The sequence below is a fragment of the Streptomyces sp. NPDC104814 genome, from assembly GCF_055583185.1.
The window spans coordinates 1-55938 of sequence record NZ_JBVJOL010000018.1; the positions used below are offsets into that span (position 1 = coordinate 1).

The 55938-nt window shown below is 72.7% G+C and carries 49 protein-coding genes and 1 pseudogene (1 of these 50 only partly in view); 18 read left to right on the top strand and 32 right to left on the bottom strand.

What is annotated here, in order from left to right; genetic code table 11:
- Nucleotides 1-417: 417 nt before the first annotated feature.
- The 6 genes from proC to ACZ64A_RS35865 form a co-directional block, all read right to left on the bottom strand.
- Nucleotides 418-1230, bottom strand: a complete 813-nt coding sequence (gene proC / locus ACZ64A_RS35840) for a pyrroline-5-carboxylate reductase (protein WP_469816122.1) — start codon at nucleotides 1228-1230, stop codon at nucleotides 418-420.
- Between the two features lie 122 nt (nucleotides 1231-1352).
- On the bottom strand, nucleotides 1353-2129 hold the full coding sequence (locus ACZ64A_RS35845) for an ABC transporter permease (protein WP_469816123.1): 777 nt from the start codon (nucleotides 2127-2129) through the stop codon (nucleotides 1353-1355).
- Nucleotides 2126-2932, bottom strand: coding sequence for an ABC transporter ATP-binding protein (locus ACZ64A_RS35850; protein WP_469816124.1), 807 nt, complete (start codon nucleotides 2930-2932; stop codon nucleotides 2126-2128). Before ACZ64A_RS35850 ends, ACZ64A_RS35845 begins: the two co-directional genes overlap by 4 nt.
- 87 nt (nucleotides 2933-3019) lie before the next feature.
- Nucleotides 3020-3835, bottom strand: a complete 816-nt coding sequence (locus tag ACZ64A_RS35855; protein ID WP_469816125.1) for a class I SAM-dependent methyltransferase — start codon at nucleotides 3833-3835, stop codon at nucleotides 3020-3022.
- 269 nt (nucleotides 3836-4104) lie between these two features.
- Nucleotides 4105-4599, bottom strand: coding sequence for an EamA/RhaT family transporter (locus ACZ64A_RS35860; protein ID WP_469816126.1), 495 nt, complete (start codon nucleotides 4597-4599; stop codon nucleotides 4105-4107).
- 79 nt (nucleotides 4600-4678) lie between these two features.
- Nucleotides 4679-4990, bottom strand: coding sequence for an SH3 domain-containing protein (locus tag ACZ64A_RS35865; protein WP_469816127.1), 312 nt, complete (start codon nucleotides 4988-4990; stop codon nucleotides 4679-4681).
- 179 nt (nucleotides 4991-5169) lie between these two features.
- Between ACZ64A_RS35865 and ACZ64A_RS35870 the strand changes: the two genes are divergently transcribed.
- Nucleotides 5170-7344 (top strand): protein kinase domain-containing protein, encoded by a 2175-nt coding sequence (locus ACZ64A_RS35870; RefSeq protein ID WP_469816128.1) that lies wholly within the window; start codon nucleotides 5170-5172, stop codon nucleotides 7342-7344.
- 173 nt (nucleotides 7345-7517) lie between these two features.
- On the opposite strand, the gene ilvD is transcribed toward ACZ64A_RS35870, so the two are convergent.
- From ilvD to ACZ64A_RS35890, 4 genes are all read right to left on the bottom strand, one after another.
- Nucleotides 7518-9371 carry a dihydroxy-acid dehydratase gene (gene ilvD, locus ACZ64A_RS35875; protein WP_469816129.1) on the bottom strand — a complete coding sequence of 618 codons (1854 nt, stop codon included), beginning with the start codon at nucleotides 9369-9371 and terminating at the stop codon, nucleotides 7518-7520.
- Between the two features lie 147 nt (nucleotides 9372-9518).
- Nucleotides 9519-10157 carry a TetR/AcrR family transcriptional regulator gene (locus ACZ64A_RS35880; protein ID WP_469816130.1) on the bottom strand — a complete coding sequence of 213 codons (639 nt, stop codon included), beginning with the start codon at nucleotides 10155-10157 and terminating at the stop codon, nucleotides 9519-9521.
- The gene (locus ACZ64A_RS35885; RefSeq protein WP_469816131.1) at nucleotides 10154-10978 is read right to left on the bottom strand and encodes a sugar phosphate isomerase/epimerase family protein; all 825 of its coding nucleotides are present in this window, start codon (nucleotides 10976-10978) and stop codon (nucleotides 10154-10156) included. Before ACZ64A_RS35885 ends, ACZ64A_RS35880 begins: the two co-directional genes overlap by 4 nt.
- A gap of 1425 nt (nucleotides 10979-12403) precedes the next feature.
- Nucleotides 12404-13336, bottom strand: a complete 933-nt coding sequence (locus ACZ64A_RS35890; RefSeq protein ID WP_469816132.1) for a Ppx/GppA family phosphatase — start codon at nucleotides 13334-13336, stop codon at nucleotides 12404-12406.
- 83 nt (nucleotides 13337-13419) lie between these two features.
- On the opposite strand from ACZ64A_RS35890, the gene ACZ64A_RS35895 reads away from it, so the two are divergent.
- Nucleotides 13420-14322 (top strand): DUF3109 family protein, encoded by a 903-nt coding sequence (locus tag ACZ64A_RS35895; RefSeq protein WP_469816133.1) that lies wholly within the window; start codon nucleotides 13420-13422, stop codon nucleotides 14320-14322.
- Nucleotides 14323-14448: 126 nt separating this feature from the next.
- On the opposite strand, the gene ACZ64A_RS35900 is transcribed toward ACZ64A_RS35895, so the two are convergent.
- Nucleotides 14449-16179: a BACON domain-containing protein gene (locus ACZ64A_RS35900; RefSeq protein ID WP_469816134.1), complete on the bottom strand. Its 1731-nt coding sequence runs from the start codon at nucleotides 16177-16179 to the stop codon at nucleotides 14449-14451.
- A gap of 235 nt (nucleotides 16180-16414) precedes the next feature.
- Between ACZ64A_RS35900 and radA the strand changes: the two genes are divergently transcribed.
- The gene (gene radA / locus ACZ64A_RS35905) at nucleotides 16415-17824 is read left to right on the top strand and encodes a DNA repair protein RadA (protein WP_469816135.1); all 1410 of its coding nucleotides are present in this window, start codon (nucleotides 16415-16417) and stop codon (nucleotides 17822-17824) included.
- Between the two features lie 79 nt (nucleotides 17825-17903).
- Nucleotides 17904-19028: a DNA integrity scanning diadenylate cyclase DisA gene (gene disA, locus ACZ64A_RS35910; protein WP_469816136.1), complete on the top strand. Its 1125-nt coding sequence runs from the start codon at nucleotides 17904-17906 to the stop codon at nucleotides 19026-19028.
- Nucleotides 19029-19130: 102 nt separating this feature from the next.
- Here the strand turns inward: disA and ACZ64A_RS35915 are convergent, their stop codons facing one another.
- Nucleotides 19131-19976, bottom strand: a complete 846-nt coding sequence (locus tag ACZ64A_RS35915) for a hypothetical protein (RefSeq protein ID WP_469816137.1) — start codon at nucleotides 19974-19976, stop codon at nucleotides 19131-19133.
- 451 nt (nucleotides 19977-20427) lie between these two features.
- On the opposite strand from ACZ64A_RS35915, the gene ACZ64A_RS35920 reads away from it, so the two are divergent.
- The 5 genes from ACZ64A_RS35920 to cseC all read left to right on the top strand — a co-directional run bounded on the left by ACZ64A_RS35920 (nucleotide 20428) and on the right by cseC (nucleotide 25076).
- Nucleotides 20428-21357 carry an HhH-GPD family protein gene (locus ACZ64A_RS35920; RefSeq protein ID WP_469816138.1) on the top strand — a complete coding sequence of 310 codons (930 nt, stop codon included), beginning with the start codon at nucleotides 20428-20430 and terminating at the stop codon, nucleotides 21355-21357.
- 331 nt (nucleotides 21358-21688) lie between these two features.
- Nucleotides 21689-22228 carry a SigE family RNA polymerase sigma factor gene (locus tag ACZ64A_RS35925; protein WP_361633701.1) on the top strand — a complete coding sequence of 180 codons (540 nt, stop codon included), beginning with the start codon at nucleotides 21689-21691 and terminating at the stop codon, nucleotides 22226-22228.
- Nucleotides 22216-22884: a hypothetical protein gene (locus ACZ64A_RS35930; protein ID WP_469816139.1), complete on the top strand. Its 669-nt coding sequence runs from the start codon at nucleotides 22216-22218 to the stop codon at nucleotides 22882-22884. The genes ACZ64A_RS35925 and ACZ64A_RS35930 overlap by 13 nt, the downstream gene beginning before the upstream one ends.
- Nucleotides 22885-23015: 131 nt before the next feature.
- Nucleotides 23016-23720, top strand: coding sequence for a two-component system response regulator CseB (cseB, locus tag ACZ64A_RS35935; protein ID WP_469816140.1), 705 nt, complete (start codon nucleotides 23016-23018; stop codon nucleotides 23718-23720).
- 12 nt (nucleotides 23721-23732) lie between these two features.
- Nucleotides 23733-25076, top strand: coding sequence for a two-component system sensor histidine kinase CseC (gene cseC / locus ACZ64A_RS35940; protein ID WP_469816141.1), 1344 nt, complete (start codon nucleotides 23733-23735; stop codon nucleotides 25074-25076).
- 96 nt (nucleotides 25077-25172) lie between these two features.
- Here the strand turns inward: cseC and ACZ64A_RS35945 are convergent, their stop codons facing one another.
- Entirely contained in the window at nucleotides 25173-26744 is a 1572-nt protein-coding gene (locus ACZ64A_RS35945; protein WP_469816142.1) for an MDR family MFS transporter, read from the bottom strand.
- A gap of 154 nt (nucleotides 26745-26898) precedes the next feature.
- Between ACZ64A_RS35945 and ACZ64A_RS35950 the strand changes: the two genes are divergently transcribed.
- The gene (locus ACZ64A_RS35950; RefSeq protein WP_469816143.1) at nucleotides 26899-27486 is read left to right on the top strand and encodes a TetR/AcrR family transcriptional regulator; all 588 of its coding nucleotides are present in this window, start codon (nucleotides 26899-26901) and stop codon (nucleotides 27484-27486) included.
- Between the two features lie 28 nt (nucleotides 27487-27514).
- Here the strand turns inward: ACZ64A_RS35950 and ACZ64A_RS35955 are convergent, their stop codons facing one another.
- A complete protein-coding gene (locus ACZ64A_RS35955) occupies nucleotides 27515-28237 on the bottom strand; it encodes a M23 family metallopeptidase (protein WP_469816144.1) in 723 nt (240 codons plus the stop codon).
- A gap of 438 nt (nucleotides 28238-28675) precedes the next feature.
- On the opposite strand from ACZ64A_RS35955, the pseudogene ACZ64A_RS35960 reads away from it, so the two are divergent.
- Nucleotides 28676-29339, top strand: a pseudogene (locus ACZ64A_RS35960) (HAD family acid phosphatase).
- Nucleotides 29340-29433: 94 nt separating this feature from the next.
- Here the strand turns inward: ACZ64A_RS35960 and ACZ64A_RS35965 are convergent.
- Nucleotides 29434-31959 (bottom strand): ATP-dependent Clp protease ATP-binding subunit, encoded by a 2526-nt coding sequence (locus ACZ64A_RS35965; RefSeq protein ID WP_469816145.1) that lies wholly within the window; start codon nucleotides 31957-31959, stop codon nucleotides 29434-29436.
- A gap of 430 nt (nucleotides 31960-32389) precedes the next feature.
- On the opposite strand from ACZ64A_RS35965, the gene ACZ64A_RS35970 reads away from it, so the two are divergent.
- The gene (locus ACZ64A_RS35970) at nucleotides 32390-33265 is read left to right on the top strand and encodes an SCO3374 family protein (RefSeq protein WP_469816146.1); all 876 of its coding nucleotides are present in this window, start codon (nucleotides 32390-32392) and stop codon (nucleotides 33263-33265) included.
- Here ACZ64A_RS35970 and ACZ64A_RS35975 read toward each other — a convergent pair.
- From ACZ64A_RS35975 to ACZ64A_RS36020, 10 genes are all read right to left on the bottom strand, one after another.
- Nucleotides 33244-33579, bottom strand: a complete 336-nt coding sequence (locus ACZ64A_RS35975; RefSeq protein WP_363266463.1) for a histone-like nucleoid-structuring protein Lsr2 — start codon at nucleotides 33577-33579, stop codon at nucleotides 33244-33246. The genes ACZ64A_RS35970 and ACZ64A_RS35975 overlap by 22 nt on opposite strands.
- Before the next feature lie 251 nt (nucleotides 33580-33830).
- Nucleotides 33831-34364, bottom strand: coding sequence for an amino-acid N-acetyltransferase (locus tag ACZ64A_RS35980; protein WP_469816147.1), 534 nt, complete (start codon nucleotides 34362-34364; stop codon nucleotides 33831-33833).
- A gap of 9 nt (nucleotides 34365-34373) precedes the next feature.
- Entirely contained in the window at nucleotides 34374-34850 is a 477-nt protein-coding gene (locus ACZ64A_RS35985) for a BlaI/MecI/CopY family transcriptional regulator (RefSeq protein WP_469816148.1), read from the bottom strand.
- Nucleotides 34851-35058: 208 nt separating this feature from the next.
- Nucleotides 35059-35238 carry a hypothetical protein gene (locus ACZ64A_RS35990; RefSeq protein WP_361633739.1) on the bottom strand — a complete coding sequence of 60 codons (180 nt, stop codon included), beginning with the start codon at nucleotides 35236-35238 and terminating at the stop codon, nucleotides 35059-35061.
- 102 nt (nucleotides 35239-35340) lie between these two features.
- Nucleotides 35341-35994 carry a hypothetical protein gene (locus tag ACZ64A_RS35995; protein WP_469816261.1) on the bottom strand — a complete coding sequence of 218 codons (654 nt, stop codon included), beginning with the start codon at nucleotides 35992-35994 and terminating at the stop codon, nucleotides 35341-35343.
- Nucleotides 35995-36390: 396 nt separating this feature from the next.
- On the bottom strand, nucleotides 36391-37188 hold the full coding sequence (locus ACZ64A_RS36000; protein WP_469816149.1) for a type III pantothenate kinase: 798 nt from the start codon (nucleotides 37186-37188) through the stop codon (nucleotides 36391-36393).
- Nucleotides 37189-37197: 9 nt separating this feature from the next.
- Nucleotides 37198-38175 carry a carboxylating nicotinate-nucleotide diphosphorylase gene (gene nadC, locus ACZ64A_RS36005; RefSeq protein WP_469816150.1) on the bottom strand — a complete coding sequence of 326 codons (978 nt, stop codon included), beginning with the start codon at nucleotides 38173-38175 and terminating at the stop codon, nucleotides 37198-37200.
- Between the two features lie 5 nt (nucleotides 38176-38180).
- Nucleotides 38181-39914, bottom strand: coding sequence for an L-aspartate oxidase (locus ACZ64A_RS36010; RefSeq protein WP_469816151.1), 1734 nt, complete (start codon nucleotides 39912-39914; stop codon nucleotides 38181-38183).
- Nucleotides 39911-40903: a pantoate--beta-alanine ligase gene (gene panC / locus ACZ64A_RS36015; RefSeq protein ID WP_469816152.1), complete on the bottom strand. Its 993-nt coding sequence runs from the start codon at nucleotides 40901-40903 to the stop codon at nucleotides 39911-39913. The genes ACZ64A_RS36010 and panC overlap by 4 nt, the downstream gene beginning before the upstream one ends.
- Nucleotides 40900-41838: a Rossmann-like and DUF2520 domain-containing protein gene (locus tag ACZ64A_RS36020; RefSeq protein ID WP_469816153.1), complete on the bottom strand. Its 939-nt coding sequence runs from the start codon at nucleotides 41836-41838 to the stop codon at nucleotides 40900-40902. Before ACZ64A_RS36020 ends, panC begins: the two co-directional genes overlap by 4 nt.
- Before the next feature lie 279 nt (nucleotides 41839-42117).
- Here ACZ64A_RS36020 and ACZ64A_RS36025 point away from each other — a divergent pair, with 279 nt between their 5' ends.
- Nucleotides 42118-43341, top strand: coding sequence for a threonine aldolase family protein (locus tag ACZ64A_RS36025; RefSeq protein WP_469816154.1), 1224 nt, complete (start codon nucleotides 42118-42120; stop codon nucleotides 43339-43341).
- Here the strand turns inward: ACZ64A_RS36025 and ACZ64A_RS36030 are convergent.
- On the bottom strand, nucleotides 43313-43561 hold the full coding sequence (locus tag ACZ64A_RS36030) for a hypothetical protein (protein WP_469816155.1): 249 nt from the start codon (nucleotides 43559-43561) through the stop codon (nucleotides 43313-43315). The two genes, ACZ64A_RS36025 and ACZ64A_RS36030, sit on opposite strands and share 29 nt — an antisense overlap.
- Before the next feature lie 180 nt (nucleotides 43562-43741).
- On the opposite strand from ACZ64A_RS36030, the gene ACZ64A_RS36035 reads away from it, so the two are divergent.
- Entirely contained in the window at nucleotides 43742-44848 is a 1107-nt protein-coding gene (locus tag ACZ64A_RS36035) for a DUF5937 family protein (protein ID WP_469816156.1), read from the top strand.
- Nucleotides 44849-44862: 14 nt separating this feature from the next.
- On the opposite strand, the gene ACZ64A_RS36040 is transcribed toward ACZ64A_RS36035, so the two are convergent.
- The 3 genes from ACZ64A_RS36040 to ACZ64A_RS36050 form a co-directional block, all read right to left on the bottom strand.
- Nucleotides 44863-45495 (bottom strand): AAA family ATPase, encoded by a 633-nt coding sequence (locus ACZ64A_RS36040; protein WP_469816157.1) that lies wholly within the window; start codon nucleotides 45493-45495, stop codon nucleotides 44863-44865.
- 183 nt (nucleotides 45496-45678) lie between these two features.
- A complete protein-coding gene (locus ACZ64A_RS36045; RefSeq protein ID WP_469816158.1) occupies nucleotides 45679-46350 on the bottom strand; it encodes a response regulator in 672 nt (223 codons plus the stop codon).
- Nucleotides 46351-46382: 32 nt separating this feature from the next.
- The gene (locus ACZ64A_RS36050) at nucleotides 46383-47585 is read right to left on the bottom strand and encodes a sensor histidine kinase (RefSeq protein WP_469816160.1); all 1203 of its coding nucleotides are present in this window, start codon (nucleotides 47583-47585) and stop codon (nucleotides 46383-46385) included.
- Between the two features lie 118 nt (nucleotides 47586-47703).
- On the opposite strand from ACZ64A_RS36050, the gene ACZ64A_RS36055 reads away from it, so the two are divergent.
- Nucleotides 47704-48717, top strand: a complete 1014-nt coding sequence (locus ACZ64A_RS36055; protein WP_469816161.1) for an SAM-dependent methyltransferase — start codon at nucleotides 47704-47706, stop codon at nucleotides 48715-48717.
- A gap of 46 nt (nucleotides 48718-48763) precedes the next feature.
- On the opposite strand, the gene ACZ64A_RS36060 is transcribed toward ACZ64A_RS36055, so the two are convergent.
- On the bottom strand, nucleotides 48764-49915 hold the full coding sequence (locus ACZ64A_RS36060) for an NADH-quinone oxidoreductase subunit D (RefSeq protein ID WP_469816163.1): 1152 nt from the start codon (nucleotides 49913-49915) through the stop codon (nucleotides 48764-48766).
- A 31-nt stretch (nucleotides 49916-49946) separates the two neighbouring features.
- Between ACZ64A_RS36060 and ACZ64A_RS36065 the strand changes: the two genes are divergently transcribed.
- Together ACZ64A_RS36065 and ACZ64A_RS36070 are read left to right on the top strand one after the other, a co-directional pair.
- Nucleotides 49947-50486, top strand: coding sequence for a PH domain-containing protein (locus ACZ64A_RS36065; RefSeq protein WP_469816165.1), 540 nt, complete (start codon nucleotides 49947-49949; stop codon nucleotides 50484-50486).
- Between the two features lie 71 nt (nucleotides 50487-50557).
- On the top strand, nucleotides 50558-51871 hold the full coding sequence (locus ACZ64A_RS36070) for a PH domain-containing protein (RefSeq protein ID WP_469816263.1): 1314 nt from the start codon (nucleotides 50558-50560) through the stop codon (nucleotides 51869-51871).
- 315 nt (nucleotides 51872-52186) lie between these two features.
- Here the strand turns inward: ACZ64A_RS36070 and ACZ64A_RS36075 are convergent, their stop codons facing one another.
- Together ACZ64A_RS36075 and ACZ64A_RS36080 are read right to left on the bottom strand one after the other, a co-directional pair.
- On the bottom strand, nucleotides 52187-53191 hold the full coding sequence (locus ACZ64A_RS36075; RefSeq protein ID WP_469816166.1) for a hypothetical protein: 1005 nt from the start codon (nucleotides 53189-53191) through the stop codon (nucleotides 52187-52189).
- Between the two features lie 123 nt (nucleotides 53192-53314).
- Nucleotides 53315-54442 carry an alpha/beta hydrolase gene (locus ACZ64A_RS36080; RefSeq protein ID WP_469816168.1) on the bottom strand — a complete coding sequence of 376 codons (1128 nt, stop codon included), beginning with the start codon at nucleotides 54440-54442 and terminating at the stop codon, nucleotides 53315-53317.
- Nucleotides 54443-54676: 234 nt separating this feature from the next.
- On the opposite strand from ACZ64A_RS36080, the gene ACZ64A_RS36085 reads away from it, so the two are divergent.
- Nucleotides 54677-55938: the 5' portion of a phosphatidylglycerol lysyltransferase domain-containing protein gene (locus ACZ64A_RS36085; protein ID WP_469816170.1), read on the top strand. It continues 550 nt past the right edge of the window; the window shows 1262 of its 1812 coding nt (coding positions 1-1262); its start codon is at nucleotides 54677-54679; its stop codon lies off the right edge, out of view.

Sequence of the window (55938 nt, forward strand, 5' to 3'; positions counted from 1 at the left end):
GGTGCTTTCCAGGTTTCCGCTCTCGCGTTTCCCTTTCCGGCGGTTCCGACTCTATCAGATCCTTTCGGCGTCTGATCCCCGGTCAGCGGGGTTTGCCTTCCCGGCTGTTGGGCCGTTCCGACGAGTGAGACTTTAGCGGATTCCCGGCCCCCGAGCTAATCGGGGCCCTGCGTCCTTTCGAACGCGGATTCCTCATTTCGCAAATACGCGCACCGACGACACGACAACAGCGCAGACATACGTCTGGCCGACGAGTAGCTGGTGGGACTTGCGGAATGGCTGTCCGGGGACCGACCGGAGTCGGCTCTCACGTCGGACAACTCGAAGAACCTTACGGATGCCACCGGGGTGTGTCAACTCGCTGCGGGAGCACACCCCGGCGGGAGTCGCGGAGCCGCGGCCCTGACTGCGGAGGGCTCAGTCCTTGGTGCCGGAGGCCAGCTCGCGGCTGCGGTCACGGGCGGCTTCGAGGGCGGCGATCAGGGCGGCCCGTACACCGTGGTTCTCCAGCTCGCGGATGGCGTTGATGGTCGTACCCGCGGGAGAGGTGACGTTCTCGCGGAGCTTGACCGGGTGCTCGCCGCTGTCGCGGAGCATGGTCGCGGCGCCGATCGCGGACTGGACGATCAGGTCGTGGGCCTTGTCGCGGGGCAGGCCGAGCAGGATGCCGGCGTCCGTCATGGCCTCGACGAGATAGAAGAAGTACGCCGGGCCGGAGCCGGACAGGGCGGTGCAGGCGTCCTGCTGGGACTCGGGGACGCGGAGCGTCTTGCCGACGGCGCCGAAGATCTCCTCGGTGTGCGCCAGGTGCGCCGCGGTGGCGTGGCTGCCGGCAGAGATGACGGACATGGCCTCGTCGACCAGGGCGGGGGTGTTCGTCATGACGCGCACGACCGGGGTGCCCGCGGCGAGGCGCTCCTCGAGGAACGCGGTGGTGATGCCCGCGGCGCCGCTGATGACCAGCCGGTCGGCGGGGACATGGGGGGCGAGTTCGTCGAGGAGGGTGCCCATGTCCTGCGGCTTGACCGTGAGGATCAGGGTGTCCGCGGTCTTGGCGGCCTCGGCGTTGGTGACCGGGGTGACGCCGTAGCGGGAGCTCAGTTCGTCGGCGCGTTCCTGGCGGCGGGCCGTGACGAGGAGGTCGGCCGGGGTCCAGCCGCTGCGGATCATTCCGCTGAGCAGGGCTTCGCCGATCTTGCCGGTGCCGAGAACTGCGACTTTCTGCGTCATGGCTGGGGATGCCTCCGAAGGGTGCGTCGTCCTGGAGGCATCCTCGCACCGCCGGCGGGGGCGGGCCCGCGGTGTCCGGTGGGCGGGACGGTGCGCGGGGCGCCTGGGCGGTCGGCCGCGCGTCAGGCCGTACGGCGTCGGAGGGTGGCGGCGCCGAGGGCGAGGACGAGGAGGGCGCAGCCGGCCACGACGAGGACGTCGCGGACGAAGGTGGCGGTCATGTCGGTGTGGTGGAGGACCTCGTTCATGCCGTCGACGGCGTACGACATGGGGAGGACGTCGGAGATCGCTTCGAGGGCGGGGTGCATGTCGGACCTCGGGGTGAACAGGCCGCACAGGAGCAGCTGGGGGAAGATCACGGCCGGCATGAACTGGACCGCCTGGAATTCGGAGGCCGCGAAGGCCGAGACGAAGAGGCCGAGGGCCGTGCCGAGGAGGGCGTCGAGCAGGGCCACCAGCAGGAGCAGCCAGGGGCTGCCGGTGACGTCCAGGCCGAGGACCCACAGTGCGAGGGCGGTGGCGAGGGCGGACTGGAGGATCGCGACGGCGCCGAAGGCGAGGGCGTAGCCGGCGATCAGGTCGCCTTTGCCGAGGGGCAGGGCGAGGAGGCGTTCGAGGGTGCCCGAGGTGCGTTCGCGCAGGGTGGCGATGGAGGTCACCAGGAACATCGTGATCAGCGGGAAGATCCCGAGCAGGGAGGCGCCGATGCTGTCGAAGGTGCGCGGGTTGCCGTCGAAGACGTAGCGCAGCAGGAAGAGCATCACGCAGGGGGTGAGGAGCATCAGCGCGATGGTGCGCGGGTCGTGGGTGAGCTGGCGCAGGACCCGGGCGGCGGTGGCGGTGGTGCGGGCGGGGTGCAGGGCGCGGGTGGGGGCCGGTGGGGTCGTGGTGGTGTTCATCGGGTGGTCTCCTGGGCGCGGGTTTCGGCGGTCACCTGGTCGACCATGTGGAGGAAGGCGGCCTCGACGGTGTCGGTTCCGGTGCGTGCGCGCAGGGCGTCGGGGGTGTCCTCGGCGAGGATGCGTCCGTCGCGCATGAGCAGCAGGCGGTGGCAGCGCTCGGCTTCGTCCATGACGTGGGAGGAGACGAGGAGTGTGGTGCCGCGGTCGGTGAGGGTGTGGAAGAGGTTCCACAGGTCGCGGCGCAGGACGGGGTCGAGGCCGACGGTGGGTTCGTCGAGGACGAGCAGCTCGGGGGTGCCGAGCAGGGCGACGGCGAGGGAGACGCGGCTGCGCTGGCCGCCGGAGAGGTTGCCGGCGAGGGCGTCGGCGTGGTGGGTGAGGTCGACGTCGGTGAGGACGCGGTCGACGTCGGCGCGCCGGTCGGGGGTGGCCTGTGCGGGGTTGAGGACGGCCGCGAAGTAGTCGAGGTTCTGGCGGATGGACAGGTCGTCGTAGACGGACGGGGCCTGGGTGACGTAGCCGATGCGGGTGCGCAGGGCGGGGTGGCCTGCGGGGTGGCCGAGGACGTCGAGGGTGCCGGTGACCTTGGCCTGGGTGCCGACGATCGCGCGCAGGAGGGTGGATTTGCCGCAGCCGGAGGGGCCGAGGAGGCCGGTGATGCGGCCGCGCGGGACGGTGAAGTCCAGGCCGTGCAGGACGGTGCGCGGGCCGCGGACGGCGGTGAGGCCGGTGGCGTGGACGGCTGGGGGGAGTGGCGCTTCGGGGGTCGTCGGGGGTGTACCGGACGAGTAATTCATCATGTGGTGAATAATGCGTCCGGTGGTGGGGAACGTCAAGCGCCCGCGGGGCGCGGGCCTCACGGGCGCAGGGCGGTGGTGGGGATGGGGTCAGGTGGGGCGGGCGACCAGCAGCTCGACGTCGTACGTCTCCTCCACCACCCCGTCCGGGAAGACGGTCAGCAGGTGGGCGCGCTCGGCGGTGAGGAAGGCGCGGGCGCTGTTCTCCCCGTGGACCAGGAAGACGGAGTGGCTGCCGATGTTGGCGAGGTGGGTGTCGACGGGGACGCGGCGGCTCCAGCGGACCCGGCGGCGGGCGAAGTCGAGGCTTCCGGTGGGGTCGGCGGCGTACGAACCGGCGGCGTCCTTCTTCGCGACGCCGACGTCGATGCCGAAGTGACGGGCGATGCGCGTCGTCTGCTCGTCGATCCACTGCACGTCGAGGGCGCTGGTGTTCCACCACAGCGCCAGCGCGCCGCCCGGGCGCAGTACGCGCCGGGCCTCCGGGACCGCGCGGGCCGGGTCGGTCCAGTGCCAGGACTGGGCGTAGGTGAGGAGGTCCACGGAGGCGTCGGCGAGCGGCAGGGCGTTGCCGTCGCCGCGGACGAGCCGCACGTCGGGCAGGCCGCGGCGCAGCTCGGCGGCCATGCCGGCGCCCGGCTCCACGGCGAGGACGTCGGCGCCACGGCGGGCGAGGAGGCCGGTCGCGATACCGGTGCCCGCGCCGACGTCGGCGACGCGCGCGCCGGTGAGGGGGCGCCCGGCGAGTTCCTCGACGGCGTCGAACAGCGCGTCCGGGTACGAGGGGCGGTGGGCTGCGTACTGGGCAGCGGCGGCGTTGAAGGAGTGGGCGCGGTCGGCCTGCGAAGGGGCCGGGTCGGGGGATGCCGGGGTGGCAGCGCGGGTGGGCTCCGTCGTCGATGTCATGGGGCCATGGTGTCCGCGGCGGTCGCCGGGGGCAGGTGGATTTCGCTCCCCGCGTGCGCCCTCCCGATGCGGCTAGTGCTGTGACCGGAAAGGTTTGCCGGATAGCTCGCGGCGTCCGGTGCTGGGGGCACCTCCCACGCCGTCCAGGCAGTGGGGGAGCATCGCAAGGCGGAGCATCGCCCGCGTACTGGATGTACTCGGGTGATGCGACAACGCGGCGCGGTGCCGTGCCGGGCGTCGCGAGCCGGTGAACCTTTCCGGTCGCAGCACTAGGAACGCCGCTTCTTCCTGACGGGGTTGCCCGACCTCTTCGCCGTGCGGCGTCGGTGCTGGTCGAGGGCTTCCTCGTACTCGGCGCGGTGGAGTTTCTCGCCCGGCGCCTCGCTCAGGGAGCGGAAGAAGTAGGCGAGCAGGGAGCCGACGAAGCCGATGGCGAGCAGGCCGCGCAGGTTGGCGTGGCGTTCCGGGTCGGGGCGCTTGCCGAAGGAGTCCCAGGTGTGCCGGAAGGCGAGCGCGCTGCAGATCGCGAACATCGCGATGACCAGCACGGTCACGAAGCTGCCGGTGTCCGCGAGGGCCAGTCCCTCGTAGGCGAAGCGCAGCACGAGGCAGGCGGCCGCCGCGGCGACGAGCGAGCCGACGGCGACGCCGATGCGGCGGGCCGTGTAGCCATGGGTGTGGTCGACCCAGGTGGTGCCGAAGAAGCGCAGGGGTTCCGGCCGGGGGCCGGTGGCGGTGGCCGGGGTGCCGTTGTCGTCGCTCACGCCCTCGATTATGGCGCCGGCCGCCCGGCGGGCCCGCGCCGCGGCTCCCCTGCGGTGCCGCGGCCGGGCGCGCCGTCGCTCAGGCGCAGCGCGGGGCGATGTAGCCGTCGCTGCCGGTGTGTACGTAGGCGTCGGAGACGAACTCGCCGTTGCCGATGTTGTCCCAGATGGCGGTGGTGCCGTAGTAGCCGGACACACGGGTGCCCGGGGTCTGGCAGTAGACCGGGACCTTGATGCCCTCCGGCAGGATCTTGACGATCGGGTAGCCGGTGCCGGGGCCGCTGCGCACGTTCAGACGGACGCCGGGCGCCACGTCGTAGTAGCGCAGCGCCGTCGCGGCCTGCGTCTGTACTGCTTCACCTGCGGTTTCGTCGACATGGTCGACCGACATGATGACCTCCCCCGTTGCACCCCACGGCAGGCGTGGGGTCGCGTCGATTCCCTCGTGTCGCGCGGCGAAACACCTGTGCGCGACTCGCACGCGAACGCTAGCAAGCCGCCTCTGTCTTGTTCGAGTCATCGACTAGGCTCCGTGCGTCGCGCGCGCGGACGAAGAGCACGGGGGGTTCCATGGCGCCACAGAGGAACACCGGGGCGGGCGCGGAAGCGGAACTTCCGGAATACGCCGGTCACTATCTGCTGGAGTCCCGTCTGGGCTCGGGCGGCATGGGCGTCGTACACCTGGCCCGCAGCGCGTCCGGAATGCGGCTCGCGGTGAAGGTCGTCCACGCGGAGTTCGCCAGGGACCCCGAGTTCCGCGGCCGGTTCCGGCAGGAGATCGTGGCCGCGCGCCGGGTGAGCGGCGCCTTCACCGCGCCCGTCGTCGACGCCGATCCGGAAGCCGAACGGCCGTGGATGGCGACCCTGTTCATCCCCGGACCGACACTGTCCGAGCACGTCAAGCACAACGGCCCGATGCCGGCCGCGGAGTTGCGCCGGCTGATGGCGGGGCTGGCGGAGGCGCTGCGCGACATCCACCGGGTCGGGGTGGTGCACCGGGATCTGAAGCCGAGCAACGTGCTGCTCGCCGAGGACGGTCCGAAGGTCATCGACTTCGGCATCTCCCGGCCCAAGGACAGCGAACTGCGCACCGAGACCGGCAAGTTGATCGGCACGCCGCCGTTCATGGCACCGGAGCAGTTCCGCAGGCCCCGGCAGGTGGGGCCCGCGGCCGACGTCTTCGCGCTGGGTTCGGTGATGGTGCACGCGGCGACCGGGCGGGGTCCGTTCGACTCCGACAGTCCGTACGTCGTCGCCTACGCCGTCGTCCACGACGAACCGGATCTGACCGGCGTGCCCGGGAACCTCGCGGCGCTGGTGGGACGTTGTCTCGCCAAGGAGCCGGAGGAGCGGCCGACACCGGACGAGCTGATGCGGGAGCTGCGCTCGGTGGCGGCCTCGTACGACACGCAGGCGTTCATACCGGCCCAGCGGACGGGGGCCCGGCGGACCGGCGAGGGGCCGTCGCCGTCCGCCTCGAAGGACGGCCTTGGCAGTGCGGCGACGGGAGGTGGGACAGGGGCACCGGACGACAAGGAGCCGGGAGCAGCGGGCGCGGGAGACCGTGCGCGCGGGCGCCGACGCGGGCGGATCGCCCTCGCCGTCGGCACGGTGGCACTGATCGCGGGCGGTGCGTTCGCCGTCGTCCCGCTGATCGACGGCGGTCCCACGGCGGGTGGTGCGACGCCGCGGTCCGCGCGGGACGGATTCGCCGGGTGGGAAGCGGAACCGGTGGCGGGCAGCGCCGGCGGTGCCGCCGAGTGCGCCCCCGGCGCCGGGCGGCTGCTGTGTGCCCGGCCCGGCGTGGTCTTCGCGCTCGACCCCGAGAACGGGCGGCTGCTGTGGCGGCACACCGCCGTACGGGGGCGCTCCGGTGGCCCGCCGGTCGTCGCGGGCGGCCTCGTGTACGCCCCCGCGGACCAAGGACGGCGGCTGGAGGCGCTCGACCCGGCCTCCGGCGAGGTGCGCAGACGCCAGGACGTGCCCGCGTACGCCGGATTCCGGGCCGTCGGCGGCATGCTGCTGCTCACCGGTGCGCACGGCACGGTGACGGGCCTGGACGCGGCGACGGGTGCCACGGTGTGGAGCCACCGGATCGCGGGACAGGCCACGCCGTCGTTCGAGTCGTTCGCCGGGGACACGGCGGCGTACGCGACGAGCGTGTCGGGCGACGGGAAGCACACCCGCGTCACCGCCGTGGACCCGCGCACGGGTGAGGTGCGCCGGGAGGCCCGGCTGAACGGGATGCTGGATCTCGTCGGTGCGCAGGGCGGATCGGTGTATCTGCTCGCCCAGGACCGGACGTACGGCGAGGCGACCGCCGTCGTGCGGTACTCCCCCGCGACCGGGGCCACGCGCCGGGTCGCGCTGCCCGTCGCCCGGCAGGGGGTGCAGGCCGCGGTGCGGGAGGACGTCGTCTATCTGATGGGGGTCGGAGGCTCCCTGGACGCCGTCGACATGAGCGCGCGCAGACTGCTGTGGTCGCTGGAGACGTCCGTGAGCCGTGCCTCGGCGCCGACCGCGGACGGGGCGCGGGTGTACGTCACGGCGGCCGACGGCCGGCTGCTCGGCGTCGACGCCCGCACCGGCGGCCTCGTCGGCCAGACCCGCGCCCGGCTGGGCACGGGCGCGGACCGCATCGCCGCGAGCCTGCCCACACCGGTGATCACCGACGGCCGCGTGTACACCTCCGCTCCGGACGGCACGGTGTTCGCGGTCGCGGCGGGGGCACCGGGCGACTGGTAGGGACCGTGGGGGCGGGGGCCTGCGGGCGCCGGGGGCGACGGCGGCCCCGGGGGTGAGACGGGCGACACCGCGGGGGGGGGACGGGCGAAGGGCCGCCCCCTGGGGGAGCGGCCCTTCGGCGTCGTAGAGGTGCCCGGGGCGGCCGTAGAGGCGCCCGGGGCGGCCGGGAGAGGTCAGCCGAGCTTGGAGACGTCGCGCACCGCGCCCTTGTCGGCGCTGGTGGCCATCGCGGCGTAGGCGCGCAGGGCCGCCGAGACCTTGCGGTCGCGGTTCTTCGGGCGGTAGGCGCCGTTCAGGGCCTGCTCACGGCGGGCCAGCTCCGCGTCGTCGACCAGCAGCTCGATCGAACGGTTCGGGATGTCGATGCGGATACGGTCGCCGTCCTCGACAAGGGCGATCGTGCCGCCCGAGGCCGCCTCAGGGGAGGCGTGGCCGATGGACAGGCCGGACGTGCCGCCGGAGAAGCGGCCGTCGGTGACCAGCGCGCAGGCCTTGCCCAGGCCCCGGCCCTTCAGGTACGAGGTCGGGTAGAGCATCTCCTGCATGCCGGGGCCGCCCTTGGGGCCCTCGTAGCGGATGACGACGACGTCGCCCTCCTTGACCTGCTGGGTGAGGATCTTCTGGACGGCCTCCTCCTGCGACTCGCAGACGACCGCCGGACCCTCGAAGGTCCAGATCGACTCGTCGACACCGGCGGTCTTCACCACGCAGCCGTCGACGGCGAGGTTGCCGCGCAGGACCGCGAGGCCGCCGTCCTTGGAGTAGGCGTGCTCGGCGGAGCGGATGCAGCCGCCCTCGGCGTCGGTGTCCAGCGCCTCCCAGCGCTCGGACTGGGAGAACGCCTCGGCGGAGCGGACGCAGCCGGGCGCCGCGTGCCACAGCTCGACGGCCTCGGGCGACGGGGAGCCGCCGCGCACGTCCCAGGTCTTGAGCCAGTCGGCCAGCGACGGGCTGTGCACCGAGTGCACGTCCTCGTTCAGCAGACCGGCGCGGTGCAGCTCGCCGAGGAGGGCGGGGATGCCGCCGGCGCGGTGCACGTCCTCCATGTAGTACGTGCGGTCCTTGGCGACGTTCGGCGCGACCTTCGCCAGGCACGGCACCCGGCGGGAGACGGCGTCGATCTGCTCCAGGCCGAAGGGCACACCGGCCTCCTGGGCGGCGGCCAGCAGGTGCAGGATCGTGTTGGTGGAGCCGCCCATCGCGATGTCGAGGGCCATGGCGTTCTCGAACGCCTGGATGGTGGCGATGTTGCGCGGCAGGGCGGAGTCGTCGTCCTGCTCGTAGTAGCGGTGGACGAGGTCCATCACGGTGCGCGCGGCGTCGACGTAGAGCTGCTTGCGCGCGGTGTGGGTGGCGAGGACCGAGCCGTTGCCGGGCAGGGACAGGCCGATGGCCTCGGTCAGGCAGTTCATCGAGTTGGCGGTGAACATGCCGGAACACGAGCCGCAGGTCGGACAGGCGCTCTCCTCGATACGGAGCATGTCCTCGTCCGAGATCTTCTCGTTCACGGCCTCGGACATCGCGTCGACCAGGTCGAGCGTACGGACCGTGCCGTCGACGAGGGTGGCGCGGCCGGACTCCATCGGGCCGCCGGAGACGAAGACCGTCGGGATGTTCAGGCGCAGGGCCGCGTTGAGCATGCCCGGGGTGATCTTGTCGCAGTTGGAGATGCAGACCAGGGCGTCGGCGCAGTGCGCCTCGACCATGTACTCCACGCTGTCCGCGATCAGGTCGCGGGAGGGCAGGGAGTAGAGCATGCCGCCGTGGCCCATCGCGATGCCGTCGTCCACGGCGATCGTGTTGAACTCGCGCGGGATGCCGCCCGCCTCCTTGATCGCCTCGCTGACGATCCGGCCGACCGGCGCCAGGTGGGTGTGGCCCGGGACGAACTCGGTGAAGCTGTTGGCGACCGCGATGATGGGCTTCCGGCCGATGTCCGCACCGGGTACACCGGAGGCGCGCATCAGGGCGCGGGCGCCCGCCATGTTGCGGCCGTGGGTGACTGTGCGGGACCTCAGCTCGGGCATCGTCGCTCGCTCCTTCTAAGACCTTCGGTCAGAGAATTCTGACTGCAGTCGAGCGTACGCCGGTCATCCAGGGGCCGGGACAGGGTGTCCGGAATGCGGGACAGGCGTCTCGTTCTTCAGCGTGTTCCGGCGTTTTTCAGGCGCCCGTCAGGCACCCGTCAGGTGCGTCTGTACGACCGGGGCGAGGCGGGCGACGATCTGTTCGACGTCCACCGACGCCAGCGGCTCGACCTTGATCACGTACCGCAGCATCACCGTGCCGACCAGCTGCGCGGCCGCCAGCTCGGCGCGCAGCTCGGCGTCCGCGGTCCGCAGCTCCCCGGCGACCCGGCGCAGCAGCTGCGCGGAGACCAGGCGGCGCAGCGCGGCCGCCGCGGTCTCGTTGTTCACCGCCGAGCGGACGATGGCGAGCAGCGGTGTGCGGGTGGCCGGGTTCTCCCACAGGCCCAGGAGCAGCCTAGTCATGCGCTCACCGACGTCGGCGAGGGGACCGGCCAGGGCCGCGTCGCGCATCGTCAGGGCCGGCGCGAAGGCGACCTCGATGGCCGCCTCGAAGATCTGTTCCTTGGTACCGAAGTAGTGATGGACGAGCGCCGAGTCGACACCGGCGGCCTTGGCGATGCCGCGCACGGACGTCTTCTCGTAGCCGCGCTCGGAGAACTCCTCGCGGGCAGCGGCCAGGAGGCGGTCACGCGTGCCGGCCGACTCGGTGCGCGGGGGACGCCCGCGGCGGCGGGCGCCGGCCGGGGCGGCCGCCGGGGCCGGGGTGTCGCCGGGGTCCGTCATCGCCGGGGCACCTTCACCGCGGACGCCAGATGCAGGCGGGTGAAGGCCAGGGCCTCGGCGAGGTCGGCCTCGCGCTCCGCGCTGGACATGGCGCGGCGGGTGTTGACCTCGATGACGACATGGCCGTCGAAGCCGTTCACGGCGAGCCGTTCGAGCACTTCGGCGCAGGGCTGGGTGCCGCGGCCGGGCACCAGGTGCTCGTCCTTGGCGGAGCCGCGGCCGTCGGCGAGGTGGACGTGGCCGAGGCGGTCGGCCATGCGGTCGATCATCTGGATCGCGTCACTGCGGGCGGTCGCGGTGTGACTGAGATCGATCGTGAAGTGACGGTAGTCGTCCTTCGTGACGTCCCAGTCGGGGGCGTACGCGAGCATCTCGCGGTCGCGGTAGCGCCAGGGGTACATGTTCTCCACGGCGAACCGCACGTCCGTCTCGTTCGCCATGCGCCAGATGCCGTCCACGAAGTCGCGGGCGTACTGGCGCTGCCAGCGGAAGGGCGGATGGACGACGACCGTGCTCGCGCCGAGCTTCTCGGCCGCCGCCTGGGCGCGCTGCAGCTTGGTCCACGGGTCGGTGGACCACACCCGCTGCGTGATCAGCAGGCAGGGGGCGTGCACGGCGAGGATCGGGATGCGGTGGTAGTCGCTGAGTCTGCGCAACGCCTCGATGTCCTGGCTGACCGGGTCGGTCCACACCATGACCTCGACACCGTCGTAACCGAGGCGCGCGGCGATCTCGAAGGCCGTGGCCGTCGACTCCGGATACACCGAGGCCGTCGACAGCGCGACCTTCGCATCCGGAATCCGTACGACTGGCTCTGCCATGGGGGACAGGTTACGGGGTGCGGGTGTTCGGACGGGGGGTGCCCAATGGCCGTTGTGGGCATTGCCATATCGCGACTGCGGGCTTGGCGGGGGGGGGCGGGCGGGGCGACGGCTGGGCGGCGGCTGGGCGGCGGCTGGGCGGCGGCTGCGCGCCGACCGTCGCCGCGGGGAGCCGCCCCACGCGGCCCCGACGTGCCGGGTCGCCCCCGGCCCACGACCGGCCGCCGCTGCGGAGCGCCATGCGCGGCTGCGTGCGGGGGCGGGGGCGCAGGCCGTCGCCGCGGGGGCTGGGGCGCAGGCCGTCGCCACGGGGAGCGCCGTGCGCGGCGGGCGGGTGGGGCGGCCGACGGCTGTCGCCGCGCGGAAAGCGCCGTACGCGGCTGTGGGCTTGGCGGGGGGCGGGCGGGGCGACGGTTGGGTGCCGACCGGGCGGCGGCTGGGCGCCGACCGTCGCCGCGGGGAGCCGCCCCACGCGGCCCCGACGTGCCGGGTCGCCGCCCGGCCCACGACCGGCCGCCGCTGCGGAGCGCCATGCGCGGCTGCGTGCGGGGGCGGGGGCGCAGGCCGTCGCCCCGGGGAGCGCCGTACGCGGCTGCGGGCTTGGCGGGGGGCCGCCGAGCCGACGACCGGCCGCCGCTGCGCAGCGCCGTGCCCGGCTGCGTGCGGGGGCGGGGGCGCAGGCCGTCGCCCCGGGGAGCGCCGTACGCGGCTGCGGGCTTGGCGGGCAGCCGCCGAGCCGACGACCGGCCGCCGCTGCGCAGCGCCGTGCCCGGCGGCGAGCGGGGGCGGGGGCGCAGGCCGTCGCCGCGGGGAGCGCCGTACGCGGCTGTGGGCTTGGCGGGCAGCCGCCGAGCCGACGACCAGCCACCGACCGGCCGCCACTGCGGAGCGCCCTGCGCGGCGGCGTCGGAGGGGCTGGGAGGCGCCCGCCGCCGCGGGCAGCGCCACACGCGGCCCCGGCGTGCCGAGGGGCCGCCGGGCCGACGACCGGACGCGAGGAGCGCCATGCACGGCGGCGAACGGCGAGGCGGATGGCGCCAGCCGTCGCCGCGAGGAGCGCCGCACGCGGCTGGGGGGTGGGCGGGGTGGACCGCCGGCCGCTGCCGCGCCGTGCGCGGCTGCGAGGTGCGTCGGGGCGGTCGCCCGCCGTCGCTGCCGGTGCCCTACGCGTCCGCGGGCCCGCGAGGCCCGAGGCGCGGGCCACCGCACCGCACCGCGCCGTCGCGGTGAGCGGCGTACCAGGCTGCGGCTGCCGGACCCGCGTGGCCTAGCCGCGCAACGGACCCGCGTGGCGTCGGACCCGCGTGGGCAGCCCACGCGTCGGACCGCGGGCCCAGCGCACGCGACGGACCCGCGTGGCCGGGTCGCTCGGCGGACTCGCCTGCCGGGTTCGCCGCGGGGCCGCCCCGCGTACCCCTGCCGGACTTACGCCGAGCCCATGTGGTCCAGGCGGCGGAGGATCACTCCCTCGCGCAGGGCCCAGGGGCAGATTTCCAGGGCCTCCACCTCGAAGAGGTCCATCGCGCCCTCGGCGACCAGCGCGCCGGCGAGGAGCTGGCCCGCGCGGCCCTCGGAGACGCCGGGGAGCTCGGCGCGCTGGGCGACGGTCATGTCGGCGAGCTTGGGAACCCAGGCCTCCAGGCTCTCCCGCTTCAGTTCCCGCTGGGTGTACAGGCCCTCCGCCGAGCGCGCCGCACCGGCGATGCGGGCCAGCTGCTTGAAGGTCTTGGAGGTGGCGACCACGTGGTCCGGGGCGCCGAACCGGCTGAATTCACCGACCGTACGCGCGATCTGCGCGCGGACGTGGCGGCGCAGGGCGCGGACGTCCTCGGGGTCGGGCGGATCGCCGGGCAGCCAGCCGGCGGTGAGGCGGCCGGCGCCCAGCGGCAGCGAGACGGCCGTGTCCGGTTCCTCGTCCATGCCGTAGGCGATCTCCAGGGAGCCGCCGCCGATGTCGAGGACGAGCAGTTTCCCGGCGGACCAGCCGAACCAGCGGCGGACCGCGAGGAAGGTGAGCCGGGCCTCCTCCTCGCCGGTGAGAACCTGCAGTTCGACGCCGGTCTCGGCCTGCACGCGCGCGAGGACGTCGTCGGCGTTGCCGGCCTCACGGACGGCGGAGGTGGCGAACGGCAGCAGGTCCTCCACGCCCTTGTCCTCGGCGGCCTGCAGGGCCTCCTTGACGACGGCGACCAGTTTGTCGATGCCCTCGGCGCCTATGCAGCCCTCGTCGTCCAGGAGTTGGGCGAGTCGCAGCTCCGTCTTGTGCGAGTGCGCGGGCAGCGGGCGTGCGCCGGGGTGCGCGTCCACCACCAGCAGATGCACCGTGTTCGATCCCACGTCGAGGACACCGAGTCTCATGTAGGGAACGCTACTGCCAGCGGCGCCGGGTTCGGTCCCCCGTGCGGTGCCCGGACGGGCACCCGGCGACTTACCCTGGACGGGTGCCAAAGACGAAAAAGGCGAAGGACGAAAATCCGGCCAAGGCGGCGAAAGCCGATAAGTCGAGCAAATCCTCCACGGTTCCTTCGCAGGCGAAGGTGGTGAAGGCGGCGAAGAAGCCGAAGAAGGCCCTGCTGGGCCCGGAGGCGCCGGTGGCCGACGAGAAGGGCCTCGACTTCGCCCGCGCATGGGTGGAGTTCCCGGATCCGGCGGACGACGAACAGGTCTTCCGGTGCGATCTGACATGGCTGACCTCTCGCTGGAACTGCATCTTCGGCAGCGGCTGCCAGGGCATCCAGGCGGGCCGCGCTGACGACGGGTGCTGCACGCTGGGCGCGCACTTCTCCGACGAGGACGACGAGAAGCGGGTCGCCGGGCATGTGGCGCGGCTCACGCCTGAGATCTGGCAGCACCACGCCGAGGGCACGAGGAACGGCTGGGTCTCCGAGGACGAGGACGGCGAGCGGCAGACCCGGCCCTACCAGGGCTCCTGCATCTTCCAGAACCGGCCGGGCTTCGCGGGCGGCGCGGGTTGCTCGCTGCACATCCTGGCCCTGCGCGAGGGCCGCGAGCCGCTGGAGACCAAGCCGGACGTGTGCTGGCAGCTGCCGATCCGGCGGACCTTCGACTGGATCGAGCGGCCCGACGACACGCGCGTGCTGCAGGTCTCCATCGGGGAGTACGACCGCCGCGGCTGGGGTCCCGGCGGCCACGACCTGCACTGGTGGTGCACGTCGGCCACCTCGGCGCACGGCGCGGGCGACCCGGTGTACGTCTCCTACCGGGCCGAGCTGACCGAGCTGATGGGCAAGGCCGGCTACGACCGGCTGGTCGAGCTGTGCGAGGAGCGGCTGGCCTCCCGGCTGCCCCTGCTCGCCCCGCACCCGGCGGACCCGGCACGCTGACCCGGCCCGTGAGCGGGGACCCCGTGCGCGCCCGGCCCGCGGGCCCGAGAACGGCTCGTGCACAAGCCGTGAGGTGCGTTCCGGCGCCGTATGCGTAAGGCGTACGGCGCCGTATCGCGTCCGGCGTCACGACGCAGGCGGGCTCGGGGTGCCGCCGTCGCTTGGCGGCGGGGTCGAGCCTCCCGGGTCGGTGGAGCCGCCCGGGTCGGACGGGGTGGGCTCGGTGGGCGTGGGGTCGGGCGACGGCGGCGGGCTGCTCGGCGTGGGCGAGCCGCCGGGATCCGTAGGGGCCGAGGCGGTGGGCGTCGGGTCGGGGCCGGACGAGGGCGGGTCGGTGGGCCTGCCCGGGCCGGTGCCGGGGTCGGAGGGGCTGGGCGCGGTGCCGTAGCCCTCGATGGAGACGACGGCGCCCGCGGGTGCGATCGCCACCCGCGCGCTCCAGTGGCCGGACGGCTCGCGCAGGGGGTCGACGTGCACCTGGATCGTGAACGACTCACCGGGCTGGAGCGTTCCCGAGGACTGACTGAGGTAGAGCCAGGCGGCCCCGGTGGCGGCCGACCAGCGCACGGGGCTCGTGCCGGTCGCCGTGAGGGTGATCAGCGTGGTGTCGCCCCGGCTGCCGGCGGTGACCTCCAGGCCGGCGCCCTGGGTACCGGCTCCGGCGACGCTGACGACCTCGACGGAGACGTCGCTGTCGTCGCCCTGGCCGAAACGGGCGCCGGGCCGGGTGCTGGCGTTGCCGGCGTTCTCGTAGCCGCCGCCCGCGCTCTCGCCGTCGAGCGTGCCCACCCCGTGGTCGTGGCGGGCTGCGGCCGGGCCGCCCGCGGTGTCCTCGCCTGCCGGTGCGCCCCGGTAGGCGGCCCACAGGGCGAGGACGGGGGCGGCGACGACCGTGGCGACGACGGTCGTCGTCACGGCACGCGCGCGCAGCCGGTCGCGGCGCGCCGCGCGGTCCTTGGGGTCCATGGGAAAGCCACGCCGGTCGAAGCGCGGCACGGCGAGGCCACGCGCGCGTGGGTGGTGCGCGAGTGCGACGTGCAGGGCCGCGCGGGGCGCCTCCAGCACCGGCAGCTCGGCGGGGGTGACGCCGGCGCCGGGCCAGCGGCCGGGGACCGCGCGTTCGGCGGTGCGGCGGCAGCGGGGGCAGTCGTCGACGTGCCGGACCAGTTCGCGGCGCAGGGTGCTGCTCAGCACGAACCGGCCGTCGCCGGTCAGACGGGCCACGCTCGCGCAGGCGCCGGTCTCCACGACGGCGAGCGCCGCGCGCGTGCGCTCCACCTCGCAGGCCGCCGCGGCCAGCAGCTCGCGGGCGGCGGCCAGATCCATGCCGAGCACGGCGGCGACCTCGTGGGCGGCCAGGTGGTGGCGCACGGCGAGTTCCAGGGCCTCGCGCTGCTCGGGCGTGGTCCCGGCCGCCTCCGGCCAGGCGAGCAGGCCCAGTTCGCGGCGCCGCTGCTCCTGCGTCCGAGGGGCGACCGGCACGCCGGTCTCCGGCTGCCCGGCACTGCCGGGGCGGCCCGCGGCGTGGCTGGCCTGACGTTTCTGCTTGGCCTCGGCGAGCCCCCGCAGGCACGCCCAGCGGGCCAGCGCGTACAGCCAGGCGCGGCGGTCCCCGGCGGCCTCCGGGACGCGCGTGCCGCGGCGCTCGGCGAGGGCGAGCGCGTCGGCGAGGGCGGCGGTGGCCGAGTCGTGGTCGCACAGGACGGACAGGCAGTAGGTGAACAGCCCGTCGAGATACGGCTCGTAGCGCGCGGGCGGGCGCTGCGCCAGCGTGCGCGCCGCAGCGCGGTCGCGCGCCTCCCGGTGCGCCCGGTGTGCGCCGGTGGTGCGGGTCGAGGTCTCCGGAGTGCTGCTCATCACCCGTGCGACCGTAGGCGGCACGAGCAGGCCCTCTTGGCCGCCTTGAGCACTTTTAATCCGTACGGGTGAAACGATCCCTCAATAGGGGACAGCAGCTCTCCGTTCCGTGGCCGGTTCCGGGCAACGAGTGGCCGGTTCCCGTCGAGGGAGCGCGGGTCCCTGCCCTCAGGGGCCCCCGCCGCCGTACCGCCGCCGGGGCCCGCTGTCAGACCCGGCCGCTACGGTGTGGTCCATGGCTGCCCGTACCAAGACCACCAAGGACCGTCCTTCCTACCGCTGCACGGAATGCGGCTGGCAGACGGCGAAGTGGCTCGGCCGCTGCCCCGAATGCCAGGCCTGGGGCACGGTCGAGGAGTACGGCGCGCCCGCGGTCCGTACGACGGCGCCGGGCCGTGTCACCACCTCCGCGCTGCCCATCGGCCAGGTCGACGGCCGCCAGGCCACCGCCCGCCCCACCGGCGTGCCGGAGCTCGACCGTGTCCTCGGCGGCGGTCTGGTCCCCGGCGCGGTCGTGCTCGTCGCCGGTGAGCCCGGCGTCGGCAAGTCCACCCTCCTGCTCGACGTCGCCGCCAAGTCGGCCAGCCAGGAGCACCCCACCCTCTATGTCACCGGCGAGGAGTCCGCGAGCCAGGTCCGGCTGCGCGCCGACCGGATCAACGCCATCGACGACCACCTCTACCTGGCCGCCGAGACCGACCTGGCAGCCGTGCTCGGCCACTTGGACGCGGTCAAGCCCTCGCTGCTGATCATGGACTCGGTGCAGACGGTGGCCTCGCCCGAGATCGACGGCGCGCCCGGTGGCATGGCACAGGTCCGCGAGGTGGCCGGCGCCCTGATCCGCGCCTCCAAGGAGCGCGGCATGTCCACGCTGCTGGTGGGCCATGTCACCAAGGACGGCTCGATCGCCGGACCCCGCCTGCTGGAGCACCTCGTGGACGTGGTGCTCCACTTCGAGGGCGACCGGCACGCGCGCCTGCGCCTGGTGCGCGGCGTGAAGAACCGCTACGGCACCACGGACGAGGTCGGCTGCTTCGAGCTGCACGACGAGGGCATCACCGGCCTCACCGACCCGAGCGGCCTGTTCCTGACCCGTCGTGACGAGCCGGTCCCGGGCACCTGCCTGACGGTCACGCTGGAGGGCCGCCGCCCGCTGGTGGCCGAGGTCCAGGCGCTCACCGTGGACTCCCAGATCCCCTCCCCGCGCCGTACGACGTCCGGTCTGGAGACGTCCAGGGTGTCGATGATGCTGGCGGTGCTGGAGCAGCGCGGCCGGATCAGCGCCCTGGGCAAAAGGGACATCTACTCCGCGACGGTCGGCGGCGTGAAACTGTCGGAGCCCGCCGCGGACCTCGCGATCGCCCTCGCCCTGGCCTCCGCCGCCAGCGACACTCCCCTGCCGAAGAACCTGGTCGCGATCGGCGAGGTGGGCCTGGCGGGCGAGGTCAGACGGGTCACGGGCGTGCAGCGGCGCCTGTCCGAGGCACACCGGCTGGGCTTCACCCACGCGCTCGTGCCGGGCGATCCGGGGAAGATCCCGGCCGGTATGAAGGTCCTGGAAGTCGCCGACATAGGGGACGCGCTGCGGGTGCTGCCGCGCTCCCGTCGCCGAGAGGCCCCACGGGAGGCGGAGGACCGCCGGTAGACTTTGCCCTGGTCCCGCCCGTCCGTACGAACCGAGTGCGCAACGGGAGCGCCCCAGAACCTGCGACCGGAGGAGTGCAGTGGCAGCCAACGACCGGGCAGCAGCTCCCGGAAAGTCCGGTGGGAGTGCCGGTTCCGATGGCCTGATGCGCGCCTCGCTGAGCGCTGTGGCACCGGGCACCGCCCTGCGGGACGGCCTCGAGCGGGTGCTGCGCGGCAACACCGGCGGCCTGATCGTGCTCGGCTTCGACAAGACGGTCGAGACGATGTGCACGGGCGGCTTCGTCCTGGACGTGGAGTTCACCGCGACCCGGCTGCGCGAACTGTGCAAGCTGGACGGCGGCATCGTGCTCTCCTCGGACCTGTCGAAGATCCTGCGGGCGGGTGTCCAGTTCGTCCCCGACGCGACGATCCCGACGGAGGAGACCGGCACCCGGCACCGCACGGCGGACCGCGTCTCCAAGCAGGTCGGCTTCCCGGTCGTCTCCGTCTCCCAGTCCATGCGGCTGATCGCCCTGTACGTCGACGGGCAGCGCCGCGTCCTGGAGGACTCGGCGGCGATCCTGTCCCGCGCCAACCAGGCGCTGGCCACCCTGGAGCGCTACAAGCTGCGCCTGGACGAGGTCGCGGGCACGCTGTCGGCGCTGGAGATCGAGGACCTGGTGACGGTCCGGGACGTCTCCGCGGTCGCACAGCGGCTGGAGATGGTGCGCCGCATCGCCACCGAAATCGCCGAATACGTCGTCGAACTGGGCACCGACGGGCGTCTGCTGGCCCTCCAGCTCGACGAGCTGATCGCCGGCGTCGAGCCCGAGCGCGAGCTGGTCGTGCGGGACTACGTCCCCGAGCCGACCGCCAAGCGTTCCCGTACGGTCGAGGAGGCGCTGGCCGAGCTGGACAAGCTCACCCACGCCGAGCTGCTGGAGCTGTCCACGGTGGCCCGCGCCCTGGGCTACACGGGCTCCCCCGAGGCCCTCGACTCCGCGGTCTCGCCGCGCGGCTTCCGGCTGCTGGCGAAGGTCCCGCGCCTGCCCGGCGCGATCATCGACCGTCTGGTGGAGCACTTCGGCGGCCTGCAGAAGCTGCTCGCCGCCAGCGTCGACGACCTGCAGACCGTCGACGGCGTCGGCGAGGCCCGCGCCCGCAGCGTCCGCGAGGGCCTGTCGCGACTGGCGGAGTCCTCGATCCTGGAGCGGTACGTCTAGCCTCCGGCGGTTCGCCGGCTCCTGAGACACGACAAGGGGTGCCTGCCCGGGCCGGGCGGCACCCCTTTGGCCGTAGCGATGTCCGTGCGGCCGCGTTCCGCGTCAGTCCGCCGCGAGGACGAACGACGTCTGCGCCTTCTCGAACCCGGGCGCCTTCGCCTCCACCAGATACGTCCCCGGCGTGGCCGTCCGGGCCGGAGGCGTCGCACACTGCGGCGCGCTCGCCCGGCGGTCCCACGTCACGACGTATGTGATGCTGCTGCTCGCCGGCACCCGGTACAGCAGACTCCCGCTGCCCTTGGGGCAGTCGGCGGAGGACCAGAATTGGTCGCCTTCCTGACTGACCGTCACCACCGTGTTCTTCGGTCCGAGATCGACCTTGCAGTCGTGGGCGGAGGTGTTGCGCGCGACGATCTGGAAGGTGGGGGTCTGGTCCGGGGTGTAGCTGTTGCGAACGCTGCGCAGCGTCAACGTCACGGCGCCAGGAGCGCAGTTGGGCAGCGGGGAGCCCGCCGGCAGCGCCGCGCCCGCGCCGCTGCCGCCGCCCGCACTGCCGTTGATCCCGTCGTCCGCCCCGCCGACCGAATCCGCACCGCCGGCACCACCGGCACCGCCGACACCACCAGCACCGCCTGCACCGCCGGTGCCGGAGCCGCCGCCCGCACCGGTTCCGGCATCCGAGCCGCTGGAGTCCCCGCCGCTCGACTCGTCGCGGCCGCCGGGATGTTGGCTGATCGCCGGACCGGAACCGGTGGGGCCGGGCGTGATCGAGGACGCGGGATTCTTGCCGTTGGACCCACCGGCGCCGTTCTTGCCGCCGCCGTCACCCGAGGTGACGACCCATGTGATCAACAGCGCCAACAGCGCGACCACAGACAGCAGTACGGCCCTCCGTCGCCAGTAGATGGAGGAGGGAAGCGGCCCGACCGGATTGCGCAGAGATCCCACGGCGCAAACTGTACGAGAGATCGCTGCGTTCGCTTGCGCCACCCGCCGCCTGCGACGCAACTTTTCCGGATCATCATCCCGGCGCTCCCCCAAGTGATCGACAGCGACAAGGCGTTCGTCGCGTCAGGGGTCCGATTGGCAAGGTTTCGTCCCGCCTTGTGACCGTAGGCCGACGCACCTGCCCCCCGGCCCCAGCCGGTCAGTCCCAGCCGGTCGGCCATCGCGCCCACGCGAGCCGACACGCACACGGTGACCCCAGACCCGTAGCCCCCACAGCCGTACCCTCCCCCTCTCCCCGAGGGGCTCGCCCCCGCCGCTCCCACCCCTCTCGGCCGCACTCCTCGCCGCCCGCGTCCGCGCATCCCGCGCCCACGGACTCCGCCCGTGCTCCGACCCGCCCCCCGTCGGTGCGCACGCGCGCGTGGTCGTGCATGGCAGGATCGGTAGCGCCATGACTGCGCCCACGAAGCTTTTGCACAGCAGCCCCGACCCGTCGGCCGAGCCGGCCGGTGAGGCACTGCACACCCCTGTCATCGCCTGGTTCGACGCGCACGCGCGTGATCTGCCCTGGCGGCGCCCGGAGGCGGGTGCCTGGGGTGTGATGGTCAGCGAGTTCATGCTCCAGCAGACGCCGGTCAGCCGGGTGATGCCCGTCTACGAGCAGTGGCTGGCCCGCTGGCCCCGCCCCGCCGACCTGGCCGGGGAGGCACCCGGCGAGGCGGTGCGCGCCTGGGGCCGGCTCGGCTACCCGCGCCGCGCGCTGCGTCTGCACGGCGCGGCGGTGGCGATAACGGAACGGCACGGCGGTGACGTACCCGCCGACCACGCCCAGCTGCTCGCGCTGCCCGGCATCGGCGAGTACACGGCCGCCGCGGTGGCGTCGTTCGCGTACGGGCAGCGGCACGCGGTGCTGGACACCAATGTGCGCCGGGTCTTCGCGCGCGCGGTGAGCGGGGTGCAGTACCCGCCGAACGCCACCACGGCCGCCGAGCGGCGGCTGGCCCGCCTGCTGCTGCCGGAGGACGAGCGGACCGCCGCACGCTGGGCGGCGGCCTCGATGGAGCTGGGCGCCCTGGTGTGCACGGCGAAGAACGAGGACTGCCACCGCTGCCCGATCGCCGCGCAGTGCGCGTGGCGACTGGCGGGCAAGCCGGAGCACGACGGGCCGCCGCGGCGCGGCCAGACGTACGCCGGCACCGACCGACAGGTGCGCGGCAAGCTGCTCGCCGTACTGAGGGAGGCGCACGCGCCCGTGCCGCAGGTCGCGCTGGACCGGGTGTGGCACGAGCCGGTGCAGCGAGCCCGGGCGCTGGACGGTCTGGTGGCGGACGGTCTGGTGGAGCCGCTGCCGGGCGGCCTGTACCGGCTGCCGCTGAGCTGACGCAGGGGCTCCGCCGAGCACGCGGCCGGTTCACGCACGGACCGCTCCGGGCTGACGCACAGACACATCACAGCGTCCGGCCGCGTGTTACGATCCATCACAGAGCCCAAATCCGGACATACTGCACCGAAGCGCCCCACCCCTTTACCCACGACCGGCTTCCGTTACACAACCGACGTACAGCCGAGCGCTGGCCGCAGGCTGCTCCGCACAACGCCGTGACAACGCCTCCGTACCTTCGTTGTCGTGCCCGTCAGGGACACGACGACCACAGGCAGGACACCGGCAGCAGACAGCCGGCACCACGGGGACTTTTCGGAGGCGGTTGATCATGGCGCAGGGCGAGGTGCTCGAGTTCGAGGAGTACGTCCGCACCCGGCAGGACGCGCTGCTGCGCAGCGCCCGCCGGCTGGTCCCGGACCCGGTCGACGCCCAGGACCTGCTCCAGACCGCCCTGGCCCGCACCTACGGCCGCTGGGAGGGCATCGCCGACAAGCGGCTGGCGGACGCCTACCTGCGACGCGTCATGATCAACACGCGGACCGAGTGGTGGCGCGCCCGCAAGCTGGAGGAGGTGCCCACCGAGCAGCTCCCGGACGCCTCCGTGGACGACTCCACCGAGCAGCACGCCGACCGCGCCCTGCTGATGGACATCATGAAGGTGCTCGCTCCGAAGCAGCGCAGCGTCGTCGTGCTGCGACACTGGGAGCAGATGTCCACGGAGGAGACGGCCGCCGCCCTCGGCATGTCGGCCGGAACGGTCAAGAGCACGCTGCACCGGGCGCTCGCCCGGCTCCGCGAGGAGCTGGAGGCCCGCGATCTGGACGCACGCGCGCTGGAGCGTGAGGAGCGGGAGCGGTGCGCGGCCTGACGGACGGGGACGTCTCCCCGTCCAGGGGGAGTCTTCAGGCGGTGATCACGGCGGCGGCCGTGCTCGCCGCCATCGCCCTTTTGGTCTCCGCGTGCGCCACCGGCGGCACGGGGACCCGTGACGAGGGTCCCGCCCGCGCCGACTCGGTCGCGGGCGCCGCGGCCTCGCCCTCCCCCAGCCCCGTGCACACCATGAAGTCGGTGGACCCGGTCCGGCTCGTCAAGGAGGACCCGCTGGTCTCGGAGGCGGTCAAGAAGAGCCTGCGACCGTGCGTGGGGGACGACTACCCGGTGGACGTGTCGTACGGCGACCTGACCGACGGACCGGCCGACGACGTCGTCATCAACGTGCTGACGTGCGGTGACGCGGTGGGCGTCGGCTCGTACGTGTATCGCCCGGACGGCGACCGGTACCAGAATGTGTTCCAGTCCGAGGAATCCCCGGTCTACGCGGAGATAGACCGCGGCGCTCTGATGGTGACGAAGCAGGTGTACAAGAATGGCGATCCGGTGTCGAACCCGTCCGGCGAGAACGTGATCACGTACGTCTGGAAAGCGGGCCGGTTCGTGCAGGACGACTTCCACCACACCGACTACGGCACCACGGTGGACACCACTCCGGCACAGGCGCCCGCACCGGCGCCGGCGGAGAACTGACGCGGACATCGCGGCGGGCGTGAACCGATCGCACCGCTCGTTCCGATGGAGAAGTGAACGCACCGCGAGATCCACGCGTCCACGCAGAGAGCCCTACGACCGAGAAGCACACAAGGACTGAGAGCACCGGGATGGCAGACCAGACCCACGTCCTGTTCGTCGAGGACGACGACGTCATCCGCGAGGCCACCCAGCTCGCCCTGGAGCGGGACGGCTTCGTGGTCACCGCCATGCCCGACGGCCTGTCGGGCCTCGAGGCGTTCCGGGCGAACCGCCCCGACATCGCGCTGCTGGACGTCATGGTCCCGGGCCTGGACGGCGTCAGCCTGTGCCGGCGCATCCGCGACGAGTCCACCGTCCCGGTGATCATGCTGTCGGCGCGCGCCGACGCGATCGACGTGGTGCTGGGCCTGGAGGCGGGCGCCGACGACTACGTGACCAAGCCGTTCGACGGGGCCGTGCTGGTCGCGCGCATCCGCGCGGTGCTGCGCCGCTTCGGGCACGCCGGCGGCGACCGGCAGGCGGACGGCGCGGCCTCGGCGGACCAGGGCGGCGTGCTGACGTTCGGCGATCTGGAGGTCGACACGGACGGCATGGAGGTGCGCCGGGCCGGCCGCCCGGTGGCGCTGACCCCGACGGAGATGCGCCTGCTGCTGGAGTTCTCCTCCGCACCGGGCACGGTCCTGTCGCGGGACAAGCTCCTGGAGCGCGTCTGGGACTACGGCTGGGGCGGGGACACCCGTGTCGTCGACGTCCATGTGCAGCGGCTGCGCACCAAGATCGGCCAGGACCGCATCGAGACGGTCCGCGGCTTCGGCTACAAGTTGAAGGCCTGAGCGGGGCCCGGCATGCGGGGGATCATGCGAAGCCTGCTTCCGGAGCACCTGGAGCGGGCGGGTGTCCGGACGGGGCTGAGATGGAAGCTCAGCGCCGCCATCGCGCTGGTCGGCGCGCTGGTGGCGATCGTGCTGAGCCTGGTCGTGCACAACGCGGCACGGGTGTCGATGCTGGACAACGCCCGCGATCTGGCCGTGGAGCGGATCAAGATCGCCCAGCGGAACTACGACCTGACCCACCGGGCGAACTTCCCCGGCGTAGCGATCAACGACGCCGGCCTGCCCGCACCGCTGCGTGAGCGCGTCCTGGCCAACCGGGTGGCGACCTATGTCTCCGACCACCGGGGCCACCCGCCCGACATCTGGGCCGCCACCCCGGCGAAGGACGGCCGCATCCTCTCGCTGCACACCCACTTCACCGACCGCAGCACGGACATCCTGCGCGACCTCGACCAGGCCCTCGTCATCGGCTCCATCGCCGTCGTTCTGGGCGGCAGCGCCCTCGGTGTACTCATCGGCGGGCAGCTGTCACGCCGGCTGCGCAAGGCGGCGGCCGCCGCGAACCAGGTGGCCCATGGCGAGCGGGACGTCCGCGTGCGGGACGCCATCGGCGGGATCGTCCGCGACGAGACCGACGACCTGGCGAGCGCGGTGGACGCCATGGCGGACGCCCTCCAGCAGCGACTGGAGGCCGAACGCCGGGTGACCGCCGACATCGCGCACGAACTGCGCACGCCGGTGACCGGGCTGCTCACGGCGGCCGAGCTGCTGCCGCCCGGCCGCCCGACCGAGCTGGTGCTGGACCGGGCGAAGGCGATGCGCACCCTGGTGGAGGACGTCCTGGAGGTCGCCCGCCTGGACGGCGCCTCGGAGCGGGCGGAACTGCAGGACATCCTGCTGGGTGAGTTCGTCGCCCGCCGGGTGACCGTCAAGGACCCGGAGATCGAGGTCCGGGTCGTCCACGAGTCGGAGGTCACCACCGACCCGCGCCGGCTGGAGCGCGTGCTGTTCAACCTCCTGGCCAACGCGGCCCGGCACGGCAAGCCGCCCATCGAGGTCACCGTGGAGGGGCGGGTCATCCGGGTCCGCGACCATGGCCCCGGCTTCCCCGAGGACATCCTCGCCGAGGGACCGAGCCGCTTCCGCACCGGCAGCACCGACCGCGCGGGCCACGGCCACGGACTGGGACTCACCATCGCCGCCGGTCAGGCCCGCGTCCTCGGCGCCCGCCTCACCTTCCGCAACATCCGCCCCGCAGGCGCCCCACCCCACATACCGTCCGAGGGTGCGGTAGCGGTCCTCTGGCTGCCGGAACACGCCCCCACGAACACGGGCAGCTACCCCATACTCCCGTAGCCCGGCCGGCCCTGGCCCGGCCAGTCCCCGCCGGAACCCCGGGAAACAGCGAGGGCGCCCGCCAACCGGCGAGCGCCCCGCATCGAACCGACGGCGTCACACCGTCTCGACCACCGCCGTCTGCGCGGCGGCCTCCGCACCGCCCGCCTGAGGCCCGGCCCCCCGCAGCGGCACCTCCTTGACGAACACCGCCGACACCAGCACGACGACGGCGACCACCGCACCGAGCAGGAACGCCGCATGCGTCCCGGAGGACACCGCGTGCTGGTACGCCTCCCGCGCCGCGGCCGGCAGCTTCGCCAGGCTCGCCGCATCGAGCTGCGCGGACTTCTCCGTGATCTTCGATCCCAGCGCCCCGGCCTTCTCGGCCATCACGTCCTGGACCCGGTGGTTGAACAGCGCACCCATGATCGCGACACCGAACGAGGAACCGAGCGTACGGAACAGGGTGGTGGAGGAGGACGCGACGCCCATGTCCTTCATCTCCACGCTGTTCTGCGCGACCAGCATGGTGATCTGCATCAGGCAGCCCATGCCGAGGCCGAGCACGGCCATGTAGAGCCCGGACGTGAACCGCGTCGTGTCCGTGTCCATCGTCGACAGCAGGTACAGCCCGACGACCATCAGCACACCGCCGACGATCGGGAAGGCCTTGTACCGCCCGCTGTTGGTCGTGACCCGCCCGGCCACCATCGAGGTGACGAGCATCGCGCCGAGCATCGGCAGCAGCAGCAGCCCGGAGTTCGTGGCGGACGCCCCCTGCACGGCCTGCTGGTACAGCGGCAGGAACAGCGTGGCGCCGAACATCGCGAAACCGGTGATGAAGCCGATGACCGACATCAGCGTGAAGTTGCGGCTGCGGAAGATGTGCAGCGGCACGACCGGCTCGGCGGCCTTGGTCTGCCAGAAGACGAACCCGATCAGCGCGACGACGCCGATGCCGATCAGTTCCATGATCCGCGCGGAGGTCCAGGCGTACTCCGTGCCGCCCCAGGTGGTGACCAGGACGATCGCGGTGATGCCGACGGTGAGCAGCCCGGCGCCCAGGTAGTCGATGCGGGACTTGGCCCGCTTCTTCGGCAGGTGCAGCACCACGCTGATCAGGCCGAGCGCGACGACACCGAGCGGCAGATTGATGTAGAAGGCCCAGCGCCAGCCCCAGTGGTCGGTGATGGTGCCTCCGACCAGCGGGCCGCCGATCATCGCCAGCGCCATGACGCCGGCCATCATGCCCTGGTACTTGCCGCGCTCACGCGGCGGGATCAGGTCGCCGATGATCGCCATGACGCCGACCATCAGACCACCGGCGCCGAGGCCCTGCACGGCCCGGAAGCCGATCAGCTGGCCCATGTCCTGCGCCATGCCGCTGAGCGCGGAGCCCACCAGGAAGATCACGATCGAGGCCATGAACGAGCCCTTGCGCCCGTACATGTCTCCGATCTTGCCCCAGAGCGGGGTGGAGGCGGCGGTGGCGAGGGTGTAGGCGGTGACGACCCAGGAGAGGTGCTCGAGACCGCCCAGCTCACCGACGATCGTCGGCATCGCGGTCCCGACGATCATGTTGTCCAGCATCGCGAGCATCATGGTGATCATGAGCGCGAGCAGAACGACTCGTACACTCCTCGGGCGTTTGCCCGTGTCGGTCTCGACTGTTTCTGTGGCGGCCATCGTCCCTACTTCCCCCAGCTGGTGCTACTACTTACTTGCCGACCGGCTAGTTGTCCTTACACTGGGAAGGTAGCCCCGCAACTAGCCGGTCGTCAAGTAAGTTTTACCAGCCGGGCGGCAGGTAAGTTTCCGGGGAAGCCCTAGGAGGACGAGGATGGACGTCACCATGGACGGCACCAAGCAGCAGCGTCGCGGGAATACCCGCCAGCGCATCCAGGACGTCGCGCTCGACCTCTTCGCCGAGCAGGGCTACGAGAAGACCTCCCTGCGGGAGATCGCCGAGAGCCTGGACGTCACCAAGGCGGCGCTGTACTACCACTTCAAGACCAAGGAAGAGATCCTCGTCAGCATCTTCGAGGATCTGTCCAGGCCGATCGAGGACCTGATCGAGTGGGGCCGGCAGCAGCCGCACACCCTCGAGACCAAACAGGAGATCGTTCGCCGCTACAGCGAGGCCCTGACCGGGGCGGCCCCGCTCTTCCGCTTCATGCAGGAGAACCAGGCGACGGTACGGGAGCTGCGCATCGGCGAGATGTTCAAGGAGCGCATGCTCGGGCTGCGGGACATCCTCGTCGACCCGGACGCCGACCTGGTCGACAAGGTCCGCTGCATCAGCGCGTTGTTCACGCTGCACGCCGGGATGTTCGTCCTGCAGGACGTCGAAGGCGACCCCGAGGAGAAGCGCAGGGCCACCCTCGAGGTCGCGTTCGATCTGGTGGCTCAGGCCCACAAGGGGGCCTGAGCGTCCGCCCCCGTGGGGCGGCGGTGGGTCAGACGGACACACCCTTGGACCGCAGGAAGGCGACCGGGTTGATCGCGGAGCCGTAGTTCGGCGTCTTGCGGATCTCGAAGTGCAGGTGCGGGCCGCTGGAGTTGCCGGTGTTGCCGGACTTGGCGATGTGCTGGCCGGTGGCCACGACCTGGCCGATCTTCACGTCGATGCGGGACAGGTGGGCGTACTGGGAGTACGTGCCGTTGCCGTGCCGGATGACGATGGCGTTGCCGTAGGCGGGGCCGTCACCGGCGCCGTTCGGGCCGGCCTTGACGACCGTGCCGCCGTGGGCGGCGACGACGTTGGTGCCGAGCGGCACCGCGAAGTCCTGGCCGGAGTGGCGGTGGGACCACATGCCGCCGGCCTGGTTGAAGCTCGCGGACAGCGTGTAGTGCTCCACCGGGTGGACCCAGGAGGCGGCCTTCTTCTTCGCGGCGGCCTTCTGCGCGGCAGCCTTCTTCGCGGCGGCCTGCTGGGCGGCGGCAACGGCCTTGGCCTTGGCGGCCGCGGCGGTCTTCGCGGCCTGCGCGGCCTTGGCCTGCGCGGCGGCCTGCGCCTCGACCGCGGTGGCAGTGGCGGTGGTGGAGGCGGACGTGGCGTCGGCGGCGGCCGCGACCCCGGCTCCCAGTGCGACCGAGATCCCGAGACCGGCGGCCAGCACGGCGGCGCGGGTGCGAAGGGTGGACGTACGGGACGGACGGGACGTGACGCGCTGGGACATGTGAACCTCGTGAAGCCGGGGACAGAGAAAAGCCACCCGACGCACGGACATCCGGCCGGATGGGCTCATCCTTGGTAACCCCCCGGCCCACATCAGCTCAAATGTGTGATCTACGACGACAACTAGTAGTCCAACACAAAACCTTCGACACCTGGCGTACGTCTTATTTCGGGCAAAGCACCCAGATGAACCCCAGAAGCAGGGTGTTTCCGGATTGAAAGTCCCTTTTGGGGATCTCCCCGGACCACTATTCCGCCTCGTACGTGACGCAGGTCGCGTGCGGCACGTCACCGGAGCGCCGCGCGGACGCCCCCACGAATGTGGCGCAGACCTCTAGCCACTTACCAGTCGGTAACCCTACGGTTCCTCCCGCGCCACCCTCACCAAAGAGCATGCACACGACACCACCGTGTGTACGGACGGGAGAGGAACCCCCCCATGACGATCAGACGCGCCTGGCTGCGCCGGACCTCGACGGCCGCCGTCTCCGCGGCCGCCCTGACGGCCCTGGCCACCCCCGCGCACGCCGCCGAACCGGCCGCCGCCCCCTCGGCCGTCACCGCGGCCGGCACGGCCTCCGCCACGGCCGGCGCGGCGACGGCCGGAGCCGTCGACTACGCCACCTGGCAGCGCGACTGCCGGAGCGTGATGGACCAGGCGCTGCCATATCTGCAGCAGCGGATCGCCGCCGCCCGGCCGGGCGAGCGCCAGGCGATCGTCCTCGACATCGACAACACGACCCTGGAGACCGACTTCGGCTTCCACTTCCCCCCAGCCGGCCAACCAGCCGGTCCTCCAGGTGGCCCGCTACGCCCAGGAGCACGGCGTCTCGCTCTTCTTCGTCACGGCCCGCCCCGGCATCCTCTACGCGCCCACCGAGTTCAACCTGGAGTACGACGGCTATGACGTCGCGGGCCTGCGCGTGCGCGGCCTGTTCGACCTGTTCAAGGACGTCGCCGCCTACAAGACCGCGCAGCGCGCCCAGATCGAGAACCAGGGCTACACGATCATCGCGAACATCGGCAACAGCGCCACGGATATCTCCGGCGGCCACGCCGAGAAGACGTTCAAGCTGCCGGACTACGACGGACAGCTGTCCTGACGGACGGCAGCGGGCACCGAAAAAGGGAGCTGCCCCGGGACGTGAGTCCCGGGGCAGCTCCCTTTCGTTCTCCGGCGCAGGAAGAGCGCGGCGCTTACGCGTCCTTGCTCAGGTTCGGCCCGGCACCGCCGGCCGCCTGCTCGATCGGCGGGACGTCGGGCAGCGCCGACTTCTCCTCACCGCGGAAGGTGAAGGTCTTGTCGTCGCCCTCGCCCTCGGTGTCCACGACCACGATCTGACCGGGGCGCACCTCGCCGAAGAGGATCTTCTCCGACAGCGAGTCCTCGATCTCCCGCTGGATCGTGCGGCGCAGCGGCCGCGCGCCCATCACGGGGTCGTAGCCCTTCTTGGACAGCAGTTCCTTGGCGGCCTGGGACAGCTCGATGCCCATGTCCCGGTCCTTGAGGCGCTCGTCCACCTTGCCGATCATCAGGTCGACGATCCGCAGGATGTCGTCCTGGGTCAGCTGCGGGAAGACGACCACGTCGTCGACGCGGTTGAGGAACTCGGGACGGAAGTGCTGCTTCAGCTCGTCCGAGACCTTGTTCTTCATGCGCTCGTAGTTGGTCTTCGTGTCACCCGCGGCGGCGAAGCCCAGGTTGAAGCCCTTGGAGATGTCCCGGGTGCCGAGGTTGGTCGTCATGATGATGACCGTGTTCTTGAAGTCCACGACCCGGCCCTGGGAGTCGGTCAGGCGACCGTCCTCCAGGATCTGCAGCAGCGAGTTGAAGATGTCCGGGTGGGCCTTCTCGACCTCGTCGAAGAGGACGACCGAGAACGGCTTGCGGCGCACCTTCTCCGTCAGCTGGCCGCCCTCCTCGTAGCCCACGTAACCGGGGGGCGAACCGAAGAGACGCGACACCGTGTGCTTCTCGCTGAACTCCGACATGTCGAGGGAGATCAGCGCGTCCTCGTCACCGAAGAGGAACTCGGCGAGGGCCTTGGACAGCTCGGTCTTACCGACACCGGAGGGGCCGGCGAAGATGAACGAGCCACCCGGACGCTTGGGGTCCTTCAGACCGGCACGCGTACGGCGGATCGCCTTCGACAGCGCCTTGACGGCGTCGTTCTGGCCGATGACCCGCTTGTGCAGCTCCTCCTCCATGCGGAGCAGGCGGCTGGACTCCTCCTCGGTCAGCTTGAAGACCGGGATGCCGGTGGCCGTGGCGAGGACCTCGGCGATCAGCTCGCCGTCGACCTCCGCGACGACGTCCATGTCGCCGGCCTTCCACTCCTTCTCCCGCTTGGCCTTCGCCGCCAGCAGCTGCTTCTCCTTGTCGCGGAGAGAGGCCGCCTTCTCGAAGTCCTGGGAGTCGATCGCGGACTCCTTGTCGCGGCGGACACCCGCGATCTTCTCGTCGAACTCGCGCAGGTCCGGCGGAGCGGTCATCCGGCGGATGCGCATCCGCGAGCCGGCCTCGTCGATCAGGTCGATCGCCTTGTCCGGCAGGAAGCGGTCGGAGATGTAGCGGTCGGCCAGGGTGGCGGCCTGGACCAGCGCCTCGTCGGTGATGGAGACGCGGTGGTGCGCCTCGTACCGGTCCCGCAGGCCCTTGAGGATCTCGATCGTGTGCGGCAGGGACGGCTCGGCGACCTGGATGGGCTGGAAGCGGCGCTCGAGGGCCGCGTCCTTCTCCAGGTGCTTGCGGTACTCGTCCAGCGTGGTCGCACCGATGGTCTGCAGCTCACCGCGGGCCAGCATCGGCTTCAGGATGGAGGCCGCGTCGATGGCGCCCTCGGCGGCACCCGCACCGACCAGCGTGTGCAGCTCGTCGATGAACAGGATGATGTCGCCGCGGGTGCGGATCTCCTTGAGCACCTTCTTCAGGCGCTCCTCGAAGTCACCGCGGTAGCGGGAGCCGGCGACCAGTGCGCCGAGGTCCAGGGTGTAGAGGTGCTTGTCCTTGAGGGTCTCGGGCACCTCGCCCTTGACGATGGCCTGGGCGAGGCCCTCGACGACGGCGGTCTTGCCGACGCCGGGCTCACCGATCAGCACCGGGTTGTTCTTGGTGCGGCGGGACAGCACCTGCATGACCCGCTCGATCTCCTTCTCGCGCCCGATGACCGGGTCGAGCTTGGACTCACGAGCGGCCTGGGTGAGGTTCCGGCCGAACTGGTCGAGGACCAGGGACGTCGAGGGGGTGCCCTCGGCAGGGCCGCCGGCTGCGGCGGTCTCCTTGCCCTGGTAACCGGAGAGCAGCTGGATCACCTGCTGCCGCACGCGGTTCAGATCAGCGCCCAGCTTGACCAGGACCTGGGCGGCCACGCCCTCGCCCTCACGGATCAGGCCGAGCAGGATGTGCTCCGTGCCGATGTAGTTGTGGCCCAGCTGAAGGGCCTCGCGGAGCGAGAGCTCCAGGACCTTCTTGGCACGGGGGGTGAAGGGGATGTGGCCGGACGGCGCCTGCTGGCCCTGGCCGATGATCTCCTCCACCTGCTGGCGGACCGCCTCGAGCGAAATCCCGAGGCTCTCAAGGGCCTTGGCGGCGACACCCTCACCCTCGTGGATCAGGCCCAGGAGGATGTGCTCGGTGCCGATGTAGTTGTGGTTGAGCATCCGGGCTTCTTCCTGAGCCAGGACGACAACCCGCCGCGCGCGGTCGGTGAACCTCTCGAACATCGTTAATCGCTCCTCAGAGCGGTCAGGCAGTGGGGGGAACTTCCCCTCCCTGTCCTTCCGCAGCTTAGTCCCGCAAGCGGGGACCGCTCATTCCAACTGCCGACACCGTCGATGGCCTCCTGACCCCGAACGCCGACATCTGCTCCAACCCGATGGTGCGAGACGATGTTCCCGCAGGCCAGGCAGTTACCCCAGTCGCCAGTACGCCGATGGCGAACGGGAGACGTGCCGGGCCGCGTGTCGCCCCCTCCCACTAGGCATGTCTTACCCGCTGCGACGGACAGTCCATGCCGCGTGCACGGCTTCCCTCCGCTACGGGCGAACAACCTTGCGCCTCCCGGCACCTCCGCGCGCCCCCCAGGGCGGAACTCTTCGCACACATCGGAGCACTCAGCGTAACCCGCACGGGTTTCCGGCTGTTGCACTTGGCATGGCTGGCGCAGTCCCCCCATGGCCCACGGTCCCCTTCCCCCGGCGGTCGCCCGAGCGGGCCCATCCGCTCCGGCACTGGTACGAGAACGAACTGGGCTGGCCGGTGGTGCCCGGGGAGCCGGTACGACTTTCCGTGGGCCCGTGCTTCGACGTCCTGGAGGTCCCGGCCGAGGCGGGACGGGCGGCACTGCGCCATCTGGCGCCCGCGTCACCCGTGGCCCTGTACGGCGGGCGGATGCGGCTCCTGCTGGCCCCGGGCAGCGCGGAGGAGCTTCCCGGCCTGCTGGAGTGGCTGGAGTGGGGCCCGCTCGCCGCGTCCCTGGACCTCGAGGTCCTCGGCCCCGGCAGCACGCTGGAGGCTCCCCTGCCGGCGCCTTCGCACGGGGAGCCGCGCGGACTGCGGACGGGTGAGTCGCCGGCCGAGCCGGCCGGGCAGTGGACCACGCGCGTGGCGGCACAGCCGGCCACGGCCGGACCCAAAGGGCCGGAGAGGCCGGGGAGGCCGCCGGAGGGAACGGAGGGGCCGCCGGACGGGCCGGAGGCTTCAGGCGTCACCGGAGCGCGGGCGCCGGCCGGAACAGGGCGGGAAGCGGCGGCCGTGGCGCGCACACCGGCCGGCGCGTGGACGCCCGGAGCCGGGGCCGTCGGCGCACGGGAGGCCGGGTTCGGCCGCCGGACCGCTTCGCAGGGGGCCGCCGTATGGCTGCGGCCCCCCGTTCCGGGGAGCGAGGCCGAGTCCTCGCTGCCGACGATGTCGGCGCTGGGGGGCCGTGCGGGCGCCCCCGATCTCGTACGCGTGGTGGACACGGTGGCCACGCAGTGCCACCGGATCCGCCTGCGGCGCGCGTGCGCTCAGCCGTTGGCCTTCTCGTAGGCCTCGCGAATGGACGCGGGAACGCGGCCGCGGTCATTGACCTCGTAACCGTTCTCCTTGGCCCAGGCGCGGATCGCGGCGGTGTCCTGCGTACCGCCCGAAGCGGCACGCGCCTTTCCGCGACCGCCCGACGCACGGCCTCCGGTACGACGCCCATTCTTCACGTACGGCTCGAGAAGGCCGCGCAGCTTGTCCGCATTGGCGGTCGTGAGATCGATCTCGTACGTCTTCCCGTCCAGCGCGAACGTCACGGTCTCGTCTGCCTCGCCGCCGTCGAGGTCGTCGACAAGAAGGACCTGAACCTTCTGTGCCACCGGATTTCCTTTCATCGAAAACGCTGAGGGGTCGGGGAGCGTGGCGTCCGCCCGTTTCGCCACCGCCCCTGTTATATGCAGTACGGCAGTACGTCGGAAAGCAAACCGCTTTTGCCGGAAAAACACAAACCCCTGGCGGAGACCGCTGCTCCCGCTCCGGGACGGAAACATGTGCGTTTCGGACATAGGGAACCGGGGCAGCCTGCCGTCGCGCCGAATAGGCGTTGACACGCTTGCCCGTTGCCCGGCGATCACAGATGCAGAAGCATCCGGCTGTTGCCCAGGGTGTTCGGTTTCACTCGTTCGAGACCGAGGAACTCCGCGACACCCTCGTCATAGGAACGCAGGAGCTCCGCGTACACATCGCGGTCGACCGGTGTCTCGCCGATCTCCACGAAGCCGTGCTTGCCGAAGAAGTCGACTTCGAAGGTCAGACAGAATACGCGGCGAACCCCGAGCCAGCGGGCGGTCTGCAGCAACTTCTCCAGCACCTGGTGGCCGACGCCCGCCCCCTTCAGGCCGGGCTTCACGGCGAGAGTGCGGACTTCCGCGAGGTCTTCCCACATCACGTGCAGGGCGCCGCAGCCGACCACCTCGGCGTTGTCGTCGCGTTCCGCGACCCAGAACTCCTGGATGTCCTCGTAAAGGGTCACCATCGCTTTGTCGAGCAGGATGCCGTCACGGGCGTAGGCGTCGAGGAGTCGGCGCACGGCGGGGACATCGCTGGTGCGCGCCCGCCGGACGGTGATGGCTTTAGCGGTGGGTTCCGGGCTTCGTGCGGACATGACGGGACGCTATCGCCCGCCGCCCCGCGTTGCCGAGTCGGGGTTCTCCTGTGCATCGGCGGGGTTCCGGCCGGCGCCTTCCGCGCCTTCGGCGGCCGCCGTTGTTTCGGGGACGGGTTCCTCGCCGGCGTCCCGGATGATGCGCAGGGCGTCCCGCAAGGCCTGCCGTTGTTCGTCGCTCATCATGCCGAAGAAGGCGACGAGAGCGGCGGCGGGGTTGTCGCTCTGCGCCCATGCGTCGTTCATCAGGGCGGCGGCGTAGGCGGCTCGTGTGGAGACCGCCTCATATCGATAGGCCCGGCCTTCCGCTTCGCGGCGCACCCAGCCCTTCTGATGGAGATTGTCCAAAACGGTCATGACCGTGGTGTAGGCGATCGACCGTTCCTGTTGCAGATCTTCCAGGACTTCTCGAACCGTGACGGGGCGGTTCCACTTCCACACCCGCGTCATGACCGCGTCTTCGAGTTCTCCCAATGGGCGAGGCACAGCTCGACAATAGTGGGACATCTCGTCATTGGCGTGCCGGACGTGCGCTTTCGGCCGCAAACACGAACAAAAAGGGCGTACGACTCGGCAACGGAGGCTGCGTGGGGGGTCGTACGCCGGTGAGGGCGCCGGGGCGCGGCTGCGGGCCGCTCGGCGCGTGGGACGGCCGCCGGCGTAGCGCTACCGGCGGACGGCCATCGGGCTGTCGTCAGGCGTCGCCGGCGGCGGAAGCCTGGCGGGCGCCCTCCGCGCGCGCGAGGGCAGCGTCGACGGCCGCGTCCTCCTTGGCCTTGTTGGCGCCGCCCTGGGTCTTGACGATCACCCGGATCACGCCGATGAAGAACACGGCCATCACGACCGGGGGCAGGAGCGCGGAGACGTAGTCCATGGCTCCAGAGTAGCCACGCGCGCGTGCGGATTTCGGGCGGGGTCGGACGATTCGGCCGCCCCCGCCCGGAGGGATCAACCAGCCGGCGTAAGACCGGAGGCGTCAGCCGGCCACCAGCTGCTGGGGCGGCTTGCCGGGCGAGGGAGCGGGCTTGCGGCGGGGGAAGACCTCGCCGGGGGTCGGGATGGGGCGGCGGTCCGGGGCGGGGCCCGAGGGGGACGGCTGGGTGGCGGGCGACGGCTTCTGCGCGGGCCGCTTCTCCTGCTTGTCGCCGTCCCCGTCCGCGGGGCGGTCGTCGGCCGCCGTGCGGCCGCCCGGCAGCGCGAGCAGGCGGGTGCGGCAGGCGGGCACTACGGCCGTCGCGGTGGCCCCGCGAGCCGCCGTGCCGCGCGCCAGGCGGGCCCGCACGTCCTGCTCGGCCATGGTCCGGCAGCGGTCGAGCAGGGCGGACGCCACGGGGCTGCCGCGCAGGGCGCGCAGGGCGGCCAGGTCGTCGACGTCCGGCCGGTACCCGGCAGCCAGTGCCTCGTCGAGCAGGGCGAGGTAGCCGGCGGCGGTGCCCGGGAGCGCGGCGCGGTAGCGGCCGAGGTCGGCCACGAGGAAGGCCCGCAGCCGGGCGCCCTCGCGCATCGCCTCGTCGACGGACTCGGCGAGGCGGAGACAGTCCTGGACGTCCTCGGCCGGGGCGGGGGCGGGGTTCAGGGCGAGGGCGAGAGCGCGGCGGAGCACACGCAGCTCCTCCACGCCGAACGCCATGCCGCCGCGGGATCCGTATGGCGTGGGCATGCGGCGACCATACGCGCTAATCAGACAAACCAGACACATCGCCGGGGCGTGGCGTACCGAGCCACCCGGGTGGACGGCCCGGACGCCACACGGGCAGCCCCACGCGGGGGCTGACCCGGGAACACCGGCCCGCCGACACCGGCCCCGCGGGGCTTCCGAGCGGCGGGCACGCGGGTGGCGGGGTGCCGGTGGGCTCCCCGGCCGGGGAGCTTCCGGAGGGGCCGCAGGGGCCGGCAGCGGCCCCATGGTCGCCTCCCGGCGTCACCGCCGCCTGCCCGACGGCCCCGGGCGCCGGAGCGCCCTCAGCGCCGCGGGGGCCGAAGCGCCCCCGGCGGCATCACCGTCCCGGAGAGCCCGGCTCACGGCTCACGTGCGGGACACGTTCCGTTCGTAGACCATGCGCAGGCCGATCAGCGTCAGCCATGGCTCGTGCTCGTCGATCACCGAGGACTCGCCGAGGACCATCGGGGCCAGGCCGCCCGTCGCGATGACGGTGACCTCCTCGGGGTCGTCGGCGAGCTCGCGGGCCATGCGGCTGACGACGCCGTCGACCTGCCCGGCGAAGCCGTAGACGATGCCGGCCTGCATGGCCTCGACGGTGTTCTTGCCGATGACGCTGCGGGGGCGGGCGACCTCGATCTTGCGCAGCATCGCGGCCCGCACGCCGAGCGCCTCGACGGAGATCTCGATGCCGGGTGCGATGACCCCGCCGACGTACTCCCCGCGCGCGGAGACCGCGTCGAACGTGGTCGCCGTGCCGAAGTCGACGACGATCGCCGGGCCGCCGTACAGCTCGTTCGCCGCGACCGCGTTGATGATGCGGTCGGCGCCGACCTCCTTGGGGTTGTCGAAGAGGATCGGCACGCCCGTCTTCACGCCGGGTTCGACGAGGACCGCGGGCACGTCGCCGTAGTAGCGGCGGGTGACCTCGCGCAGCTCGTGCAGCACCGACGGGACGGTCGCGCAGATGGCGATGCCGTCGATGCCGTCGCCGAGGTCGTCGCCGAGCAGCGGGTGCATGCCCATCAGGCCCTGGAGGAGGACCGCCAGCTCGTCGGCGGTACGGCGGGCGTCGGTGGAGATGCGCCAGTGCTCGACGATCTCCTCCCCGTCGAACAGCCCGAGGACGGTGTGCGTGTTGCCTACGTCGATCGTCAGCAGCATGGCCGGTCCCTACTCCGCCTCGCGCAGGTCCAGGCCGATGTCGAGGATCGGCGAGGAGTGGGTGAGGGCGCCCACGGCGAGGAAGTCCACGCCGGTCTCGGCGTACGCGCGCGCGGTGTCGAGCGTCAGCCGGCCCGACGCCTCCAGCAGCGCCCGCCCGCCGACGACACCGACGGCCTCGGCGCACTCGGTCGGCGTGAAGTTGTCCAGCAGGATCAGATCGGCGCCGGCCTCCACGACCTCGCGCAGCTGGTGCAGCGTGTCGACCTCGACCTCGATCGGCACCTCCGGGAAGGCCTCCCGTACGGCCTTGAAGGCCTGGGCGACGCCGCCCGCGGCGACGACGTGGTTGTCCTTGACGAGGGCCGCGTCGGACAGCGACATGCGGTGGTTGACCCCGCCGCCGCAGCGCACCGCGAACTTCTCCAGCGAGCGCAGGCCCGGCGTCGTCTTGCGGGTGTCACGCACGCGTGTCTTCGTGCCCTCCAGCACGTCCGCCCACGCGCGCGTGGCGGTGGCGATGCCGGACAGGCGGCACAGGATGTTCAGGGCGCTGCGCTCGGCGGTGAGCAGGTCACGCGTGCGCGTGGTCACCGACAGCAGCTTCTGTCCGGCCTCGACGCGGTCACCGTCCTCGACGTGGCGCTCGACCTCGAACTCGTCGGTGCACACCACCGAGAGCACCGCCTCGGCGACCCGCAGGCCGGCGACGACACCCGCCTCACGCGCGGTGAAGTCCGCCGTGGCGACGGCGTCCTCGGGGATCGTCGCGACCGTCGTCACGTCCACACCGCCGTCCAGGTCCTCCTGGATGGCGACGTTGGCGATGTCCTCGACCTCCACCGGATCGAGTCCGGCGTCGGCGAGGAGCTCGGCGAGCGCGGGGTCGAGCCCGCACTCCAGGTACTCCTCGTCGGTGTCCGCGCCGCAGGCGCAGCCGTCGCCGCAGCCGCCGTTCGAGGCGAGGGGAAGGTCCTGATCGGTCACTTGGGTCACTGCTCCTGGGGACGCCGGGCCGCGGGGGCCTCGGGGCGGGTCGGGGGGAAGTCGGCGGTGTCGGTGGTCCGCACGGCCAGGGTGCAGTCCGGGTTCAGCCGTACGACGATGTGGCGGCGCCAGTGGGCGTCGTCGCGCTCGGTGTGGTCCTCGCGCCAGTGGCCGCCGCGGGTCTCCTCGCGCTGCAGGGCGGCGGCGACCAGGACGCGGGCCACGCACAGGAGGTTGGTGGCCTCCCAGGTGTCGACGCCGGGCTCGGCGGTCTTGCCGTTGTCCTCCAGCGCGTCATGGGCCTCGGTGTGCAGCCGCTGCAGCTCGCCGGCGGCCGTGCCGAGGGAGTCGGCGGAGCGCATCACGCCGGCGCCCTCGGTCATGATCCGCTGGATCGCGAACCGGCTCTCGGGGGCGAGCAGCGGGTGCGCGGGCGTGTCCGGGTACGGCACCGGCTCGGGCACGCGCGTGTGCAGGCCGCTCGCGGCGAGACCGCCGGCGATGTCGTCGGCGATCCGCTCGGCGTAGACGAGGCCCTCCAGCAGGGAGTTGGAGGCGAGCCGGTTCGCGCCGTGCACGCCGGTGCAGGCGACCTCGCCGCACGCGTACAGGCCCGGGACGGTGGTGCGGCCGTGGGAGTCGGTGCGCACGCCGCCGGAGGCGTGGTGGGCGGCCGGGGCGATCGGGATGGGCTCGTGGACGGGGTCGATGCCGTGGGCGCGGCAGGCGGCGAGGATGGTCGGGAAGCGCTGCTCCCACATCTCGGCGCCGAAGTGCCGGGCGTCGAGGAACATGTGCTCGGCGTCCTGCTCCAGCATGCGGCGCAGGATGCCCTTGGCGACGATGTCGCGCGGCGCCAGCTCGGCCAGTTCGTGCTGCCCGACCATGAAGCGCACGCCGTCGGCGTCGACCAGGTGGGCGCCCTCGCCGCGCACCGCCTCCGAGACCAGCGGCTGCTGGCCCTCGGCCTCGGGCCCGAGGAAGAGCACGGTCGGGTGGAACTGCATGAACTCCAGGTCGGAGATCTCCGCGCCCGCGCGCAGGGCGAGCGCCACCCCGTCGCCCGTGGACACGGACGGGTTGGTGGTCGCGGAGAACACCTGGCCCATGCCGCCGGTGGCGAGGACGACCGCGGGGGCGTGCACGGCGCCCACGCCGTCGTGCTGGCCCTCGCCCATCACGTGCAGGGTGACGCCCGCGGTGCGACCGTCGGCGTCGGTGAGCAGGTCGAGCACCAGCGCGTTCTCGATGGTGCGCATCCCCCGCGCGCGTACGGCCTCGACAAGGGCCCGGGAGACCTCGGCGCCGGTCGCGTCGCCGCCCGCGTGGGCGATACGGCGCCGGTGGTGGCCTCCCTCGCGGGTGAGCTGGAGGTCGCCCTCGTCGGACTCGTCGAAGTGGGCGCCGGTCGCGATGAGCCGCCGTACGGCGTCGGGGCCCTCGGTGACCAGGACGCGCACGGCCTCCTCGTCGCACAGGCCGGCACCGGCGACGAGGGTGTCCTCGAGGTGCTGTTCGGGGGTGTCGCCCTCGCCCAGGGCGGCGGCGATGCCGCCCTGCGCCCAGCGGGTGGAGCCGTCGTCGAGGCGGGCCTTGGTGACGACGACGGTGTTCAGGCCGGCGGCCTCGCAGCGCAGGGCCGCGGTCAGGCCGGCGACGCCGGAGCCGACGACCACCACGTCCGCGGCGATGGACCACCCGGGGGCGGGCGCGTGCAGTCGTATGCCTGTGCTGGTCACGAGGCGGCTCCGAAGGTGAGAGGAAGGTTGTCGATCAGCCGGGTCGCGCCGACCCGGGCGGCGACGGCGAGGACGGCCTCGCCGGTGAAGTCGTCCTCGATCTCGGTGAAGTCGGACGGGTCGACGAGCGCGAGGTAGTCCAGTTCGAGCGGCGGGTCCAGGCGGGCGGCCTCGTCGAGGACGGCCCGCGCGGCGGCACGTACGGCCGCGGGCCCGCCGGGGGCGACGGTCGCCACGGCGTGCGCGTCGGCGGCGGCGCGGGACTCGCCGAGGGCGCTGAGGGCCTCGGCACGCGCGTGCGTGGCGGGCACCTCACGCGCGCGTGCGCGCAACGCCTCCTGGGCGGCGTGCCGGTCGCGGCCGGCGAACAGCGCGCGGGACAGGGCGAGCGCGGTGCGCCGTTCCTGCGGGGACAGGTAGCGGTTGCGGCTGGACAGGGCCAGCCCGTCGTCCTCGCGGACGGTGGGCACGCCGACGATCTCGACGCCGAAGTTCAGGTCGCGGACCATGCGCCGGATCAGCGCGAGCTGCTGGGCGTCCTTCTGGCCGTACAGGGCGACGTCGGGGCGGGTGAGGTGCAGCAGCTTGGCGACGACGGTGAGCATGCCGTCGAAGTGGCCGGGGCGCGAGGCGCCCTCCAGCCGCTCGCCCATGGGACCGGCGGTGATGCGGACCTGCGGCTCGCCGCCCGGGTAGACCTCGTCGACGGACGGCGCGAAGACGGCGTCCGCGCCCGCCTGCTCGGCGATCTTGAGGTCGGCGTCCAGGGTGCGCGGGTAGCGGTCGAGGTCCTCGCCCTTGCCGAACTGCAGCGGGTTGACGAAGACGGTGACGACGACCTCGCCGTCGGCGCCGGCGATCACGCGCGCGGTGCGGATCAGCGTGGCGTGGCCCTCGTGCAGGGCGCCCATGGTCATCACGACGGCGCGTCGGCCGGCACGCGTGCGTGCGTGGAGTTCGTCGGCGGTGCGCAGCAGAGTGGTGGTCATCGGGCGTCCCCTTCGGTGCCGTCGATCCCGTCGGTCCCGGTGGCGAGTACCCCGAGGAGGTCCTGCGCGAGTTCCGGCTTGAGCAGTCCGTGGGCGAGCGCCCGGTCGGCGGTGGCGCGGGCCATCGCCAGATATCCGGCGACGGTCTGCGGCGCGTGCTTGCGCAGCTCTTCGACGTGCGCGGCGACCGTGCCGGCGTCGCCGCGGGCGACGGGGCCGGTCAGTGCGGCGTCACCGGAGCGCAGGGCGTTGTCGAGGGCGGCGCCCAGCAGCGGGCCGAGCATCCGGTCGGGGGCCTCGACGCCGGCCTCGCGCAGCAGCTCCATGGACTGGGCGACCAGGGTGACCAGGTGGTTGGCGCCCAGGGCGAGCGCCGCGTGGTACAGCGGGCGCCTCTCCTCGGCGATCCACTCCGGTTCGCCGCCCATCTCGATCACCAGGGCCTCGGCGGCCAGCCGCAGCTCCTCGGGCGCGGTGACACCGAACGAGCAGCCGGCCAGGCGCTGCACGTCCACGGGCGTGCCGGTGAACGTCATCGCCGGGTGCAGGGCCAGCGGCAGCGCGCCCGCGCGCAGGGCCGGGTCGAGCACCTTGGCGCCGTACCGCCCGGAGGTGTGCACGAGCAGCTGGCCGGGCCGGACGGCGCCGGTCTCGGCGAGGCCGGCGACGAGGCCGGGCAGGGTGTCGTCGGGGACGGTGAGCAGCACCAGGTCGGCGCGCTGGAGGACCTCGGCGGGCGGGACGAGGGGGACGTCGGGCAGCAGGAGCGCGGCGCGCCGGCGGGAGGCGTCGGAGACCCCGGAGACGGCGACCGGGCGGTGCCCGGCGAGCTGGAGGGAGGCGGCGAGCGCGGGGCCCACGCGCCCGGCGCCGACGACGCCGACGGTGAGCCGCGCGGGGCGGTCCCTGGGATCTGGCTGCTGGCTTGTACTCACGCTGCGGGGCCTTCCGTTCCAGTCCGCTCCGGGTACCGGACGATTTCTCGTCATGTTAACGCTATCGGGTCGGAAGACGTCCGTTCGTCCACAGGCTGTGGGTTACGCCACGCCCCGCCGGGACTCGCCGCGCGGGGGTCGCGGCCACGCCGAGGAGGGCCCCGGCGGGAAGGAGCGCAGGCCGGAGCACAGGTGAGAGCGGAGGCGGGAGCGCAGGCGGGAGCAGCGGCCGGGAAATGCGGGTGCCCGCCTTGTCCGGCGCACGGCATGATCGCGCGCATGAGCGATGTGGCGGAGCAGGACGGACAGCGGGCCGGCGGGACGGGCGCTCCGGCGCCGCAGACGGACGAGGCGGCGGCCGACGGGTGGCGCCGGCAGATGCGCGACCGGCGCCTTGTCGCACACCGGGGCGCGCAACGAGTGCTCTCACGCCCCGGCTATCTGGCCACCCTGCGGGAGCGCCTGGCGTTCCTCGAGCGCGCGGCACAGCTGCACGACCTCGACGACCGGCCCGACCAATACGGCGACGGCATCGTCGAGACCCTGGAGGCCCGGGTCGCGGAGCTGCTCGGCACCGAGGCGGCCGCGTTCTTCCCGACCGGCACGATGGCGCAGCAGGTCGCCCTGCGCTGCTGGGCGGCGCGCACCGGCAACCCCACCGTCGCCCTGCACGCGCTGGCCCACCCCCAGGTGCACGAGGGTGGAGCGTTCACCGTGGTCAGCGGCTTGCGCACGGTCCCCGTGACGAGCGAGCCGCGGATGCCGACGGCCGCGGAGGTACGCGCCTTCCCGGAGCCGTTCGGGGCGCTGATGCTGGAGCTGCCCCTGCGCGACGCCGGATTCGTGCTGCCGTCCTGGGAAGAGCTCACCGAGGTCGTGGAGGCGGCACGCGAACGCGACGCGGTGGTGCACATCGACGGCGCACGCCTGTGGGAGGCCACGGCCCACCTCGGCCGCCCGCTGACGGAGATCGCCGGCCTGGCGGACAGCGTGTACGTGTCGTTCTACAAGTCCCTCGACGGGTTCGGCGGCGCCGCCCTCGCCGGGCCCGCGACGCTGGTGGAGGACGCGAAGACCTGGCGCCACCGGTACGGCGGCATGGTCCTGCAGCAGTTCCCTACCGTGCTGTCCGCGCTGGCCGGTCTCGAGTGGGAGCTGCCCCGGCTGCCGGAGTACGTGGCACACGCGCGCGTGATCGCCGCCGCGCTGCGCGAGGGATTCGCCGCGTCCGGCCTGCCCTGGGCGCGCGTGCACCCCGAGGTGCCGCACACCCACCAGTTCCAGGTCTGGCTGCCCTACGACCCGCGGTTGCTGTCCGAGGCGGCGGTGCGCCAGGGCGAGGAGACGAAGGCGCTGCTCTTCCAGAGCCCGTGGGAGGAGGCCGGTCCTGGGCTGTCGCGCACCGAGGTCACGGTGCGCGCCGCCGGCCTGGAGTGGAGCGAGGCCGACGTGCGCGCCGCGGTGGCCGACTTCGTCACACGCGTGCGTGCGCTCGCCGGCTGACGCCCGCGCGCCGCAGCCACAGCCGCAGGCCGGGACGCCGGCGCAGACGCGACCGCAGCCGTCCGCGGGCCGGGCGCCCGGCGAGCACCGCGCGGAACCGGCCGTAGTCCCGCAGCTCGCGCACCAGCTGCCACTCGCCGGTGCCCGGCGCGGGCGGGGCCGCCTCGCCGTGCTGCCGGGCGCGGTGGGCGTCGAGGAGGTACTGCTGGGTGATGCTCATGGCGGATCGCCTCTTCGGGACGTGATGTGCGGGGAGATGGAGTTCGGGAAGGGTCCGGAAGGCTCCGCGGCTGCCCCCGGTGTCCTCAGCCTGCGCCCGGTCCGCCGCGCACGTCCCGCCGATTGACGGCTGCCGTCAATCGGCGAGGGCGCTGTCAGTGGTGAGGTGCACGATGGGGACATGAGCGTGCGCATCGACATCACGGAGTTGCGGTTGGAGCAGGTGGCCGTCGTGCCCTCCGCCCTGGCCGAGCTCGGCATGGCGCTGCACGCGCTGTCCGAACCGGGGCACCATCCGGGCCTGCAGGGTTGGGTGACCGGGGTGACGGCCCGCCTCGACCCGCATCTGGCCGACCGGATGTGCGAGGCGGACTTCCTGTGGCGGACGACGTTCTCCGACCTGTTCCAGCCCTTCGCCGGCATCCCGGGCCGCAGCACCCTGCCCGGGGCCACGCTCGCCGAGGACCTCGACCTGCTGGACAAACTGACCGACGCGCAGTTCGTCGATGCCGCCCTTGAGTTCACCTGCACCCCCGCGACCGCCGCGCCGCAGGAAGGAATCCTGGACGATCCGGCGGTGCGCTGCCGGGCTCTGGAGGTGGCCGCCTCCCGCGGGCCGCGGCAGGTGCGTTTCACCCGGCGGCTGCTGGACGACCCGCCCAGTGTGCGGGCGTGGTTGCGTCGCTTCCTGGAGGACTGCGAGGAGGCCTTCTTCGCCGACGTCTGGGCGCGGCTGCGCCACCAACTGGCCGCCGACGCCCGGCACAAGACGGATCTGCTGCGGCGCAAGGGTCTCGCGGAGGCCCTGGCCGCGGTCTCGCCCGCGACGAGCCTCGACGAGGAGCGCGGGCACATCGTCGTGGACAAGCTGGCCCAGGCCCTCACGATCACCGCGGGCGGCGGCCTGCTGCTCGTCCCGACCAGCCTCGGCTGGCCGCATCTGAACGTCCTGCACCGAGCGGGCTGGCAGCCCCTGCTGCACTACCCCGTCGGCTCCCCCGACCTGACCGCGCCCACGTCGGTCGAGGAGCTCACCCTGCGGATGACCGCCCTGTCCCACCCGGTGCGCATGCGCATCTGCCGCCACCTCGCCCGCAGCGCGTACACCACGGGGGAGCTGGCGCGCGTGCACGGCATGTCTCCGCCCGAGATATCCCGGCACCTCGGCGTGCTGAAGAAGGCGGGCCTGATCACCACCCGCCGGCGCGGCCGCTACGTCCTGCACCAGCTGGACGTGACGATGGTGGCCCGGCTCGGCAGCGACTTCCTGGAGGGAATCCTTCGCTAGGGTCTGTCGGCGCCTCAGTCGAAGCGGATGTGACGCAGGCCCACGGCCGTCTGGCGCAGCCGTGTCCGCAGTCGGCTGTCGGAGTTCGGGGTCAGCCGCAGGCCGGCCAGGACGGCGATGCGGTCGGCCGTCTTCGGCACCGTGGTGTGGTCGGTCCACAGGTGCTCCGCGAACTCCGGTTCCCGCAGGCGCTCCAGGCAGTGGTCGAGCTGCTGCACCGCCCAGCTCTCGCGGCGCAGCCCGGCGTTCTTGCCGCCGGCGAACGCCAGGAGGTGACCGAAGCCGCGCTCGCGCAGTCGCTTCAGTACGGTCTCCCGCTCGGCGAGCAGGGTGAAGTGCCGTACGTCATGGCCCAGTTCGCGCAGCCGGCCGACCGTGTCGGCGAAGTGACCGGAGTCGGTGACCGTCATGGGCACGATCACCACGCCCTCCTGCTCGGTCAGCGCGAGGTCGAGCACCTCCACGACGCCCTGCCGCCAGGAGGCCAAGTCCTGGAAGTCGCCGCGCAGTCCGGGCGGCAGCATGCGGCGCAGGCCGAACCCGGCGTGCTCGGGGTCGCAGATGACGCTGCCGGGCAGCCGTCGCCGTATCTCATGAGCCGTCTGTGTCTTGCCGCCACCGAAGGGACCGTTGATCCACAGGAGCATGGCCCGACACCCTACCGGCGCCGCACCCACGGTGACCGACCGCTTCTGCCGATCGGGCCGCCCGCCAGCCAGCCCACATCTGCCGGCCCACCGGTCGGCCACGTCTGCCGGCCCGCCGGTCGTGTCCGCCGGTCAGCCGTGTCCGTCGGTCAGCCGTGTCCGTCGGTCAGCAGTGCCCGTCGCTCAGCCGTGGCCGCCGGCCCGTACCAGCCCGGTTTCGTACGCCAGGACCACCACCTGCACGCGGTCGCGCAGCCCCAGTTTGGTCAGGATGCGGCCCACATGGGTCTTCACGGTCGCCTCCGACAGCACCAGCCGGGCGGCGATCTCGCCGTTGGACAGGCCTTGCGCGACCAGCACCATCACCTCGCGCTCCCGCTCGGTGAGCCGCTCCAGTTCCTTGGCCTGCGGCTCCCGGCCGGCGGACGGCAGCATCGGCGCGAACCGGTCCAGCAGCCGGCGCGTGGTGGACGGCGCGACGACCGCGTCACCGCTGTGCACGGCCCGGATCGCGGCGAGCAGGTCGCCGGGCGGCACGTCCTTGAGCATGAAACCGGAGGCGCCCGCCTTCAGCCCGGAGAAGGCGTACTCGTCCAGGTCGAAGGTGGTCAGGATGAGCACCTTGGGCGGCTCGGGCTCGGAGCAGATGCGCCGGGTGGTCTCCACACCGTCCAGCTTCGGCATGCGCACGTCCATCAGGACCACGTCGACGGCCGTCGAGCGCAGCACCTGCAGGGCCTCGACACCGTCGCCCGCCTCCGCGACGACCTCCATGTCCGGCTGGGCGGCAAGCACCATCCGGAACCCGGTGCGCAGCAGCACCTGGTCGTCGACGAGCATCACGCGGATCGTCATCGGGCCTCTTCCGTTCGGAGTCACAGGGTCGGTCAGTGGGCCGGCTTGAGCGGCAGGAGGGCGCTGATGCGGAATCCTCCGCCGGGGCGCGGTCCGGCGTCCAGGGTGCCGCCGACCATGCCGACCCGCTCGCGCATGCCGATCAGGCCGTGGCCCCGGCCGTCGATGCCGCCCTCCTCGTACAACTCGTGCGGGGCGCCCTTGCCGTCGTCCTCGATGAGCAGGCCGAGCCCGTCGTCGAAGTACACCAGGCGCACACTGGCGCCCGCGTTCGGCCCGCCGTGCTTGCGGGTGTTGGTGAGCGCTTCCTGCACGATCCGGTACGCGGTCAGCTCGACGCCGCTGGGCAGCGGGCGGGGCGTGCCCTCGACGCGGAAGTCGACGGGCAGTCCGGAGCCCCGGCACTGCTCGACCAGGTCCTCGATCTGCTCCACGTCGGGCTGCGGGACGTACTCGCCGCCCTCCTGGTGCTCGCCGGTGCGCAGCACGCCCAGCAGGCGGCGCATCTCGGCGAGGGCCTGCCGGCCGGTGGACGAGATCGTCTCCAGGGCCTTCTTCGCCTGGTCGGGGGCCGCGTCCAGGACATAGGCGGCGCCGTCGGCCTGGACCACCATCACGGACACGTTGTGCGCGACCACGTCGTGCAGCTCGCGCGCGATCCGGGCGCGCTCGGCGGCCACCGCGACCTTCGCCTGCGCCTCGCGCTCCTTCTCCAGACGGGCGGCGCGCTCCTCCAGCTGGGCGTAGTAGGCGCGGCGGGTGCGTATCGAGTCGCCCAGCACCCAGGCCAGCGCGAACGGCACGGTCTGGAAGATCACTATCGCGGCGTGGCCCGCCAGGCCCGTGCCGTCGCTGGGCCAGCGCAGCTGCGCCATGGTGGCCGCGCCCAGGCCCAGGATCAGCGCGAGCCGGGAGGCCCAGCGGGCGCCGGTCGCGGCGACCGTGTAGGTGATCACCAGCATCGCGAAGTCCGCGGTCATGGTGTCGACGTCCAGCGCCAGCTGCACCACGCCGAGCGCGATGGCCAGCAGCAGCATCTTCTCCGGCATGCGCCGGCGCAGCGCGACCACCAGGCACAGCAGCAGCACCACCGGCACGATCAGCGCGGGCGAGCCGGTGCCCCGGTTCGCCTGGCCTGCCCCCGCGGCCATCAGCGACAGCCCGCACAGGACGAGCGCCCAGAAGGCGTCGACCCCGGTCGGGTGTCTGCGGAGGAAGTCGTAGAGGCGCTGCACGTAACCCAGCGTAGGCAAGCGAGATAGGTGCAGGGGTCAACCGGAGGGTCGATCCCCGCCCGGTGAGCCTACTCCCCAAGGTGGAGGCCGCGATCACCTGTACGCCTAGTCTGTGCGGGTGGGTGAGGAGACGACGGACCGCACGGACGGCGCGGACGGCTGGCGCGGCTGGCGGGCCGCGACCGAGGAAGCGCTGTACGGCGCGCACGGTTTCTACCGGCGTCCGGAGGGCCCGGCCGGGCACTTCCGTACGTCGGTGCACGCCTCCCCGCTGTTCGCACGGGCCGTGGCCGAGCTGCTGGTTTGGGTGGACGAGGCCCTGGGCCGGCCCGCCGCGCTGGACTTCGTGGACATGGCGGCGGGGCGCGGGGAGCTGGCCGCCGGGGTGCTGGCCGCGCTGCCCGCCGAGGTGGCCGCCCGCACGCGCGTGTGCGCCGTCGAGATCGCCGCCCGCCCCGCCGGACTCGATCACCGGATCGAGTGGCTCACCGAGCCGCCGCCGGAGATCACCGGGCTGCTCCTCGCCAACGAATGGCTGGACAACGTCCCCGTCGACGTCGCCGAGGTGGACCCGTCGGGCACCGCCCGGCTGGTACTGGTGCGGCCCGACGGCACCGAGCGGCTCGGCGAGCCCGTGTCGGGCCGGGACGCGGCATGGCTGGCGCGCTGGTGGCCGCTGACCGGGGAGCCGGGGCTGCGCGCGGAGATCGGGTGGCCCCGCGACGAGGCGTGGTCGATGGCGGCCGGCCGCGTCGCACGAGGGCTCGCGGTGGCCGTGGACTACGCGCACACGGCACGGACGCGGCCGTTGTTCGGCACGCTGACGGGCTTCGCCAAGGGACGCGAGACGACGCCCGTACCGGACGGATCGTGCGACATCACGGCGCATGTGGCGCTGGACGCGTGCGCCCTGCCGGGCGGGCGGACCCTCCCCCAGCGCGACGCCCTGCGCGCCCTCGGCATCACCGGCGCACGCCCCCCGCTCACGCTCGCCTCCACGGACCCCGCCGCATATGTACGCGCCCTCGCGAGCGCCGGTGAGGCCGGGGAGCTGACCGCGCCGGGCGGCCTCGGCGACTTCGGGTGGCTGCTGCAGCCGGTGGGCGTCCCCGACCCGCTCACAGCCGTGTGACCCGCCGGGCGGTGCCCTCCGGGCGGTGCCGCCCCCGCCGCGTGACCTACTTGTCGATGTCGCCGACCACGAAGAACATCGACCCCAGGATCGCCACCATGTCCGCGACCAGCGTCCCCGGCAGCAGCTCGGTCAGCGCCTGGATGTTGTTGTACGACGCCGAGCGCAGCTTCAGCCGGTACGGGGTCTTCTCCCCCTTGCTCACCAGGTAGTACCCGTTGATCCCGAGCGGGTTCTCGGTCCACGCGTACGTGTGCCCCTCGGGCGCCTTCAGGACCTTCGGCAGCCGCTGGTTGATCGGCCCCGGCGGCAGCTCGGCGAGCCGGTCGAGGCAGGCGTCGGCCAGGTCGAGGGCGTTGTGCGTCTGCTCCAGCAGGCACTCGAAGCGGGCCAGGCAGTCGCCCTCGGTCCGGGTGACCACCTTCAGCGTGTCCTGCAGTTCCCCGTAGGCCAGGTACGGCTCGTCGCGGCGCAGGTCGAAGTCGACGCCGGAGGCGCGCGCGATGGGGCCGCTCACCCCGTACGCGTGCACCGTCGCGGGCGCGAGCGTGCCCACGTCCCGGGTGCGTCCGCGGAAGATCTCGTTGCCGAGGACCAGGTCGTCGAAGACGTCCATCCGGGAGCGCACCGCGGCCACGGCCTCACGCGCGCGTGCGCTCCAGCCGGCCGGCAGGTCCTCCTTGAGGCCGCCGACGCGGTTGAACATGTAGTGCATACGCCCGCCGGAGACCTCCTCCATGACGTTCTGCAGCACCTCGCGCTCGCGGAACGCGTAGAAGACCGGCGTGATCCCGCCCAGCTCCAGCGGGTAGGAGCCGAGGAACATCAGGTGGTTGAGCACCCGGTTCAGCTCCGCGAGCAGCGTGCGCGTCCACACCGCGCGCTCGGGCACCTCCATGCCGAGCATCCGCTCGACGGCGAGGACCACGCCCAGCTCGTTGGAGAACGCGGACAGCCAGTCGTGGCGGTTGGCGAGCACGATGATCTGGCGGTAGTCGCGCGCCTCGAAGAGCTTCTCCGCCCCGCGGTGCATATAACCGATCACCGGCTCGGCGCGCATGATGCGCTCGCCGTCCAGCACGAGCTTCAGCCGCAGCACGCCGTGCGTGGACGGGTGCTGAGGCCCGATGTTGAGCACCATGTCGGTGCTCTCCGCGGCACCGCCGATCCCGACCATGGTCTCCGTCGTAGGAGTCATGGACACAGTCTCCCCTACGTACCCTGGCCGCATGGAGACGGGGAGCCCGCACGACCGGCGGGATGCGGCGGACACGGGGACGAGCGCGGGTGCGGCGGTGCAGGGGGCGGAGCCGGTGTGGACCGGGCTGCCGCCGGGGCTGCTGCGGATGCGGCGGCTGTTGCTGGTGGTGTGGCTGGGGGTGATCGCCCTGGCCGGCGGACTGCTGCTCGGGCTGCTGGTCGGGCCGGCCTGGGCGTCCTTCGCGGCGCTGCCCGTCGCCCTGGCGGCGTGGGGCTGGGTGCTGCTCGGCCGCAACTGGCGGTCCTGGCGGTACGCCGAGCGCGCCGACGACCTGCTGATCAGCCGGGGTGTGCTGTGGCGCGAGGAGACCGTCGTGCCGTACGGACGGATGCAGTTGGTGGAGGTCACCTCCGGTCCCGTCGAGCGGTACTTCGGGCTGGCCAGCGTGCAGTTGCACACGGCGGCCGCGGCGACCGACGCGACCATCCCCGGCCTGGACCCGGCCGAGGCGGAACGGCTGCGCGACCGGCTCACCGAGCTGGGCGAGGCCCGATCGGCCGGGCTGTGACGGCGGGCGGGCCCGCCGGCGGCGCGGGCACGGAGCCGGCCGTCGCCGGTGCCGGCGGGGAGCCGGGTGTCGTGGCGGCCGGCGGGGAGCCGGGTGTCGTGGAGCGGCGGCTGCATCCGGTGACGCCGTTGCGGCGGGCGTGGGCGCCGATCGCGGTGATCGCGGGCTGGGCGGTGCACGACCCCGACCAGGCGCAGCGGCAGCTGGCCCGGCTGACCACCACGACGCTGCTGCTCGCGCTCGCCGTCCTCGTCCCGGCGGCCGCCCTGTACGGCTTCCTGACCTGGTGGTTCACCCACTACGCGGTGACCGACACGGAGTTGCGCATCCGCACCGGGCTGATGTTCCGCCGCAGCGCGCACATCCGGCTGGAACGCATCCAGGCGATCGACGTCACGCAGCCGCTGCTCGCCCGGATCGCGGGGGTGGCGAAGCTGCGGCTCGACGTGGTCGGCGCGGAGAAGAAGGACGAACTGGCGTTCCTCGGTGAGCGCGAGGCGCGTGCGCTGCGCGCGGAACTCCTCGCGCGCGCCGCCGGGTTCGCACCCGAGACGGCGCACGAGGTCGGCGAGGCGCCCGCCCGCGAGGTGCTGCGTGTGCCGCCGCGGATGCTCGCGCTGTCCCTGGCGCTGACGGGCGCCACGTGGGGTTCGCTGGTCGCCGCGCTCGTCGTCCCGCCGGTGCTCTGGCTGGTCACCCACAGCCTGTGGACGGTCCTCGGGACCGCGGTGCCGCTGCTCGGCACGGCGGGGGCGAGCAGCGTGGGGCGGTTCGTCGCGGAGTACGACTGGACGGTCGGCGAGTCACCGGACGGGCTGCGCATCGACCGGGGGCTGCTGGACCGCGTCCATGAGACGGTGCCGCCGGGGCGGGTGCAGACGGTGCGGATCGTGCAGCCGCTGCTGTGGCGCCGGCAGGGGTGGGTACGGGTCGAACTGGACGTGGCCGGGTCGTCCAACTCCGTGCTCGTGCCGGTCGCTCCGCGGGAGGTCGCCGAGGCGGTCGTCGCGCGCGTCCTGCCGGGGGTGGCCGTGCCGGCGATGTCGTCGCTGTCGCGGCCGGGACGGCGGGCCGGGTGGTGCGTGCCGGTGTGGTGGCGGGGGTACGGGCTCGCGGTCGGCGAGGAGGTGTTCGCCGCGCGGCACGGGTTGCTGCGGCGGCGTCTCGCGCTCGTGCCGCACGCCAAGGTGCAGAGCGTGCGGATCACCCAGGGGCCGTGGGAGCGGCTGTGGGGGCTGGCCGACGTGCATGTGGACACGGGGGCCGACAAGACGGTCACGGCTCGGTTGCGGGGCGCGGCGGAGGCGGCGGAGTTGCTGCGGGGGCAGGCGGAGCGGTCCCGGACGGGACGTCGCGCCGCACGGGCGGACCGCTGGATGACCTAGCCTGCGACGCCGGGTGCCTGCGGCGCGAGGGGTGCGTTGTCGGCTGTGGGTGCACTGTGGCTGGTCGCGCAGTTCCCCGCGCCCCTAGGTGACTGCGGTTGCCGCCCGCCCTGAACGGACCCTCCGCCCCACACCCCCCACCCCGGCCCCGCCCCAGAAACAGCCAGTAGGCGCTACGCACGCCACGACGCAACCGCAACGGGCCGCCGCAGGCACCAAAGGGACGCGGGGAACTGCGCGAGCAACCACCCAAGCACCCGCAGACGCACCGGAAAGTGCAGGCGCACCCGCACCCCGCCCGACAGACCGACGGAGTCAGGACGCTGCGCTGCGCAGGCTCTGCACGTCGATCTGCTCTGTTTCGTCGTGGGCCGTCAGGTCGATGACCTGGCCCGCGCGGGGTGTGGTCTCGTCGGCCGGCTTGAAGCCGGACTCCGCCTTGTGCAGCGCGAGCGCCTCCTGGCCGACGACGTCCGCGAGGTCCTCGTTCTGGACGGCTTCCAGGGCCGCCGGCGTCGGGGACGCCTTCGTACCGAAGAAGTCGAAGTCGCCGTCGGTCACGGGACGCCGTACCGGCGGTGCGGGCGGTACGACGGCCACGGCGGTCGGCACGGCGAAGTGCCCGCCGCCCTGGCTCTCCGGCGTCTCGCCGGCGGCGGCCGCGTGCTCCTGCGCGTCGGCCGCCCCGGGCTTCCCCGCCGCCTCGTCCTCCCGCTCGGCGCCGGTGGCGAGGCGGACCAGCGCCGCGTTCGCCGCCTGGAACAGGCGCGCGCCCTCCCGGGAGAAGGCCGCAGGGGCCGGGCTCACCGGCTTGTCCGCGGGCGCCGCGTCGGTCTTCGAGGGCGCCGGCGGCAGCGCCCGTACCGGGGCCTCGAGTTCGAGCAGGCGGCGGCCCTCCAGGGCGCTGGCCCGTTCCGTCTCGGCCGTTGCGTAGCGGCGCAGCAGGGCCGCGTGTTCGTTGCGCAGGCCCGCCAGTTCGCTGCGCTTGGCCCGCAGCCGCTGCTCGAGCTTGGCGCGCAGCTCGCGCGACTCCTCCAGGTCCGTCTCCAGTTCGGCGACCCGCTCCTCGAAGCGCCACTCGTCGCTGGCACGCGCGCGCGTGAGGTCGGCCACCTGCTTGCCCGCCTGGATGTCCCAGCGCCGCATGACGAACGCGCCGAGGACCGCCGTCACCGCACCCGCCCCGGCCAGGACCCGCAGCACCAGGGCGTCCGTGGACACCCAGGGGCCTAGGGCGCAGACGACCGAGACGCCTGCGATCGCCGACGGTGGCAGCACCCTGTGCAAGGGCGGGGAATGACGGTGACGTCCACGTGGCATGGCCAGAAACTTACCGCGCGTAGGCGGCTCGTGAAGCCCCGGGCCGTAAAAACAAAGCCATCCGCAAAGGTTCACGGAGCATCAGCAAAAGCCAAGGGGCACAAGGCCTGCGGTCGGCCCAGGTCAGCCCGCCGTCAGCCGGCCGCTCAGCCACGCCAGCGACTCGGGGATCTCGCGCCGCCAGGTGTTGAAGTTGTGCCCGCCGCTGTCGAGGATGATGGACGAGATACGGGTCGTACCGGTCGCCTTCACCGCGTCGATGAACTTCGTCGTGCTCTTGTAGTTGTTCTCGCCCACCTTGCTGCTGGTGACGAGCAGCGAGGTGTCGGACGCCGGCATGTGCTTGAGGTACCACATCAGGTCGGCGCGGTTGCGCAGCTGCTTGTCCCCGTGGAAGAGGTCGCCCGTCGTCGGGTCGACGGGCGCCTTGTAATAGGGGGACAGGCCCACGGCCGCCGCGTACGCGGACGGGTGGTGCAGGGCGAACTTCAGCGCGCAGTAGCCGCCGGTGGAGTCGCCAATGACGCCCCAGGAGCCGGCGCCGCGGCCCACCCGGTAGTGCGCCGACACCGCCTGCGGCAGGTCCTTGGCGAAGAACGTCTCCGTCTGCGGGCCGCCGGGCACGTCCACGCACTCGGTGTCGCGCGGGGGCGCGACCGTCGGGCGCATCATCACCAGGATCATCGGCTGCATCCGGCCCCGCCCGGCGAGATCGCGCGCGGTGCGCGGGTAGTGCAGCTTGTCCACCAGCGCCTCGGCCGTCCCCGGGTACCCGGTCAGTACGACGGCCGCGGGGAACGTGCGCTTGGCGTACTGCTTCTGGAAGTACTCCGGCGGCAGGTAGACGAACGCGGGCGTGGCGATGTGGGTCGTGGAGCCCGTGATGGCGACCTTCTGGATCTGCCCGCCGATCTCCGGCCGGCCCCCGCCCGCCTTGCTCACCTTGCGGGTGTCGAGCACCTGGAGCGGGCCCCCGTCGGGGCCGTGCGCGTTGTGATCGACGACCACGCCCGCGCCGTTCTCCTGCCCGAAGAGGTCGGCCCAGCTGGCGTAGAAGCCGAAGGAACGGTTCGCCGCGAGCCCCACGCACGCGAACAGCGTCACCTGCGTGACGAGCAGCAGCCCGACCCGCCCGGCGATCGCGCGCCAGTTGCGGCGTGACAGTCGCGGCCACAGCCACACCGTGCCGACGAACAGCACCGCGGCGACCACGATCGCCAGCAACAGCACCTTCTTGCTCGTGAGACCCATGGGGTGTTCCTGCCTGCGCTTTCCATCCGGGACCGGCGCATCTCCCCGCTTCCTCCGCGAAGGCTTGCCCCGGACTTTCCTCGGCCTTTGAACCGGCTTTGTCGGGGCGAGTGAACCTCTCTCCCCTGGACACCGTCCTAGAGGACGCAATGTCGCCGGATGCCCGATACGGCACCGGGTTCAAGGTCTCTCGCAGAACTACGGGATGCGATGTCTGTCAGGGAAGATGGGGAAATGTCGGACGGGGTTCCGAGCCGATCAAGCCGGGTGCGGCGCTTCGTGCGCGGCCCGCGCCCCGAGGCCAGTCCGGTCCTCGTCGGCAGAGCGGCCGCGCTCGTGGGTGTCCTGGACATCGCCGCGGGGGTCTTCCCGCGGTTCAGGCACAGCCGTATGCACGCGATCGCCGAGGTGCTGCCCGGATCGTTCGGGCCGTTCGCGGCCGCGGTCTCGCTGGCCGACGGAATCCTGCTGCTGCTGCTCGCCCACGGTCTCAAGCGCGGCAAGCGCCGCGCCTGGCGCGCCGCCGTCGTCCTGCTGCCGGTGGGCGCGGTGGCCCAGTTCGTGTACCGGCACTCGGTCATCGGGGTGCTGATCTCCGCGGCGCTGCTCGCGCCGCTGATCCTGCACCGCGACCAGTTCACGGCTCTGCCCGACCCACGCAGCCGCTGGCGGGCCCTGGCCAACTTCGTCCTCATGAGTGCCGGTTCCCTCGTGCTGGGCCTCATCATCGTCAGCGTCCACCCGAACCGGATGGTCGGCGACCCGAGCCTGGCCGACCGGATCACGCACGTGCTCTACGGCCTGTTCGGCTTCGAGGGCCCCGTCGACTACCAGGGCAACACCTCCTGGACCGTCGCCTTCTCCCTCGGCGCGCTCGGCTGGCTGACCGCCGTCACCACCATCTACCTGGCCTTCCGCCCCGAGCACCCGGCCGCCCGGCTCACCGAGGACGACGAGGCGCGGCTGCGGGACCTGCTCGCCAAGCACGGCGGCCGCGACTCCCTCGGCCACTTCGCGCTGCGCCGCGACAAGGCCGTCGTCTTCTCCCCCAGCGGCAAGGCCGCCGTCACCTACCGCGTCGTCTCCGGCGTGATGCTCGCCAGCGGCGACCCCATCGGCGACGTCGAGGCCTGGCCGGGCGCCATCGAGCGCTTCATGGACGAGGCCAAGGCCCACTCCTGGACGCCCGCCGTGGTCGGCTGCTCCGAGACCGGCGGCGAGGTGTGGACCCGCGAGACCGGCCTCGACGCCCTCGAACTGGGCGACGAGGCGGTGGTGGACGTCAAGGATTTCTCCCTGTCCGGCCGTGCGATGCGCAACGTGCGCCAGATGGTCAAGCGCATCGAGCGGGCCGGTTACGAGACGCGGGTCCGGCGTATCGGTGACCTCGGCGAGGCCGAGCTGGAGCGCATCCGGCGCGCCGCCGACGACTGGCGCGGCACCGACACCGAGCGCGGTTTCTCCATGGCGCTGGGCCGCCTCGGCGACCCCGCCGA

What these genes read in the sequence shown, in the direction of transcription:
- proC (WP_469816122.1), bottom strand. Translation starts at nt 1,230, where the DNA reads ATGACGCAGAAAGTCGCAGTTCTCGGCACCGGCAAGATCGGCGAAGCC.
- ACZ64A_RS35845 (WP_469816123.1), bottom strand. Translation starts at nt 2,129, where the DNA reads ATGAACACCACCACGACCCCACCGGCCCCCACCCGCGCCCTGCACCCC.
- ACZ64A_RS35850 (WP_469816124.1), bottom strand. Translation starts at nt 2,932, where the DNA reads ATGATGAATTACTCGTCCGGTACACCCCCGACGACCCCCGAAGCGCCA.
- ACZ64A_RS35855 (WP_469816125.1), bottom strand. Translation starts at nt 3,835, where the DNA reads ATGACATCGACGACGGAGCCCACCCGCGCTGCCACCCCGGCATCCCCC.
- ACZ64A_RS35865 (WP_469816127.1), bottom strand. Translation starts at nt 4,990, where the DNA reads ATGTCGGTCGACCATGTCGACGAAACCGCAGGTGAAGCAGTACAGACG.
- ACZ64A_RS35870 (WP_469816128.1), top strand. Translation starts at nt 5,170, where the DNA reads ATGGCGCCACAGAGGAACACCGGGGCGGGCGCGGAAGCGGAACTTCCG.
- ilvD (WP_469816129.1), bottom strand. Translation starts at nt 9,371, where the DNA reads ATGCCCGAGCTGAGGTCCCGCACAGTCACCCACGGCCGCAACATGGCG.
- ACZ64A_RS35880 (WP_469816130.1), bottom strand. Translation starts at nt 10,157, where the DNA reads ATGACGGACCCCGGCGACACCCCGGCCCCGGCGGCCGCCCCGGCCGGC.
- ACZ64A_RS35885 (WP_469816131.1), bottom strand. Translation starts at nt 10,978, where the DNA reads ATGGCAGAGCCAGTCGTACGGATTCCGGATGCGAAGGTCGCGCTGTCG.
- ACZ64A_RS35890 (WP_469816132.1), bottom strand. Translation starts at nt 13,336, where the DNA reads ATGAGACTCGGTGTCCTCGACGTGGGATCGAACACGGTGCATCTGCTG.
- ACZ64A_RS35900 (WP_469816134.1), bottom strand. Translation starts at nt 16,179, where the DNA reads ATGAGCAGCACTCCGGAGACCTCGACCCGCACCACCGGCGCACACCGG.
- radA (WP_469816135.1), top strand. Translation starts at nt 16,415, where the DNA reads ATGGCTGCCCGTACCAAGACCACCAAGGACCGTCCTTCCTACCGCTGC.
- ACZ64A_RS35920 (WP_469816138.1), top strand. Translation starts at nt 20,428, where the DNA reads ATGACTGCGCCCACGAAGCTTTTGCACAGCAGCCCCGACCCGTCGGCC.
- ACZ64A_RS35925 (WP_361633701.1), top strand. Translation starts at nt 21,689, where the DNA reads ATGGCGCAGGGCGAGGTGCTCGAGTTCGAGGAGTACGTCCGCACCCGG.
- cseB (WP_469816140.1), top strand. Translation starts at nt 23,016, where the DNA reads ATGGCAGACCAGACCCACGTCCTGTTCGTCGAGGACGACGACGTCATC.
- cseC (WP_469816141.1), top strand. Translation starts at nt 23,733, where the DNA reads ATGCGGGGGATCATGCGAAGCCTGCTTCCGGAGCACCTGGAGCGGGCG.
- ACZ64A_RS35945 (WP_469816142.1), bottom strand. Translation starts at nt 26,744, where the DNA reads ATGGCCGCCACAGAAACAGTCGAGACCGACACGGGCAAACGCCCGAGG.
- ACZ64A_RS35950 (WP_469816143.1), top strand. Translation starts at nt 26,899, where the DNA reads ATGGACGTCACCATGGACGGCACCAAGCAGCAGCGTCGCGGGAATACC.
- ACZ64A_RS35955 (WP_469816144.1), bottom strand. Translation starts at nt 28,237, where the DNA reads ATGTCCCAGCGCGTCACGTCCCGTCCGTCCCGTACGTCCACCCTTCGC.
- ACZ64A_RS35965 (WP_469816145.1), bottom strand. Translation starts at nt 31,959, where the DNA reads ATGTTCGAGAGGTTCACCGACCGCGCGCGGCGGGTTGTCGTCCTGGCT.
- ACZ64A_RS35970 (WP_469816146.1), top strand. Translation starts at nt 32,390, where the DNA reads ATGGCTGGCGCAGTCCCCCCATGGCCCACGGTCCCCTTCCCCCGGCGG.
- ACZ64A_RS35980 (WP_469816147.1), bottom strand. Translation starts at nt 34,364, where the DNA reads ATGTCCGCACGAAGCCCGGAACCCACCGCTAAAGCCATCACCGTCCGG.
- ACZ64A_RS35990 (WP_361633739.1), bottom strand. Translation starts at nt 35,238, where the DNA reads ATGGACTACGTCTCCGCGCTCCTGCCCCCGGTCGTGATGGCCGTGTTC.
- ACZ64A_RS35995 (WP_469816261.1), bottom strand. Translation starts at nt 35,994, where the DNA reads ATGGCGTTCGGCGTGGAGGAGCTGCGTGTGCTCCGCCGCGCTCTCGCC.
- ACZ64A_RS36000 (WP_469816149.1), bottom strand. Translation starts at nt 37,188, where the DNA reads ATGCTGCTGACGATCGACGTAGGCAACACGCACACCGTCCTCGGGCTG.
- panC (WP_469816152.1), bottom strand. Translation starts at nt 40,903, where the DNA reads ATGACCACCACTCTGCTGCGCACCGCCGACGAACTCCACGCACGCACG.
- ACZ64A_RS36025 (WP_469816154.1), top strand. Translation starts at nt 42,118, where the DNA reads ATGAGCGATGTGGCGGAGCAGGACGGACAGCGGGCCGGCGGGACGGGC.
- ACZ64A_RS36030 (WP_469816155.1), bottom strand. Translation starts at nt 43,561, where the DNA reads ATGAGCATCACCCAGCAGTACCTCCTCGACGCCCACCGCGCCCGGCAG.
- ACZ64A_RS36035 (WP_469816156.1), top strand. Translation starts at nt 43,742, where the DNA reads ATGAGCGTGCGCATCGACATCACGGAGTTGCGGTTGGAGCAGGTGGCC.
- ACZ64A_RS36040 (WP_469816157.1), bottom strand. Translation starts at nt 45,495, where the DNA reads ATGCTCCTGTGGATCAACGGTCCCTTCGGTGGCGGCAAGACACAGACG.
- ACZ64A_RS36045 (WP_469816158.1), bottom strand. Translation starts at nt 46,350, where the DNA reads ATGACGATCCGCGTGATGCTCGTCGACGACCAGGTGCTGCTGCGCACC.
- ACZ64A_RS36060 (WP_469816163.1), bottom strand. Translation starts at nt 49,915, where the DNA reads ATGACTCCTACGACGGAGACCATGGTCGGGATCGGCGGTGCCGCGGAG.
- ACZ64A_RS36065 (WP_469816165.1), top strand. Translation starts at nt 49,947, where the DNA reads ATGGAGACGGGGAGCCCGCACGACCGGCGGGATGCGGCGGACACGGGG.
- ACZ64A_RS36075 (WP_469816166.1), bottom strand. Translation starts at nt 53,191, where the DNA reads ATGCCACGTGGACGTCACCGTCATTCCCCGCCCTTGCACAGGGTGCTG.
- ACZ64A_RS36080 (WP_469816168.1), bottom strand. Translation starts at nt 54,442, where the DNA reads ATGGGTCTCACGAGCAAGAAGGTGCTGTTGCTGGCGATCGTGGTCGCC.